Raw genomic sequence first — 57334 nt, 5'->3', positions numbered from 1 at the left:
CAGGCCGTGACCGGCGCGGACGCGGTGATCAGCGCGCTCGGCCCGTCACTGAAGCGGTCCGCGACCGGCACCCCGCTGGCCGACGGGACGCGGATCATCGTGCAGGCCATGGAGAAGGAGAAGGTGGCCCGCTTCATCGGCCTGGCCACGCCCTCGCTAGCCGACCCGCGGGACAAACCGCACTGGAAGCACAAGGTGCTGCCCGTCATGGCCCAGCTGATGTTCCCCAACGCGCTCGCGGAGCTGAAGGGCATGACCGAGGCCGTCACTTCCTCCGATCTCGACTACACCATCGCCCGCATCACCAACCCCACCAACAAACCCGCCACCGGCCGGATCCGCTCCGGCTTCCTCGGTCATGACCGCATCGGCTCCGTCATGAGCCGCGCCGACATCGCGGCTTTTCTCACCGCCCAGCTCGCCGACACCCGCTACCAGCGAGCCATGCCCGCCATCAGCAACTGACCCACCTTTCAAGGAGCAGGCCGAAATGACCACAACCACCGACCTGTCCTATGTCGACCCGGCACGGATCAATCCCCGCGCGGTCCGCCTTGTCGAGGCGGTTGAGACTCTGATGTGGACGGTGGGCGGTCGAGTGGACGGTGATTCCGAGGGCATGCATGGTTCGGGTGCACGACGGCTGGCCTCACGTTCGGACTCAGGATCTCGTTTCCCTGATCAACAACGCTTGCCGATGTCTGCCGACAAACGCCGGTGACGCTCATCCAGATGAGGCAGGCACGCTCACCATTCGACCGCGATGTACTTGGATTCGGTGAATTCGAGCATTCCCTCGTGCCCGCCTTCCCGACCGATCCCGCTCTGCTTGGTGCCACCGAAGGGAGCGGCCGGATCGGACACGACACCCCGGTTGAGGCCGACCATGCCCGAGTCCATCCGTTCGGCTACCCGCAATCCCTTCGCGAGATCGCCGGTGCACACGTAGGACACCAGACCGTACTCCGTGGCGTTGGCCAACTCGATCGCCTCGGCCTCGGTGTCGAAGGCGACCACCGGGGCGACCGGACCGAAGATCTCCTCCTTCAGCACCGGCGCATCGGGGTGCACATCGCTGAGCACCGTGGGTGGGTAGAAGTAGCCGGGTCCGTCCACAGCGGCTCCTCCGGTAACGACCTTGGCGCCCATCTCCACGGTCTGGCTGACCAGTGACGCGACCTTGTCCCGGGAGGTGGCGTTGACCAGCGGGCCGAGGCGGACATCCGCATCGAGACCGTGCCCCATGCGCAGCGACGCCATTTGCGCTGCCAGCCGCTGGGTGAATTCGGCGACGGCCGGCCGTTCGACGTAGAACCGGTTCGCCGCGGTGCACGCTTCACCGCCGTTGCGCATTTTGGCGACCATCGCGATGTCCACCGCCGAGTCCAGATCCGCGTCCGCGAACACCAGGAACGGCGCGTTGCCGCCGAGTTCCATCGACGAGCTGACGACCGTATCGGCCGCGCTCGCCAGCAACCGGCGACCAACCTCGGTGGACCCGGTGAACGACACCTTGCGGACGCGCGGATCGTCGAGCATCGCCCGCACCACCGAACCGGAGCGGGACGAGGGCAGCACGTTCACCACACCACCCGGCACGCCCGCCTCGGTCAGCAGGTCCGCGATCGCCAGCGCGGTCAACGGGGTTTCACTGGCCGGCTTGAGCACCACGGTGCAGCCGGCCGCGAGCGCCGGGCCGATCTTGCGCGTCGCCATCGCGGCCGGGAAGTTCCAGGGCGTCACCAGCACCGAGACACCGATCGGCTGGCGCAGCACGAGAATCCTATTGGCCCCCGAGGGCGCCGTCTGCACGGTGCCCATCGAACGCACGGCTTCCTCGGAGTACCACCGGAAGAACTCGGCTGCGTAGGCGACTTCGGCACGCGCGTCGGCGAGCGTCTTGCCGTTCTCCAGCACGATCAGCGCGGCCAACTGCTCGGCTCGCTCGGTCATCAGGTCGAACGCGCGGCGCAGGACGTCCGCCCGCTCACGGGGTGCAGTCGCCGCCCAGGTCGGACCAGCCGCGTGCGCGGCCCCCACGGCGTCCAGCCCGTCCTGGACGGAAGCGCTCGCCACGGAAGCGATTTCCGCGCCGGTCGCGGGGTCTGACACGCTGATGCGGGCACTGTCGGAGGACGGGCGGTAGATGCCGCCGATGAACAGCTCGACCGGAACGTCCTTCACGATCGAGTCGGGGTCGATGGTTGTCAACGGGACTCCTGTCAGTACTCGTTGGCGATGAACAGCTCCTGCGCGGGGAACTTCGTGATCACGTGCACGCCGTGCTCGGTCACCACGACCTCCTCCTCGATACGCGCCGCGGAGAAGCCATCCGAGGCCGGGCAATAGGTTTCGAGCGCGAACACCATCCCCGGCTGGATCTCCACGGGGTTGTCGAGGCTGTTGAGCCGCGAGATGATGGGCCGCTCGTGCAGGCCGAGTCCGAGCCCGTGGCCGAACTGCAGGCCGAAGGCAGCCATCTCGCTTTCGAAACCGAACTCGGTGGCCGGTGGCCACACCCGGGCCACCGCGTCGGTGCCCACGCCGGGGCCGACGATCTCGATCGCGGCGTCCATCCATTCGCGCGCCTTCGTGTAGGCGTCTCGTTGGGAGGCGGTCGCGCTGCCGACGCCGAACGTGCGGTAGTAGCAGGTCCGATACCCGTTGTAGGACTGGATGATGTCGAAGAACGCTTGATCACCGGGCCGGATCAGGCGATCGGAGAAGTTGTGCGGGTGCGGGTTGCACCGCTCGCCCGACACCGCGTTGATCGCCTCGACCTGGTCCGAACCCATCTCGTAGAGCCGCTTGTTGGCCAGTGCCACGATCTCGTTCTCGCGGATCCCGGGTTTGAGCACCTCGACGATGTCCTGGTACACGCCGTCGACCATCGCGGCCGCCTGGGTTAGCAGGGTGATCTCGTCACTCGACTTGATCTGGCGGGCGTCCAGCATGAGCTGCTGCGCATCCAGCACCTTCAGCCCCTGCCGCTGCATCTCGAACAGGAAAGGCGGCTCGACGATGTCCACCCCGACCGGCTGGTCGGCGAGGCCCGCGTCGGTGAGCATTTCCTTGATCTCTCGCACCGCCGATTCCATCAGCCCGGCGCTCGGCGCGATCGCACCCCGCAGGCCGAGCATCCCGGCGCGGCAGTTCTCCGTTGCCAGCCAGGGGGCGTACAGCTGGTGGTGCTTGGCCGCCGAGCCGAAGTCCCAGAGCACGGGCTCGCCACTGCGGGTCAGCAGCGCGTAGCGGGTCATCTTGTCGCCCAGTGCGCCGCCGATCCACGTCTGCGTCACGTAGCGGATGTTGTAGAAGTCGAAAAGCAGGAAAGCGCCGCATTCGCTGGATTCCAGTGCGGCTCTGGCGCGCCCGAGCCGGTAGCCGCGCAACCGGTCGAAGTCCACTCGCTGCTCGAAGTCGACCGCGCCGTGCCCCGGGGCGGGCAGCGGGCGGCTCTGCACGGTAGTCGTCATCTTCAGCCGTCCAGTCCGTCGTCGACAGTTGTGTGTTCGGGCGTGAGCTCGATGCCGGATCGCCTCGCTTGTTCGAGGATCAGCTCGGCGAAGTCGTTCTCCCGCGAACCGGCGCCGATCGCCTCGGCGATGAGCCCAGCGGTGGCCGAGGCGACGGGCATCGGGGCTTCCAGCTCACGCGCCGCGGCCAGGCCGAGGTCGAAGTCCTTGCGCAGCAACGGCATCGTGAATGTCGTCGTGAAGTCCAAATTGACCAGTGCGGGAGTCTTGTAGCGGGTGAACACGGAGCCCATCACGGAGTTGTTCAGGAACTCCAGGAACGCCGTGCGGCTCATTCCGCCCTTCTCCGCAAGCACGGTGATCTCGACGAGGGACTGGGTGACCACGCCGAGGAACACGTTGTGCGCGATCTTCGCCAATCGAGCGACCTCGCCGTCGCCGACGTAGGTGACGCCCCTGCCGAGCAGTTCCAGCAGCGGCCGCACGGCGTCGAACGCCTCCCGAGGTCCGGACACCGCCAATGTCAGCTTGCCCGAGCGAACCACTTTCGGATTGCCGCTGACCGGTGCGGCCAGGAAGTCCGTGCCGCGCTCGGCGGACGCAGCGCGAGCGGCGGCGGACGCCTCGGTGGACACGGTCGACGAATCGACGATCAACCCGGGGCTGGTACCGGCTGCGGTCAACACGCCGTTCTCGCCGGTGGTGACCGCAGCCAGGTCTTCCGACGCCGAGACCATCACGAACACCACGTCGCGATCGGCGAGATCGGCTGGTGCGTCCACCACCGACGCGCCTCGCTCGGACAGCGGTTCCGCCTTCGCACGGGTCCTGTTGTACACGGCGACGTCATGGCCTTCGTCCAGCAGGCGCGCGGCCAGCTGGAAGCCCATTCGCCCCGTGCCGATCCACCCGATCCGCGGGCGCTCGGCCGGACGATAACCCATCTGGTCCTCCTCGATGCATTCAGAATCAATTCCGCCCCCAGCGGCGCCAGCAAGAGCTCGGCGCACCAGATCAGTCCGCAGTCATTTCTGCAACCGATTGCAATACAGCTTGCTCCCGCTACCGCCGTGATGTCAAACGCCGTCAGACATTCCAGCGACAACCAGCTGCGCGACCGGTTGCAAAACCTGCCTATCATGTCCACCATGGGCAAACCGCCGACCATCGCCGACGTCGCCAAACTGGCCGGAGTGCACAAGGCCACCGCGTCCCGGGCACTGAACCCCCGCACGAGCAACCAGGTGACCCCCGCCACGGCGCGGCGCGTGCTGACAGCCGCGAAGCGGCTGCACTACCAACCCAACAACGTGGCCCGCAGCTTGAGCACGAGCCGGTCCGCGACCATCGGGGTGCTCATCCCCGATCTCACGAACCCCCTGTTCCCGCTCGTCTTGCGCGGGATCGAGGACGCGCTGGGCACGCACGGCTACACCGCCCTGCTGGCCAACACCGACGACTCCCCGGAGCGGACTCAGGCGCAGTTCGACGCGTTGCTCTCGCGCAAGGTCGACGGATTCCTGATGGCGACGGCGCGCCGCGAGGATCCGCTGCTGGCGCGCGCGCACGAGCATGGCATCGCGGTCGTGCTGATCAACCGCTCTACCGACGTCCCGCTGTTCCCAGTCGTCACCGGCGATGATTCGGCCGGGATGGCTGCGGCCATCGAGCACCTCACCGATCTCGGACACCGCAGGATCGCGCACCTGTCCGGGCCCAGCACGATGTCGACGGGCTTCGGGCGCGCACAGGCATTCCGGCAGACCGCTGCGGCGCACGGGCTGCCGCCCGCGGACACCCCGGTGGTGGAGTGCTCCTCCTACACCGAGGACGCGGGTGCTGCGGCCGCGCGTCGCTTGTTCGACGAGAATCCAGCTGTCACGGCGATCTTGGCTGGCAACGACATGATCGCGCTGGGTGCCCTGGACGTGCTGCGCGAACGCGGGCTGGACTGCCCGGACGACGTCTCGTTGATCGGCTTCAACGACATGCGCTTCGTGGACAAGCTGACCCCGCCGCTGACGACGGTCCACGTGCCCCACCACAGTCTCGGCGCAGAAGCCGCCCGGCTCCTGCTGGAACAATTCGCGAGCGCGGATCGCGTTCCGAAGACTGTGTCGTTGCCACTTCACCTGGTGGTACGGGGATCGACCGGACCTGCGCGAGCTGGCCGCTAGGCGACCAAGCGCAACGGTTCTTCGAGCGCCTGCGTCAGGGCAGCCATCCAGCGCGCCGCCAAGGCACCATCGATCGCGCGGTGGTCGACCGACAGCACGAGGGACAGCTGCGTCGCGACCTCGACCTCGCCATCTGCCACAACGGGTTCCGGCACTGCGGCGCCGACCGCCAGGATCGCGGACTGCGGTGGATTGATGATCGCCGAGAACTCCTCCACACCGAACATGCCCAAGTTGGTCACGCTGATCGAGCCGCCCTCCAGATCGGACTGCCGGAGGGTTCCGTCGCCCGCCCGACGCACGAAGTCCCGCACCTGAGCCGCGATCGCGCTCGGCGACGTCTTCTCCACACCTCGCAGGACCGGCGTGATGAGCCCGCGCTCGGCGGCGATCGCGACCCCGATGTCGACCGATTCGAACTGGCGCAAGGCGTTCTCGGTCCAGATGACGTTGGCCTCCGGCACGCTCTGGTGCGCGACCGCGACCGCGCGGAGCACCAAATCGTTGACGGAGATCTTTGCCGGTGAGATCTCGTTGAGCTGCCTGCGCAGCGCCAGAAGAGCATCGACGCGGGCACGCCGCGTGACGTAGAAGTGCGGGATCACCTGTTTGCTCTCCGTCAGCCGGGCCGCTATCGCGCGCCGGATCCGGGAGTGCGGGACGTCCTGATATCCCGCCTGCGGCGGTGGTACCGCGGCTTGCGGCCGCGGAGCCTCGGCGGGCTCCGGCGGTGCCGCCTGCTTCGCCTGCGCGATCGCCGTCTCGACGTCGCGCCGGACGATGCGACCGTTCGGCCCGGTGCCCCGAACCTGCTCCGGGGTCAGGCCCGCTTCCTTCAGCAGCCTCCTAGCGAGGGGGCTGCTGAACACCCGCTCGGGCTCGGTCGGCTTCGGCCGCGCAGGCTCGGGCACCTCCTGCGGCGGTGCGACCGGAGGTGGTGCGGATGCACCTGGCACACCGAGGTCGGCGAGCAACTGGTCTACGTCGACGTCCTGCTCGCCGTCGGCACCCAGCAGTGCCATGGGCGAGCCGACCTCCACCGAGGTTCCGCTCGGCAGCAGCGCCCGGAGGAGCACGCCATCCATTTCTGCTGCCACCTCGACGGATGCCTTGTCGGTCTCGATGAGCGCGATCGGCTCCCCCGTGGTGAACGGGGTGTTCTCCGCCACCAGCCACTCCGACAGCACAGCTTCCGTCGCACCGGCCGCGACTTCGGGCATCCGCAGCAGCGTTGCCATTGGTTGGACTCCTTGATTTCTCCGAGGTCAGTTGGCAGCGATCGTCCGCAGCACGGTGACGACTTCTTCGGTGCGGGCGATTGCCGCGCGTTCCAGGACCTTGCTGATGCTGGGGGCGGCCTCCCGGCCGGTGACCCGCTCGACCGGCGCGTCCAGCCAGTCGAAGCACCGGCGCTGGATCTCGTCGGCGAGCCAGCCGCCGTAGGAGGTTCCGACGGCGCCCTGCTCGACGATCAGCACCCGGTTGGTCTTGCGGACGCTGCGCTCGATCGTCTCCCAGTCGAGGCTTGCCCGGTCGAGCCAGCGCAGGTCGATCAGATCCGCTTGGACCTCGGGCACCTGGTCCAGCGCATCGAGGCAGTGCCCGACCATCGACAGGTACGAAATCACGGTGACGTCGCCGCCTTCCCTGCGCAGCGCCGCCTTGCCCACCGGGATCCGGTAATCGAGGTCGTCCACCGGCCCCACCCCGGTCGAGGCGTAGAGGTCGACGTGCTCCAGGACGACCACCGGATCAGCACAGGCCAAGGCGGTGTTCACCAAGCCGACGTAGTCGAACGGGTTCGACGGCGCCACGACGCGCAGTCCCGCGGCCGTCGTCAGGATCCCGGCGGGATCCATCGAGTGCTGGGAGCCGTAACCGGTACCGGCCGCGAGCTTGCTGCGCAGCACGAACGGAACCGCGCTCTCGCCACCGAACATGTGACGCGCCTTGGCGACCTGGTTGAACAACTGGTCCGCGGCCACCCACATGAAGTCCGCGTACATGAACTCCACCACCGGCCGGAACCGCCCGTCCAGCGCCATGCCCCCGCCCAGCCCGGTGAAAGCGTTCTCGCTGATCGGAGTGCCCAGCACGCGGTCCGGGAACAGCTCCAGCGCCCGCTTCGTGGCGCCATTGGTGCCGCCCTTGAGCCGGTGGACGTCCTCACCGAGCACGATGATCCGCTCGTCGGTCTCCATCCGGCGAGCGAGCACGTCGCTCACGACATCGATGAACCGGCGCTCGCCGAGTTCACCGGCGAAGGTGTCCGCTTCCTCGTACCGGCTGCCGGCAAGCTCTCCGAGGTCCCCGCGGACACCGACGTCGACGAACCCCGGATCCGGCCACACGGCCGCCTTGATCTGGCGTTGTCCCGGCTTTCCGCCGGGCACGGGGTCCAGCAGGCTGTCGCCGATCTCCCGCAGCACCGCGACGACCTCGTCACGGGCTGCCGTGACGTCCTCGGCCGTCGCGAGGCCGCGCCGGATGACATGGGTGCGCAGCAACTCGATCGGGTCGCGGTCCCGCCACGACTGCTCCTCGGCCCTGTCGCGGTAGCCGAAGGCGCTGCCCGGGTACGGCCCGTTCTGGTGGAAGTACCGGTAGACCTCGGCCTCCACGATCGTCGGTCCGTTGCCCGCGCGCATGTGGTCGAGTGCCTCGCACATGGCGAGGTTCACCGCCAGCGGATCCATGCCGTCCACCCGCCAGCTCGGGATGTTGAACCCGAGGCCCCGCGCTGACAGCCGGGGCTCGGCGGTCGCTTCCCGGACCGAAGTTGAGACCGCGTACTGGTTGTTCTCGATGAAGAAGCAGATCGGGAGCCGCCAGGCCGCGGCGAGGTTGAACGTCTCCACCACCGATCCGATGTTCACGGCACCGTCGCCGAAGTAGGTCACGGTAACCGCGTCGGTGCCTGCCCGGCGCTGGTTGAACGCGAAGCCCGCGGCCTGGGGCACGCCGCCCCCGACGATCGCGTTCGTGCCCATGGCCCCTGCCTCGCGCCAGCGCAGGTGCATGGATCCACCGCGGCCCTGGCAATATCCCTCGGCCAGTCCGCAGATCTCGGCGAGGGTCCGGCGCAGCACGGTGCGCACGTCGTCGTTCAGTTCCGGCAGGACACCCGACTTGCGCGGCATGACGTGGCCGAACGCCTTCGCGAGGAACTGGTGGTGACCGCGGTGCGAACCGTTGACGTAGTCGTCGCTGCGCAGCGGCAGCACCGAGCCGACCGCGCCTCCCTCCTGGCCGACGCTCGAATGCGCCGGTCCGTGGATGAGCCCCTGGCCGGCCAGTTCGAGCACGTACTCCTCGAACGCCCGGATCCACAGCACCTCCCCGAGCAGTTGCAGCAGCAGGTCGGGCTCGGCGGCGTCCCAGTCCTCAGTGGACGCGGCCAGCCCGACCCACGGGGCGGCGGCGGTGAGGTTCTCATGGCTGGGCATCGATGCTCCTCAAAGACGACCTCTCAATAAATGGATCCAATCGGACCGTCGTACGTAGACTATGCCTACTATTGTGCAGAGTTGCAAGACCGATTGGATCCATTGGAGGCTAGATGTCCATCCCGGGAGTGACCCGCGTCGACCATTTCGGCATCACCGTCCCGGACCTGGATCAGGCCCGGCAGTTCTTCGTCGATGTGCTCGGCTGCGAGTACCTGTACACGCTGGGGCCGCTGCGCGACGACGAAGGCCGCTGGATGAGCGAGCACCTCAACGTGGCCGACCGGGCGGTCGCGCCGCGCATCCAGTTCTTCCGACTCGGCGGCCAGGCGATCCTCGAAGTCTTCGAATACCAAGCGCCCGATCAGCGCACCGAGCCACCGAGCAACAGCGACGTCGGCGGTCACCACATCGCGCTGTACGTCGAAGACCTCGACGCCGCGGTCGCCGACCTGCACCGGCGTGGCCTGCGGGTGCTGGGCAAACCGACGGCCAGCCGGGGACCGCACGAGGGCCAGCGGTGGGTCTACTTCCTCGCTCCGTGGGGTCTGCAGTGTGAGCTAGTGTCCTATCCGCGGGGAAAGGCGTTCCACCGCACCCCGGAAGCCTTCGGTTGAGGACAGGAGGTGGCAGTGGCCGATACCAACGGCGCCCCGCCATCCACGGTGGCCAGTCAGCGCGTCGCCGACCACCTGCGGGAGCAGATCCTGTCCGGGAAGCTCCCCCCCGGGACCCGCATCATCCAGGACGAGCTCGCCGAAGAGCTCAACACCAGCCGCATCCCGGTCCGCGAGGGGCTGCGCATCCTCCAATCACGGGGATTGGTCACGATGCGTGCGAATCAAGGCGCCTGGGTTACCCAGATGGACATGCGCGAGTGCGGGCTGAACTACCAGATCCGCGAGCGGCTGGAACCGTTGCTGCTGGCCGAATCCGCGCCACGACTGTCCGAAAACGACATCGCGGAGCTGGCCGGGATCCAGGACCGAATCGAGCGGACCGACGACGTCGAGGCGTTCCTGGTGCTGGACCGGCAGCTGCATTGGGCCAGCTACCGACACCACCGCGCCGAGGGGCTCGCGTCGATCGTCGCGCGGCTGTGGGACACCACCCAGCACTACCGGCGGGCGTTCACCCGGCTGACCTGGACACCGCGTCGCTGGATCATCGACTCCGAACACCGGCTGCTGATCGAGGCGCTGCACGATCGCGACCATAATTCCGCCCAGCGGATCTTGGAACTGCACATCCGCCGCACCCGCATCGAACTCGACCGCCACCCAGAGGTGTTCCAGGTTCGGTAACTCCGAGCACGGCGGCCAGCGGATACGGTGTCGCGTCGCATTGCACAGGCAGCGACAACCGGTTGCAGTTAGCTCTTGTCTCCACTCTTTCTGCCACCCTGGGCGTTCCGCAAAAACCAGCAGCTTGACAACGCGACAACTTACCAGCAAGGTTGCAACCGGTTGCAGGTCGGCTCTCGGTAGGATTCGAGATTTGTTACGCGCGGCCCGCTCTGCCCCGCAGTGCCACTGACGTACTCCCCGCCACCGCAACCGGCTCGACGAGAACCCGTGCCACGAGGCACACGTCGCAACGAAGCGAGCTGGAGCCAACATGACGAACCGTACTAAATGGACAGTCCTAGGGACGTGCTTTCTCGCGTACACCTTCGACGCCGTAGAGCTCGTGGCCTTGACGGTAGCGCTGCCCACCATCCGCGCGGATCTGCATCTCAGCCCAGTTCAAGGCGGCTGGCTGGCGACCATGACGTTGCTGGGCATCGGCATCAGCAGCCTGGGTTCCGGCTGGTTCGCCGACAACTACGGGCGCAAGCCCGCGTTGTTGATCTCGCTGGTCGTTTTCGGTGTCTTCACCGCGCTGCTGTCCGTGACCACCAGTTTCTGGCTCTTCCTCGCATTGCGGTTCATCGCTGGTTTCGGCTTGGGCGGGGTGTGGAGCGCGGTATCAACGCTGGTCGTGGAAACTTGGCCGAAAGCGCAAGGAGCCCGCGCGGTCGCGTTCGTGATCGCCGCGTTCCCGGCTGGCGGGGTGCTCGCGTCCCTGGCCGGATCGCTGCTGCTGCCCGATTGGCACCTCATGTTCCTCGTGCTCGGCGTCGCGGTGGTGATTCCGGTCGTGGCCGTCATCTTCACGATTGAGGAATCGCCTCGTTGGCTGGAGCAACGTCGGGCACGACCGGTGACCGATGGCAAGCGCGCTTCGGTCGGGATCGGCGAGATCTTCCGACCGGGGTTGGTGAAACTGACCGTGATCGGAACCATCGTGGTGGCCCTGGCCCAGGTCGGATTCTGGGGCGTCAACACCTGGCTGCCGACCTTCCTGGCCGACCGCGGTCTCGACATCAACGTCGTCGCGCTGCTGGTCGCCGCGAACAACGCGGCGATGTTCGTGGGGTACAACGTGTTCGGGTTCGTGGCTGACAAGATCGGCCGCAAATCGACCCTGATGCTGACCCTGCTGGCCTCAGCCCTGATCCTGCCGATCTACGTGGTCACCCGAAACGAGGTCTTGCTGATGTGGATCGGTCCGCTGTTCGCTTTCGTCGCCTCATTCGGTGCTCTCTTCGGTGCCTACCTCGGTGGTCTGTTCCCCACCCGCGTCCGGGCCAGCGGTGCGGGGTTCTGCTTCAACGTAGGACGAGGCGCTTCCGCGTTCGCTCCCCTGGCCTTGGGCGGGATCGCCGGCGGGTACGGTCTGGTTACGGGTCTGATCCTGTGCGGCGGTTTCTTCGTGGTGTCCGCGTTGACCATGATCCCGCTGCCGAACGACCGACTGGTCGAGGAAACTCCCAACACCTTGCCGACCACCTCGGATGTGGTCACCAGCTGACGTCGTACCGCGCACTGCGTCCGGCACCGAACCCCGTGGGACAGCCGATACCTGCTGTCCCACGGGGTCCGGCCTGGAATGGACACTTCCACTGCTCCAACATGGACGGACAGGCACGCAGACGGGGGCAAACGCAAGACTCTGGTTGGCGTTTTGCGGCCAGCCCGTAACTATGGCAGTCGCCCGGAATCCCATGTGTTCTCCGCAGGAAGTTGGCCTTGCGGCAGGGACAGCGGGTCGCTCGCTCACGCTGTGAAGCGCTGGCGTATCGGGGTGAGGAAGGTTCGTGCGGCTGCGGTGGGCGTCCCGGCCGGAACAGCGATCGTGACGTCCCATCGTGGCGCGTCGGTCGGGAGGGTCAGGCTCGCCAGCTTGCCAGCCTTCTTGCGGGCAATAGGACCGGGTACGATCGCCACCCCCAGCCCCATGCCGACGAGATCGAGAAGGGTGTGGACATCGTTGACCTCGGAAGCGATGTGACGCGAGATCCGGGCCGCTGCGAACGCGTGGTCGGTGACTTGCCGAGAGCCCCAGTCTGGGTGGAAATCCACAAAGGACTCCTCGGTCAGCGCCTCCCAGTCGACGCACCCGGTGCCAGCGAGCCGGTGCGTCGGATGGCAGATCAGCGTCATGGGTTCGCTGGCCAGCTGGATCAAGGTGACGCCAGGCGGGCAGTTGGTGGATCCGGCGATGAAGGCCACGTCGAGCAGTCCGCCGCGCAGGTCTTCGAGAAGGTGCATCGACCCGGCTTGTTGCACCAGCAGCTCCACCCCCGGGTGCACAGCGTGGAAGCGGGCGAGCTCCTCCGGGACATCGACCACGCCCAGGCACTGCTCGGTGCCGACGCGCAGTCGACCACGCAGCAGTCCCTGGACGGCGGCGACCGCCTCGCGAGCGGCCGTGACGCTAGCAAGGGTGTGGCGCGACTCCTCCAGCAGCGCCTGCCCAGCTTCGGTGAGGTGCACGCGTCGCGTGTTGCGGATGAACAGCTCTGCGCCAAGCTCTTTCTCCAAGGCCCGGATGGAAGCCGACAGCCCGGACTGGGAGATGAACAGGCGCTCGGCGGCCCGGGTGAAGTGCCGTTCCTCGGCCACGGTGACGAAATGCTCGAGTTGCCGCAGGTCCACGATTCAGAACTCTAGCTGCTCGCTGTCATCGGTTTCTACTGTTGGACTGCTGAGTGGGGGTAGGGAGATGGTGGGTGCACGGCAACAACGGAACCCGATGTTCGCGGAACGGAGCCGATGTACCCCGCACCTCAACTGAGCGTGGACGAGGCCAGCAGACTGGCGGTCGCCGCAGTCGCCGCCGACCTGGAGCACTGGGCGTGCTCGGTCGCTTGCGGTGGGCAAATCGAGCTCAGCGAGCTGATCGAAGTCCTCGGCATCATCAGGACGACCAGCATCCCGCGCTCCGCACCCAACTCCCCCATTGCCGCACAAGACTTCGATGGAGAACCGGACGACGGAGGAACCGCACATGCAGTCACGCCAACTCGGTGACACCAGGGTCAGCGCGATCGGGCTCGGCGGCATGCCGATGTCGATCGAGGGACGCCCCGACGAGCAGCGTTCGATCGCGACTATCCACGAAGCACTGGAAGCCGGGGTCACCCTCATCGACACTGCCGACGCCTACCACCGCGACGCCGACGAGGTCGGGCACAACGAGTCCCTGATCGCCCGCGCGTTGGCCAGTTTCGGCGGCGACAGCTCGGAGGTGGTGGTCGCGACCAAGGGTGGCCACCTGCGCCCAGGCGACGGTTCGTGGATCCTGGACGGATCGCCGGAGCACCTCAAGGCGGCCTGCGAGGCATCGCTGAAGCGACTCGGCGTCGACGCCATCGGCTTGTACCAGTTCCACCGACCTGACCCGGCCGTTGCCTACGCCGAGTCGATCGGCGCGATCCGCGATCTCCTCGACGAGGGCAAGATCCGGTTCGCTGGCATCTCCAACGCCAACCCCGACCAGATCCAGCAGGCCGATGAGATCCTCGGCGGCCGGCTGGTCAGCGTGCAGAACCAGTTCTCGCCTGCCTTCCGGTCCAGCGAGCCGGAACTCGATCTGTGCACGGAAATGGACATCGCGTTCCTGCCGTGGAGCCCGCTGGGCGGGATCGCCCGCGCCCGCGAGCTGGGCTCGCGATTCGCGGTGTTCGCACAGGTGGCACGGGACCACGGGGTGAGCCCGCAGCAGGTCTGCCTGGCCTGGATGTTGGCCAAATCACCCGTTGTCATCCCGATTCCGGGCGCTTCGCGCCCGGAGAGCATCCGCGACTCGGTCAACGCGGCGAACCTGAAGCTGTCCGAAACCGAGTTGGCCCAACTGGATTCCGCCTAGCACTGCCCCGAATCCGTCCGGACCGACGAATGAAAGATCAAAGAACATGCGAACGACGAGTCTCGGTAGGACCGGCCTGCAGGTTTCCCGAATCGCATTCGGAACCTGGCAACTTGGTGGTGACTGGGGTGGTTTCGACGAGGACGCCGCAGTTGCCGCCATCCGCCACGCGCGTGATCTGGGCATCAACTTCTTCGACACCGCCCAGGGTTACGGCTTCGGCGCGTCGGAACGCCTGCTGGGCAAGGCGCTGCGCCACGAGATCACCAGCGACCGCGACAGCGTGGTCATCGCGACCAAGGGCGGCATCCGACCCAACCGCGGTGGGCGCGACGCCTCGGCGGCGTACCTGCGCCGTGGCGTCGAGGACAGCCTGCGCGCCCTCGGCGTCGACACCATCGACCTCTACCAGGTCCACTGGCCGGACGTAACCGTCCCGGCCGAAGAGACCGCGAGCGCGCTCCAGGAGCTCGTCGAGGCCGGAAAAATCCGATACGCCGGAGTGTCCAACTACGACGCCAAGCAGATGGCGGAATTCTCCGCGATCCGCCCCGTGGACACCCTGCAGCCGCCCTACCACCTGTTCCGACGCGGGATCGAGGCCGAGATCCTGCCGTACACCATCGCGCACGACATCGGCGTGCTCGTCTACAGCCCGCTCGCCAGCGGACTGCTCACCGGCCGGTTCGACGAGAACACCACATTCGAGGAAACCGACTGGCGCAGCAGGGCAACCGCCTTCACCGGCGAGAAGTTCCGCCGCAACCTCGCCATCGTGCGCGAACTCGAAGAGTTCGCCGCGGAGCGCGGTATCAGCGTCAGCCAGCTCGCCATCGCGTGGGTCCTCGCCCAGCCCGGCGTGCACGTCGCCATCGTCGGCGCCCGCAGCAGAATCAACATCGAGTCCAGCGCCGCAGCCGCCGACGTGCAGCTGAACGCACAGGACCTCGCACGAATCAACACGATCGTCGCCGACGCCGTCCCAATCGAGGGCGCCACCCCGGAAGGCGTGCTCTAGCACGCGACAGCAGACTGGCTCCGACTCGGTGACGGCACCTCCCGAAGCTCGTGGGACGCCGTCACCGAGTCGCGATAGCAATGCACACGATCGCCGGAGACGCCTGCCCCATCTGGCAATTCCAATCGTGCCGTCGCGGAATGGCTCGATCATCTACGAACACGTTCGCCGCCAATCGAATCCGTTTCCGCGATTCCTGGACCACGCACCGGCACGGTCACGGCTAGCGCGAGGACCGTGAAAGCTCGGTGGCGCTGGAACCCGACACTTCGCTCACCGTCCACTCCGGTCGGCTAACTGAACCGGCCTCGACAGCGCTCGTGCCGCGAGCAGGACGATGACGTTGGAAGAGAACAGGAACGCGGCAGCGCGGGCAGAACGGTCACCATCAGTGCGGAGATGCCGAGAATTCGTCCGCACAGGTCGAACAGTGGGCTGGGCAGTACCCATCACCACCACGAAACCAGACTTCGGACGGCGGATGTGGTTCGGCTACCCGACGAACGGCCAGACAGCCGGCAGATCCAGACCGCTGGTGTGCCGCGCAGTAACGCTCTGCCGTACCGCTCAGCCGATGTCGACGGTGATCTTGCCGGTGGCGGTGCGATCGCCGATCGCGGTGTGCGCGTCGGCCACGGTGCCGAGCGTGAAGTGCCGTGGGTCGAGCAACGGCGTGATAGCGCCCTGCTGCACGAGTTTCGCGACTTCGCGAAGGATGTCGCCGTGGTGTTCCCGGCCGCGACCCGACAGCATCGGCAGCAGCGTGAAGACCCCCGAGTACGTGGCGCCGCGGAACGACAGCGGCGCGATGCTGTGGGTGCCCCACCCCAGGGAGCTGACCACGTGCCCGGTGTAGTTCCGTACCGCCGCGAACGACGCGTCCAGCACGGCCCCGCCGACGGTGTCGTACACCACGTCGAACCCCTGGCCATCGGTGTGCTCGGCGACGTACTGCTCGACCGCGGTCGCGGTGAAGTCGATGGGGGTAGCACCGAACTGCTCGACGACGGCCAGTTTTCGAGGCGACTCCGTGGCGTACACGTCAGCACCGAACGCCCGCGCGATCTGCACCGCCACGTGGCCGACGCCGCCGGCACCACCGTGCACGAGGACCTTGTACCCCGAGCGCACCCGTGCCCGGTCGACCAGTCCTTCCCAAGCCGTGATCGCCGCCAGTGGCAACGCGGCCGCCTGCCGCTGATCCAGCGACGTGGGCTGGCGCGCGATCAGCCGGGCGTCCACCGCTGCGTACTCCGCGAGCGATCCCTGCAGCTCGCCGACTCCGCCGGTCAGCCCGTACACGGCATCACCAGGAGTGAAACCGGTGACACCCACGCCGGTCGCCTCCACCACGCCGGCGAGATCAAGACCGAGCACGGCGGGCGGCTGGACCCTGGCGTGTGCGGCCTGCCCGGCCGCGATCTTCGTGTCCAGCGGGTTCACGCCGCTCGCCGCGATCCGGACCAGCACCTGACCTGGCCCGGCCTCCGGCTGGTCGAGTTCCCGCAGCATCAGCGGGCCGCCGAACTTCTCCAGCACCACCGCACGCATTACCGCCACCTCATCTTTGTCTTGGTCTGTGTGAGATCTCGAATTTCCTTAATCGAACAGACTAGTTCGTCTGATTAAGGGGGCAAGGCGACCACGGCGTGAGCCTTGACACGGTTACTGGGCGTTCTAATCGGACGTACTAGTCTGTCCGGCATGTCGACCCGGGTGCGCAAGACCAACACTGAGCAGAAGATCCTCGACGCCGCTGCCGAACTGTTCCACCGGCACGGCCTACGCGGCGTAGGCATCGACCAGGTCATCGCCGAGTCCGGCGTCGCGAAGTCCACGCTCTACGTGCACTTCCGCACCAAAGAAGACCTCATCGCGGCCTACATCCGCAGAACGGACGACTCCTGGATGAGCCAACTGCAGGCCGCTGCCCAGCGAGCCGGCGACTCGCCCCGCGAGCAACTCGTCGGACTGTTCGACGCGCTGCTGGACGCCTTCGCCCGGCACGGCTTCTTCGGCTGTCCATTCATCAGCGTGGCCGTCGAGGCCAGTGCCGACACCGAGGCCCACGCCAACGCGGTCAGTCATACCCGCCGCCGCCAGGAGTGGCTGCGCGAACTGTGCCGGGGCGCGGCGGCCGACGATCCGGACGCTCTCGCCGAACAACTCGACCTGCTCATCGACGGAGCCCTCGCCTCGGGTCGGCTCCTCCAGGAGCGCCACGTCGTCGACTCGGCCAAGGCGGCCGCCCGCAGCCTCGTCGACTGCCACACCAAGGCGAGCTGACCGCACTCATGAACACAGCCAGCCAGCGCGCCTGTGCGGTGGCCATCCTGGTCTTCGGCTGAACAGGCCGACGTTCATCCCACCGCGCCCGTCGAGTGCACGACCTTCCCGCCGACCACGGTCAGCTCGGACGAGATCGTGGGGATCTTTTCGGATGGCACGGTCAGGTAGTCCTCGCTCAGGACTGCGAAGTCCGCCCTGGCACCGGGATTCAGGTGGCCCCGGTCCCGTTCCTCGAAGCTCAGCCACGCGCTGCCGGCGGTGTACGCCTCCAGTGCGCGCTCCCGGCTGAACAGCTGTGGGCCGGACCGTCGTGGTTCGCCGTCAAGCGAGGTACCGGAGACGAGCCACCACAGGGAAAGCCAAGGGCTGTAGGACGAAGCGCGGCTTGCGTCGGTGCCTGCGGCCACCGGGATGCCCTCCGCCAGGACGTCAGCGACCGGTGGGACGGCCGTCATCGACCCTGGCCCCCACGCCGCCTCCGATGCCGATGCCTTGAACACCTGACGATCGTCGAGCACGATCCCGGCGCCCAATGCCTTCAGCCGCCGCAGGTTCCGGCTGCTGATCCGATCCGCGTGGGACAGGGTGAACCGGAGTCCGGTCAACGGGATCAGCCGGTGGACTGCCTCCCAGCAGTCGACGATCACATCGATCGAGGAATCCAGGACAGCGTGGATGTTCATCGGCCAGCTACGCGCCGCAGTCGCATAGCTGATGTCGTACAGCTGGGCCGCGGCCTCCTCACCGATGCGAAAGTCTTCCAGACCTTCGAAATCATGGCATCCGAAGTGGACCACTTCCCCGATGCCGAGGACCTGCAGCATCTCGTCGCCGAACCGCGTCTGCGCGTGCCGCAGCCAGTCGCCGAGCTGCGCGTGTTCCTGTCCTGGATCGACCGCGGACAGGAACAGCCGCATCCGCATGGACAGCTCGTGATCGCGCCAGAGCGCGAACAGCGGGTCGTACCGCTCGGGACTCATGCCGAAGCCGCCCGGGTCGACGATTCCCGTCAGACCGCTGGCGTGCAGGTCCGCGAACATCGCCGCGGTGGACCGCAGTTGCTCGTCCGGTGTGGGCGGCGCGATGGCGGCGAGGCAGTGGCTGAACGCGCCCATACCGCGCACCCGGCCGGTCGGCTCACCGGCAACCGGATCGCGCTCGACCCAACCGCCCGGCGGGTTCCCGGACAACTTGTCAAGACCGGTCGCCCTGAGCGCGGCCGAGTTGAGCACCGCGACCTCGTACAGAGCCTGCAGGTACACGGGATGGTCCGGGGCAACCGCGTCCAGCTCGGCCCGGGTAGGCTCCCGGGATTCGGCGAACTGGCACGGGTGCCAGCCGCCGATCGCGCGGATCCACTCGCCGGGCGGGCGGTCCCGGGCAACTGCCTCGACGGTGGCGAGCGCGCTCGCCACGTCCGGCACTCCCGTCCAATGCAGCTCCGTCGCCCAGGTGGCACCAGCGCGGGTAGCGTGCATGTGCCCGTCGATGAGGCCTGGGATCATCCGCCGACCTCCCAGGTCCACCACTCGGCTGCCGCGCCCCGCGAGCTCCTGCGCATCCTCACCGCACGCGAGCACCCGGCCGTCGCGAACGGCGAGCGCGGTGACCTCGCGCCCGCGGGCCGCCCAGATCCGACCGTTGACGTAGACCTCGTCGGCGGCGCTCTTCGTCGAGTCAGCCACGTGACCTTCTTTCTACAAGGACCAGTTCTTCAGCAGCCCGTCCCGCGAGGAACGCACGCGCTCCCGCAGTGCCGACAGGTCGTGCCGGAGCATCCTGCCGCCGCCCTTCACCTGCTCTCCCGCGACGAACACGGCCTCCACGTTCTGGCTGTCCGCCAGGGTGACAGCCGCGGGCAGGTGGTTGACGAGAAACAAGTTCGGCAGCTCGACGTCGAGCAGGATCAGGTCGGCCTGCTTGCCCGGTGTCAGCGAGCCGATCCGATCGTCGAGTCCGAGCGTGCGCGCCCCTTCGATCGTCGCCATCCGGACCACGTCCTCGGTGGTGATCGTCAACTCGGGCAGGCTCTCCCCACGGCCGAGGGCCAAGTGGTTCTGCCATCCCCGTTCGGCCTCGAGTGTTCCCCGCATCTCGGCGAACAGGCTGCCGCCAACGCCGGAAACGACGTCCACGCTCAGGCTGGGCTCCAGACCCGCCGCCCGCAGCCGTCCGGTCGCCGGGTAGCCGTGTCCCATCTGCATCTCCACTCGGGGGGAGATCGAGACATGACCGCCGGAGTCGGCGATCATCCGGAACTCCTCGTCCGTGCAGGTGTTGCAGTGGACGTAGATCAGATCCGGCCCCAGCAGCCCGCGCCGGTGGAGCTCGCTGACCGAACGCGCCTGTCCCAGCAACCCCACCCCGACGTGGGTCGACACGCGGACGTCCAGTTCACGCGCCAGCACCAGATCCACCAGCGCTTCCTCGATCGGCCCGAACTCCGGTCCCAGACTGGCGAGCGCGAACGTCAGCAACGAGTCTCGCGCGGAGAAGTAGCGCTCGGCGACCCGGACGACGTCGGAGCGGTACCAGTGCGCCTGCGGCGACCAGGGATTGCCGTAGCCGAACACCGCGCGTATCCCCGAGTCGGCCAGCCCGCGCACCGCCTCGTCGGCATGCTCGGGCGTGCGAATGATGTGCGACCAGTCCATGATCGTGGTGATGCCGGCGTCCAGCGCCTCGATCGCACCGAGCAGATCGGCGACGTACACGTCCTCCGGAGCGAATTGCGGCCCGAGCTGGAGCAGCATGTGCTCGACGTACTGCCCGAGCGTCCAGTCGGCGGCGATTTGGCGGACCGCGGCCTGCCACAGGTGACGGTGCGTGTCGACCAGCCCCGGCAGCACGATCCGGTTGGTAGCGTCGACGAGCCGGGCGTCGCTCACCGCGATCTCGGGTGCCACGGCGCGGATCACGCCGTCCTCGATCAGCACGTCGCCCTTGGGCAAGGTGCCGATCTCGGGGTCGACGCTGAAAACGATGCCGCCGGAAATAAGGGTTCTCGTCGTCATAGCGCTCACCACTCGACCGCGATGTGGTCGGACTCGGTCGGTTGCCGCAGGCCGGGAGTCGGGTTCGTGCCGGACGGCGCATTTTGGACGGTGCCGAGCCCGCGCCCCGCTTCTCCCGAGTGCCAGCGGAAGAACTCGGCCACGTAGGCGATTTCTCCGCGGGCGTCCGCGAGCGACTTGCCGTTTTCCAGGCGGTGCGAGCCGTTGACGCAGTCGTCGCTGCGCAGCGAGCCGACTGCGCCGCCGTCTTGGCCAATGCTCGAATGCGCCGGACCAGGTACGAGCCCCTGCCCCGCCAGTTCGAGCGCGTGCTCCTCGAACATCCGGATCCACAGCGCCTGCCCCAGCAGCAGGTCCGGATCCGCGGTATCCCGGTCCTCGGCCGACGCGGCAAGCTCCGCCCAGGGGGCGGCGGCAGCCAGGTTCTGACGGGTGGGCATCAACGCTCCTCGAAGAAGATCTTCACCAAATGGATCCATCTGGCAGCATAGTCCCGTACTATGCGTGCCTGAAGCGCCAAAAGCAAGATAATTGGATCCATTGGAGATGCGATGTCGACGCGCGACGACCACGGCAGCTGGATGCGCGAGCACCTCGACGTGGACGACCGGACCGGCTCGACTGACAACCGCACATGTCCGTGCTGGTGAACCAAGCGCCCTGGTTCGCGCGCTGGCACGGCCAAGAGCATCGCCGCGCTGGCCGCGATTCCGCCGCACCACCGACTGCATCGGCTGCTCGTTCCGGCGTCATATCTGGGCTGCTGCGCGGGATTCGTCGATCAGGCCGCGGCAAGGCCGAAGCTCGCCACGCCAAGGAGGACGATCATGACTGAGCCGGTCGGCATCATCGGCACGGGAGCCATGGGCTCGCGCTTCGCCCGGCGGCTAGCCGCACTGGGACACCCGGTCCACGCCTGGAACCGCACGCAGGCGCGGGTGGAGGCCCTGCGAGGCACGGGCATCGTCCCCGAGTCAACCCCTCGCGCAGTGGCCGAGCAGTCCGAACTGCTGGTGTGCATGGTGTGGGATTCCGCGGCGCTCAGAACAGTGGCGCAGGGCTCCGATGGGTTCCTCGCCGGGCTGACCCCGCGTCACGTGGTGGCCGACGCCAGCACCGTGGAGCCCGAGGTGAGCGCCGAGATCGCCGCCATCGTGGGCGACACCGGGGCGGCCATGCTCGATACCCCGGTGTCCGGCAGCCTCGACGCCGCCGAGAGCGGCCGCCTGATGATCATGGCGAGCGGGAACAAGAGCGCTTTCGACCGCGCGCGCCCGGTGCTGGACGCACTGGCACGGTCGGTGCAGCACGTCAACGAGGTCAACGGCAGCGCACTCGCGCTGAAACTGGCGATCAACCTGCAGGTGGCCATTCAGGAGGTGGCGTGGGGCGAAGGGCTCGCCCTCGCCGGCGCGTTCGGCATCGACCGCGCCCAGGCCACGCGAGTGATGCTCGACAGCGTCATCGCCTCGCCAATGCTGCACTACCGCGCGCCGTTCGTCCTCGACCCACCGGACGAGGTGTGGGCGAGCGCGGCTCAGCTGCTCAAGGACGTGTCGTACGCGGTCGATCGCAGCGAGGGGCGGGCGGTCGTCGGCCGCCGCGCTCGCGATCTCCTGGCAGGGATCTGCACCAGCGGTCGCGCGGACCGCGAGGCCGCGGAACTGATCATCGCCGCCGCGGACGGCGAACAGCAGGACGGAGCGGCGCGATGAAGGCAGCCGTGTTGCACGGGCCACACGATCTGCGGCTCGAAGAGGTACCCGACCCGCCGGACCCGAGTCCGGACGAAGTCACCATCGCGGTACACCGGTGCGGGCTTTGCGGCACCGACGCGCATGAATACGCGCGCGGCGGCCCGATGACCCCGCTGCACGACCCGCACCCCTGGTCCGGCCATGTCGGACCCACGATCATCGGGCACGAGTTCATGGGCACCGTGGCGCGGGCGGGCAGCGCGGCGGGCTTCGGCGAAGGTGACCGGGTCGTGGCGGGCGCCGGGCGCTGGTGCGGCAACTGCCCGGCCTGCCATACCGGGCGGACGAACCTCTGCCATCGCTACTTCACCTACGGCCTGAACACCCACGGCGGGATGGCCGAATACGTCACGGTGCCCGCGGCCATGTGCGTGCGGCTGCCGGACAGCTGCCCGGACGACAACGCCGTGCTGGCCCAGCCCGTCTCGATCGCGATGCACGCGCTCGACCGGGCTCGCGTGCCCGACCGCGGCGAAGTGCTCGTCATCGGTGCCGGTGGAGTCGGCGCACTGCTGGTGGCCGCCGCCGCGGATCGCGGGCTCACGGTCCACGCGGCCGACCTCGACCCAGCACGGCTGGCTGCCGCGCGACGCCTCGGCGCGGCCACGACCCAGCTGGTGGACTCCCAGGCCGGGACGACGCTGTTGAGCGGGCTGGACACCGTCTTCGAGACCTCGGGGGCGGCCTCGGGCCTGCGGCTCGCGCTCCAGGCCACGACTCCTGGCGGACGGATAGTCGCGGTAGGGCTGCCCAACCGCCCCGCCGAATTCAACGTGCGCGCCGCCGTGGTGTCCGAAAAGGACATTCTTTCCTCCAGCGCCCACGTCTGCCGACGTGACCTGCCGAAGGCGGTCGACCTGCTGGCCCGGCACGATCTCCGCGCGGAGATCGTCGCCCGAGTGCTGCCGCTGGACCAAGTCCACAACGGACTGGAGGGTACCGGCAAGACCGTGATCGACATTCTGGAAGGGAAAAATGATGACACAACGGCGTCTCATCAACAACGGCACAGTCGTGTCGATGGATCCGGCGATCGGTGACCTGACCATCGGCGACGTTCTCGTCGAGGGCGACAAAATCCAAGCCGTGGCACCGGATCTCGGAGCGGTTGACGCCGACGTCGTCGACGCCACCGGCTGCATCGTCCTGCCGGGCCTGATCGATACCCATCGGCACACGTGGCAGGCGTTCCTGCGCGGCATCGCGGCGGACTGGACGCTCGGCCAGTACATGACTGGACTTCACCTCGGGCTGAGCGGCTTCTTCACCGCGGAAGACACCTACGCGGGGAACTTCGTCGGCGCGGTCGAAGCCCTCGACAGCGGCATCACGACGCTGCTCGACTGGTCGCACAACGTCAACACACCCGAACACAGCGACGCGGCCGTGCAGGCACTCGCCGATTCCGGCATCAGAGCCGTGTTCGCCCACGGCGGCGGCGCGGACATGTACCAGGTGCCCAGCGACATGCCGCACGACCAGGACGTGCGCCGCGTGCGCGAGGAGTACTTCTCCTCCGACGACAACCTCGTGACCATGGCGATGGCCTTGCGCGGCCCGCAGTTCGCCACCCTGGACGTCACCGAGTCCGATCTGGCGCTCGCGCGCGAACTCGAACTGCCGGTCACCCTGCACGCCGGTGACGGCGAATGGGGCCGCACCGGGCCGATCCGCCAACTGGCCACCCGGAACCTGCTCGGGCCCGACATCACCTACGTGCACTGCAACACCCTCGGCGATGACGAGCTGCGGCTCATCGCCGACTCGGGAGGCACCGCCTCGATCGCGCCCGACATCGAAATGCAGATGGGACACGGCTGGCCCGCCACGGGGCGGCTGCTGGCCGTGGGGATCCGCCCCAGCCTGTCGATCGACACGTGCGTCTCCAACGGCGGGCACCTGTGGGGCACCATGCGGGTCACCCTCGCCACGCAGCGCGCGATCGACAACTCCGAACCGGGCGCCAGCGACCGTCCCGCCGTCTCGCTCGGTTCGCGGGACGTGCTGTCGTTCGCCACCATCGACGGTGCACGCGTGCTCGGGCTCGAGCACAAAGCGGGTTCGCTGACTCCGGGCAAGCAGGCCGACATCCTGCTCGTCCGCAGCGACACCCTTTCTCTTGCGCCGCTGAACAATCCGGTCGGCCAGCTCGTCTACGCGGCGCATCCCGGTCTGGTCGACACGATCCTGGTCGCCGGTGAAGTCGTGAAGCGCCGCGGAATCCTCGTCGGCGACGTCGCCAAACGGGCATGCCAGTTGGCCGCCGAGCACCGGGACGCGTTGTTCGACCGAGCCGCGCGAAGCCAGCGACTCGCCGACGCCCGGGTCGGCGGCGGGTGGCAGCCCGCTCCGCTCGCAGCCGGGACCTGAGAACGAAGGAGAAAAGACAATGGGAATCGCCACCTACGGCAGCACCAACGTCGACTGGGAGGCGCGCATCGACATGGACCGGCTGCGCACCGAGCGGCTGGCCCGGTTGCGGGAACACCTCGAACGGTCCGAGTTCGGGGCGCTGCTGGCGTTCGACTTCTACAACATCCGCTACATGACCGCGACCCACATCGGCACCTGGGGCATCGACAAGATGGTCCGGTTCGCGCTGCTCATGCGCGGCGCCGAACCCATCGTGTGGGACTTCGGCTCCGCGGCGAAGCACCACCAGCTCTACAACCCCTGGCTCACCGACGAAGACGGCACGTCGCGCTCCAGGGCCGGGATCTCGACCCTGCGTGGCGCGATCCATCCCGGTGCCGGGCGGGCGGAGTCGGTGGCGGAGAAGGTCGCCGAGGAGCTGCGGGCCCGCGGGTTGGAGAACGAACCCCTCGGCGTCGACTTCATCGAGCTGCCCGTGCACCGGGCCCTGCTCGCCGAAGGGATCGACGTCCAGGACGGCCAGCAGGTCTTCCTCGAAGCGCGCCGCGTCAAGACCCACGACGAGATCTCCTTGCTCACCCACGCGTGCGGTCTCGCCGACATGGCCTACGAGGAGTTGTACCGGGCGCTGAAACCGGGCATGAAGGAGAACGAAACCGTCGGCCTGGTGTCGAAACTGTTGTACGACAACGGTTCGGAGTTCGTCTCGGGCATCAACGCGATCTCAGGTGAGCGCTGCAACCCCCACCCGCACCTGTACTCCGACCGCATGATGCGCCCCGGCGACCCCGCCTACTTCGACATCGTGCACACCTACCTGGGCTACCAGACCTGCTACTACCGCACGTTCGCCGTCGGCAGTGCCTCCCCCGCAATGCGCGACGCCTACAAACGGGCGCGCGAGATCATGGACATCTCGCTCGCCGCGGTCAAACCCGGCGTCACCACCGCCGACATCGTGTCGCTCTGGCCGAAGGCGCAGGATTTCGGCTTCGACAACGAGGAAGCGGCCTTCGCGCTCCAGTACGGCCACGGGGTCGGCATCTCAGTGTGGGAAAAGCCGATCTTCTCCCGCCTCACCTCGATCGACAACCCCGAAGTCATCGAAGAAGGCAACGTGTTCGCGCTCGAAACCTACTGGCCTGCCAAGGACGGCTGGTCCGCCGCCCGCATCGAAGAGGAACTGGTGGTCACCGCCGACGGTTGCGAGGTCATCACCCGGTTCCCCGCCGAGGAGCTGCTCGTGGCCGGGCAACGCTACTTCGCCGCGACCGGTCCACTGCCAGCCGTCCGCGAGTCCCAGTCCCACCTCAACACGCCCGAGGGCCGGAACGGAGCCCGTTCGTGACCACCCGGACCGAGTACCGGATGCGGATCGGCGACATGTGGGTCGAAGCGGCCGACGGCCGACGGTTCGAAACCACCAACCCCTTCACCGGCCAAGCCTGGGCGAGTGTGCCTGACGCCGGGCCGGAGGACGTCGACCGCGCCGTCGAGGCGGCCACCGCCGCGATGACAGGCGAGTGGGGCCAGGCCACCGGCTTCGAACGCGCCCGCCTCATGCGCAAGCTCGCCGACGTCGTCGAGCGTGACGCGGAAGAACTCGCCGTGCTCGAAAGCACCGACAACGGCAAGCTCATCCGCGAAACCTCCGGGCAGGCACGGGCGCTCCCCGACTGGTTGCGCTACTTCGCCGGGATCGCCGACAAGCTGCAGGGCGAGGTCATCCCCGCGCAGAACCCGGACTTCCTCATCTACACGCGGCACGAACCGGTCGGCGTGGTCGGGGCGATCGTGCCCTGGAACTCACCGCTGTCGCTGCTGATGTGGAAGCTCGCCCCGCTGCTGGCCGCTGGCTGCGCACTCGTGGTCAAACCGTCGGAATACACCCCCGTCACGGCACTCGAACTGGCCAGGCGAGCCGAGGAAGCGGGCCTGCCACCCGGGGTGCTCAACGTGGTGACCGGACAGAGCAACGAACTCGGCCGTGCCCTTGTCGCCCACCCCGGAGTGCGGCAGGTCGCGTTCACGGGATCCCCAGGCGTGGGCATCAAAGTCGCTCAGGGCGCCGCCGCACACCTGGCCAGGACCACATTGGAGCTGGGCGGCAAGTCCGCACAGGTCGTCTTCCCGGACGCCGACCTCGAAGCCGCCGTCAACGGCATCATCGCCGGAATCTTCGCTGCCTCCGGCCAAACCTGCGTCGCCGGGTCCCGGCTCGTGGTGCACGCGGATGTGGAGGAAGCACTGTTGGAACGCCTGGTGGCACGCGCACGCACCATCGCACTCGGCGATCCGCTCGATCCCAGCAGCGAGATGGGACCACTCGCCAACGAGAGCCAACTGAAGACCGTCACCGGCTTCGTCGAGCGTGCCATCGCAGACGGCGCCCGGGTCGCGCACGGCGGCGGGGCCCCGGCGTTGGGCGGGCTCTTCTACCAGCCCACCATCGTCACCGACGTGCGGCCGGACATGGAGATCGCGCAGGAGGAGATCTTCGGCCCGGTGCTGTCCGTCCTGCGCTTCCGCACCGAGGACGAAGCGATCCGCATCGCCAACGCCACGCGCTACGGACTCGGCGCGGGCGTGTGGACCAACGACGTCCGCAAAGCCCACCGCGTGGCCCACCAACTGCGCGCGGGCAACGTGTGGATCAACGCCTACCGGATGGTCGCGCCGAACGTACCGTTCGGCGGCAACGGCCACAGCGGCTGGGGCCGGGAAAGCGGCATCGACGCGGTGCGCGAATACACCGACACCAAAGCCGTGTGGGTCGACCTGGCCGGCAACACGCGGGATCCGTTCAGGCTCAACTGATCCCGAACGGACAGCACGGCGACGGGGCCAGCACGGCTCCACCGATGTCGGGTGCGCAGCATGCGCATCGACCGGCACCAGGTGAGGTTGTCCAAGTCGTGGAAGGTGCTTGCAGTACACGAACGGTCTTACGCGCTGGGGTCATGTGGGGTCGCCCGTGTTGGTGCGCGTGTTTTGCTTGTGCCAGTACATGTTCCGGTCGGCGTCGTGGAGCAGTACCTCTGGTGGCGTTGCGGGGTCTGTGGTGGTGGCCAATCCGACGCTGCCGCGGATCTTCAGCCGCCATTGGCCGATTTCACGCTCGGCTCTCAGTCGTTGGGCAATGTGGTCGCGGAAGTGCTCTGCTGCTTGGGCATCGGTGGCGAGTCGGACGATGGCGAATTCGTCGCCGCCGATGCGGGCGACGGTATCAGCGGGGCGTGCGACGCCCAGCAGTTCGTCTGCTGCGGCGAGGATGACGTGATCACCGGCTGCGTGGCCGTAGGTGTCGTTGATAGGTTTGAGTTCGTCGAGATCGATGACGAGCACCGCCACAGCGCCTTCCTGGCCGTCGAGCTGTGCGAGTTCGTGTTGGAGGCGGTTTCTGAACAGGGTGCGATTCGCCAAGCCGGTCAACGGGTCGTGCAGGGCGAGGTGCTCCAGGTGGGTGTTCGAGCTGAACTGGTCGTCGAGTTTTTCGCAGTAGCTGACCAGGCATGCGGGCTGGCCGTCGGTTGTGGGGATGACGCTCGACCTGATCAGCACCCAGACGGGGTGGCCATCCTTGTGGCGATAGCGCTTCTTCAGAGTTGCTGTTTTCTTCCGCCCGCTGACCAGGTCGTCGAGCACCGCGGCGCTGCTTTCCACGTCATCGGCGTAAGTGATGTCGGCGGGCCGCATCGACAGCATCTCCTGCCTGCTGTAGCCGAGCAGATCGCACCACGCGTCGTTGACGTCGATCCAGCGTCCGGCCAAGTCCAGCAGCGCCGCTCCGATGGGTGCGTGGGTGAAAGCGCGTTCCCAGATCGGGTCGGTCGCCGAACGATCGCTGGATTCCACGCCGTGTCGGCGCCGACCGATGCGGTTAGGAATCATCGCACCACATCTCGCCCGCTGCCGTGGCCTCCTGGTGCCCTTGCGCGCCTCGCTGCTCCGGCGCGGCGGCCAAGCTGGCGCGGCAGGTTCGGATGATCTGTCGGGTCGCTGACGTCTCGGGGCACCGTTGGCAACGGATGCAGGTCACCGAGACCGAACCGGTCAGCTCGTCTACCGCGACACTCGCCTCGGCTTCGCAACTGGGGCACCAACGGTGCCCGGTGACGATGATGATGTGGGACGGGGAGCTTATGCACTCATGCGCCCATCGGCGATGGAAGTGGCACGTGAGGCGTTCGTGAGGTGAAAGGGTCTCGTGTTCCTCCGCAGCGTCTTCAGCGACGAGCCAATCGGCGAGTCGGCGATCGCCCAGATACGCGTAATGATCACTTACCCGCCGCACATCCAGGGGCTCAGGCTGAGCCCGCTGAGGACTTTCCGTCAGGTGATCGACAGCGGCTGACCGTCCGGGACTGGATTGCAGGATCATGATGTCAACTTCGGGTTGCACGGACTAACTCGGGTAACTCCAAGTCTCTTGCCCAACCCCAAGCCACACCTTCGTGGTACTACCTAGGCCGATACGCATTTCTTAGCGCACGCCGACCAGCCTCCGCCGCCTACGTCACAACCGTCACTGCGGCAGCTCCAAACTCTTGTGTTCCAGACGTATCCAGTACCGCGATGCCGAAATGGAGTGGGCTGACCCCGGCGGAGACATGACAGTGCGCCTGCCCACTGCCGCCTCCGTCAGGTACTGCACGAGCGCATCAACCGAGGTGAGTTCCTCCCAGGTGCCAAGCTGCCGTCCGAAAACGACCTCGCACAGTCCTGCGGCGTCAACCGGCTCACGATGCGGCGCGGATTTTCAGCCGCATCCGCCAACGACGAAGCCCGACATCAAGTGAGCATGTCGACAGTCCCCGGGAAGCTAGCATGGGGGTTGGCACAGGCGGTGTGTGGTGAGACATGATGTCGAGCCAACAGCTAGGCAACCTTCCGGCTGAGGTGACCACCTTCATCGGTCGTCGCGGGGCAACGGCCGACGCCAAGCGTGCGCTGTCGACATCGCGATTGGTGACCTTGACCGGTGTTGGTGGGATCGGCAAGTCGCGGTTGGCACTGCACATCGCGCGGGAGTTGCGGCGGGCGTTCGCCGACGGTGTGTGGCTGGTGGAATTGGCCACGCTGCGGGATTCTTCGCTGCTGGGGGACACGGTCGCGACAGCGCTGGGCCTGAGTGACCTGTCGAATCGTGATCCGGAAACCGTGCTGGCCAGCTACCTGGCTGATAAGCAGCTGCTGCTGGTGCTGGACAACTGCGACCACCTGTTGGACGGCTCAGCACACCTGACGGCCAGGCTGTTGCGAGCCGCGGCGGGACTGCGGGTGTTGGCGACCAGTCGGGAGCCCATGGGGATCACCGGGGAGTACGTCCGGCCGGTACCCCCGCTGTCCCTGCCAGCCCCGGACGCGTCCTCGGCGGGCAATGATTCCTGGGCGCGCCGGTATGAGGCGCTGATGTTGTTCGAGCAGCGGGCGGCGGCCGTGGTGCCCGGGTTCACCCTCAGCGCCGACAACGAGATCGCGGTGGCCCGGTTGTGCCGGCGGCTGGACGGGTTGCCACTGGCGATCGAGCTGGCCGCTGTCCAGCTGCGAGCTCTGACGGTCACCGACATCCTGGCGCATTTGGAGGATCGCTTCCGGCTGCTCGCGGGTGGCGACCATGCTGCGCTATCCCGTCACCAGACACTTCGGGCCGCGGTGGAGTGGAGCTTTGACCTGTGCACGCAGCTGGAACGCACGTTGTGGGCCCGACTGTCGGTGTTCGCGGACGAGTTCGACCTGTCCGCCGCCGAGCACGTGTGCACGGGCGAGGGCCTGCTCGCCGACGACGTGTTCACCGGGATCGTCGGCCTGGTGGACAAATCCCTGTTGACCAAGTGCGAGGGTGCTTCGGTCGCCCGTTACCGGATGCTGGAGACGATCCGCCAGTACGGCCGGGAGGAGCTGGGGGGCGAGAAGGAGGTCGTGGTCCGTCGTCGGCATCGGGACTACTACCTGCGCCTGGCCGAAGAGTCCGATGCCGAGTCGTGCGGGCCGCACCAGAAGGACTGGGGCGACCGCCTGCACGCCGAGCGGACCAACTTCTGGGCCGCACTGGAGTACTGCTTGAGCTCTCCCGGCGAAGAGAGGACAGGGCTTCGGCTTGCCGCCGCGCTGTGGTTCTACTGGGTGGCCTGCGGTTTCGTCCGCGACGGCAGGCAATGGCTGGACCGGGCGCTGGCGGCGGACACCGAACCGACGGTGCAGCGGGCCAGAGCACTGTGGATCACCGGTTGGATCGCTTGCCTGCAGGGCGACAACGCCGCTAGTTTGCAGCGGCTGCGCGAGGCCATGGTCGTGGCGGATTCCGTCCATGACGACACGGAGCTGACCTACGCGATCCAGTTCCTCGGCGACGCCGAGAAGTGGGCGGGCAACCTGCCGCGTGCAGTGGAACTCCTGGACGATGCCCTGTCTCGCTACGAGAAGCGCACCACGTGGACGGCACCGGCACTGCTCGTGTTCACCCAGCGGGCCCAGGCCGCCGGCCTGCTCGGCGACGTAGAGCTGGCCGTGGAACTACGCGACAAGTGCCACGCGATCTGCGCGAAGCTGGGCGAGCGCTGGGTGCTGTCGTGGACGGAGTGGAACCTCAGCGTCACATGGTGGGCGGCGGGCGACCTGGCACGCGCGGCCGCGCGTGCCAGGAACTCACTGCGCCTCAAGCGGGAGCTGAACGATCGGCTGGGCATCCCATTCTGCGTGGAGGTGCTGGCCTGGACGGCCGTGGCCGACGGCGAATACGAGCACGCGGCCGTGCTCCTCAGCGCTGTGACCCGGATGTGGAACCTGATCGGAAGCCCGCTGGTGGGGCTGGACACCCTGCTCGGCTGGAGTGCGGCGGCCAACGAGCAGGCCAAGAACGCCCTCGGTGCGGCAAGCTACGACGCCGCTACCCGGTTGGGCGCCGAGCTGTGCGCCAACGACGTCATCGCCCGCGCGCTCGGGGAAATGGGCGCCCCGGCGGAAGCCGCCGCACCGCGGGTGCCCTCGACGCAACTGGTGTTGACCAAGCGGGAACAGGAGGTCGCAGCGCTGGTCGCCCAGGGAATGTCCAACAAGGACATCGCGGCCACCCTGGTGATCTCCCAGCGCACCGCGGAAGCCCACGTCGAACACATCCTCGCCAAGCTTGGCTTCACTTCCCGCGCCCAAATCGCGACCTGGATCGCCGGGCAGCAGCACGGCTGACAAGACGACCGACGCCGCCAACACCGCAGCAATCCTCAGCTCGCGGGCGGTTTCCCGTTGACCACCGCGGCGGACGGCGGGTGGACCAGTTGATCTCCGCTCCTACCGCACCACTGCCGCGGGGAAGCTACGTGCTTGGAAAACGACATCCGGGACTGGATCAAGCGGCGGGGTCGCTGCCCACCAGCATCGGTGCGTACACCGACTCGACCAGGGCACGGCGCAGCCCGCCCGGGACGATCGTGGTCAGGCCGACAACGGCGCCGACGCGACGAAGGTTGGTTCGTCGCCGATGGGCTTGCGCGTCATGGTCAGTGAAACGCTCATCCCTAGCAGCAGGAAGAACCCTGCGACGAGGAACGCGGTCGTGTAACCGTGCGTGATCTGCACGACGTAGCCGGTCACGATCGGCGCGGCCAAGCCGAAAGCGTTACCACCGATCAACGCGATGCTGTTGGCCCGGCCCGCCAACCTCGGCGAACGCAGCAGATCGGCCAGCAGAGCCAGGTTCATCGACACCGCACTGGACACGAAGGTCATCGACACGCTGATCAGGCCCAGGATGACCGCCATCGACGAGACGAACGGGGTGATCAGCACCACCGAGGACAGCAGTAGACATCCTGCCACCATCAGCCTGCGCTTACCGGAAGCGACGGCGTCCTCGTCGAGCATCCGGTCGAACACCACGCCCAATGCGATGCCCAGCACCATGGCGACGACGTACGGAATCGCGGTGAACGCTCCCGACTTCAACACCGACAGGTTGTGGACCTGCTCCAGGTAGCCGGGCAGCCAGGTCAGGAACATGTACTGGGTGTAGACCGCAGCGGACTGCACCAGCGTTACGCCCCACATGCTGCGCCACCGCAGCAGTTCCAGGACACCCGCCCGCAGACCTCCGGTCTCCTCGGCCTGCCGGGCCAGACCCCGTTCCCGCAGGATCTTGTCCCGCTCCTCGGTGCTCAGCCAACGCGCTTTGGCCGGGTCCCGGAACCAGACGAGCCACGCGGCCAGCCACCCGAAACCGACGGCGCCGAGAATGACGAACGCGATGCGCCAGCCGAACTCGGTCACCAGCGCGGCCGTGACGATGGACCCCAGTGCGGGACCGGCGTAGGCACCGGAGTTGTAGGTCGCGACGACGCGACCGCGTTCGGCGGCGGGGGCCCACTCCTGAACGACCCGTCCGCACGCGGGGTAGGTGGTGGATTCACCGATTCCCATCAGCAGGCGGGCGCCTACGAGCGCCCCGAAACCGCGGACCACCCCGACGAGCACGGTGGCTGCGGACCACACCGCGATGCTGATCGCGTTGGTCCACCGGGTACCCATCCGGTCGGTGATGATGCCGGCGGGGATCAGGCACAGCAGATACGACCACAGGAACGCGGACAACAGCAGGCCCATCTGGCCCGGCGTCAGCCCGAATTCCTTGCTGATCGGGGTGGCTGCGACCGACAGCGCGGACCGGTCCATGTAGTTGATGGCGACCAGCAGGAACAGCAGGACGTATATCCACAATCGTCTTCGGGCAGCGCGCATGGTGAACCTCGTTGTTCGATATCAGATGAGAAAAACGGAAAGTGGTTGTCCGGCAACCATTCCCGGCGGAGCAGCGGAAGATTCGCCGGGATCGCCGCGACTCAGGAGAGCAGGTCGATCATCGTCGGCGCCGACTTGCCGGGCAGCCATGCCTGGATGCCACCGCGGAGCTGGGAGTGCGCGATCACCTCGCGATCCCGCAAACTGATCATTCGATCGTGCCCGCAGACCAGCACCATGCTGGGATCGGCAAGCAGCATTTCGCGGATCTTGGCAATGCTGCGCCGGCTCGCCTCGGCGTACAGGGTCATGTCGGCATCGCCGCTGAGCAGTTCCGCCTCGTTCTTCACCGCGTCACCGCTGAACAGCAGCGGTCCCTCGGAACCCGCGATTCGGTAGGCGAAATGTCCCGGGGTGTGGCCGGGGGTGGCAATCGCGCGCACGTCCCGAAGTGGTTCGGCCCCGTCTTCGATCCGCACCACGTTCTCGGCGGTGACGAGCTTTTCCACGTGGAATTCCGGAAGTTCCCAGGTGCCGACCGGCTGGACAGCCGCCCATTCCAGTTCAGGGCGCGGCACGATGACCCGTGCGTTGGGAAACAGGGGGAAGTTGCAGGCGTGGTCCCAGTGGCAGTGGGTGAGGATGACGGTGGTGACATCAGTGGGCTCGACGCCGTATTCCCGCAGCGCCGCGAGCATGGGCGTCCGGTAGCCGTAGCCGCCGGTGTCGACCAGGATCGTCTCGCCATGCCCGCGAAGCAGTGGAACGGTGCTCCACCCCAGGCCGCCGTGATCCGTGCTGCGCCCAGGAAATCCCTGGATGAGGATGCTCAGTTCGTACATCGATGCCTCTTTCTCGGTGTGCGAGTCAGCGGTCGCGGTTCGGTCCCGCGATCCGCACGCCGTACCCAGCGAGCGCGGCGAGGACGCCCGGCATGCCGCCGGTGGGTTGCACCTCCAGCACCTCGTAGTGCGCGATGCCCTCGATGGCGAAGGGGTCGGTGGCGGCCAGCTGTTCGATCTCCGCGCGGTCACCGTCTGCGGCCAGGATGAATCCGCCTTCCCGGGGGACTCGGCGACCGGCGACCAGGAACCGACCGGAGGCGAACTGCTCGTCGAGCCATGCGCGGTGTTCCGTCAACACAGCATCGACCTGATCGAGCGGGACCTGGTAGGTGGGCAGGAGAACGAACACGAAGCACCTTTCTGGGACGCGAGGGCGGGAATGGTGTGGGGCTGGCTACCAGCGCGGCAGGGTTGCCGGTGGCTCGCCGGGGTTGTCCCAGGACAGGAATCCGGTTTCCTGCCACCGCTGGTGGCAGGACTCCAACTGGTCGGGGTCGACCGTCACCCCGAGTCCCGGACCCGTCGGAACGCGCATCCGGCCGCCGGTGATGGGCAGTCGCTCCCCGACATCGGCCTGGAGGTACAGGTAGTGGCTGTCCGAGGCGTACGGCAGGTTCGGCAGACAGGCTGCCAGCTGCAACTGGGCGGACTGGGAGATCGCCGTCTCCATGCTGCTGTGGATGCCGACGTCCCGACCGAGCAGTTCGGCCATTCGACCGGCGATCATCGACGCCCGGAAGCCGCCGTACCAGTTCAGATCGATCAGCGGGATGTCAATCGCGCCGAATGCCTGGTCCAGGGCCATGGTTTCCAGCGAGGCCACCGCCTGGTTGCTGGCCAGCGGCACGCCCGGGCTCAGCTGCCGGATCCGGGCGTTCTTCGCCAGGGTCGCCCCCGGATCCTCGACGAACTCGACGCCAAGATCCCGGCAGATCGACAGGAACCGAGCCCCGGTGCTCACCCCCCAACCGCCGTTGGGATCGATTCGCAGACGATGGTCGGGGAACTCGCTCCGCAGCCGGTGCAATGCGCGGAGTTCCCGATCGGGATCCAGCACACCGCACTTGTACTTCAGGGTCGCGAAGCCGTACCGGTCCACCACGTCGTGCGCCGACGCCAGCAGGCTGTCCTCGGTGTCCTGCTCCGGGGTCTCCCCGAAGTAGTAGAGGTAGCCCGCGATGTCGATTTCGTCCCGGACTCGGCCGCCGAGCAGGTCCGCCACCGGTCGGCCGGTGGCCTTCCCGATCAGATCCAGGCACGCCATCTCGATCGCCGAGTAACTTTGCACCGCGACGGTGCCGGAGAACAGTTCCACCAGTCCCTGCGGCGCCATCCGCCAGCGCAGCACCTCCAGCTGGTACGGGTCCATGCCGATCAGGGACGGCGCCACCCCGGCGAGCAGGGTGTAGCGCAACTGGTCCCCGCGGCACTCCCCGTACCCGACCAGTCCGTCCGCTGTGGACAGTTCGATGATGATGCGCTGGAACGCGCGCACCTGGCCCTGCGTGTAGCGCAGCGAGTTGCTGATCGGCAGGGTCAGGGGCAACACCCGAACCCGGTCGATGCGCAGGTCACCGGAGTCGGCCGGGCGGCGATCGGCGGAGGAAATCATGCGTGTACCGCCACAGCCCCGGTCACCTCGGCGACTCGGCGTTCCCGCACGAAGACGGTGAGTACCGCGGCCACCAGCAAGCTTGCGACCAGCACGTACAGGCCAGCGGTGAACGAGTTCGTCGCCTGCTGCACGTAGCCCATCAGGTACGGGCCGATGAAACTACCGATGTTGCCGATCAGCGAAATCATGCCGATCGCCGCGCCGGTCAGGTGCTGCGGCACCGTCTCCATCGGAATGGCCCAGAACGGGGCATGCATGGCGAACAGGAAGAATCCGGCGGCGACCAGGCAGGCCAGCGAAGCGATGTGGTTCCCGGTGAACAGGGTGGAAACCAGCAGGAACAGCGCGAGGCAGGCGAGGTCCACGCCGACGAAGACCTTCCGGCGCCGGGTTCGGTCGGCGAACCGGCCGACCACCAGCAGCCCAACCAGGGCGGCCAGGTATGGAAGGGTGGACAGCAAACCGGTGTTGACCAGGCTGGCCGACGAGATCTGCTTCATGATCGCGGGCGCCCAGGTGAAGAACCCGACCGCGCCGAGCAGCCAGAAGAGGTAGATCGCGGACAGCAGCAGCACCTGCGGGTGCAGCACGGCTTGCCGGAATCCGGTGACCTTGACGCGCTCGGTGGTGCCTGCCTGGCCATTCAGGATGTAATCGCGTTCGGCCCGCGGCAGCCACCCGGCTTGCTGCGGCTTCGCGGCTCCCACGGCGAGCACGAGCAGGGCGAACAACACCGCCGGGAAACCTTCGATGATGAACAGCCAGCGCCAACTGGTGGCTTCCACGATCAGGCCCGAAATCGGCCCCATGATCACGAAGGACAGCGGCAGGCACAGCAGCCAGATCGAGTTCGCTGTGGACCGTTCCCGGTCGGTGAACCACCGGGACAGCATCACCAGGATGGCCGGCCACACCGCCCCCTCGATCAAGCCGAGCAGGAATCGCAGCACCAGCAACTGGATCAGGTCCTGTACCAAGCCAGTGGCTATCGCCAGCACGCCCCAGCCGATCGCGAGGCCCACGATGAGCCGCTTCACGTCGAAACGTTCGGCGAGGATGCCGCCCGGGATCTGCAGGATCAGGTATCCGATGTAGAAAACGCCACCAGCGAGTCCGGCCGCGGCGTTGTCGATGTGCAGATCCGCATTCATGCCGCCAATCACAGCGAAGCCGATGTTGTTGCGATCGATGAAGTTGATGACGTAGAGGAAGAGCAGCGGAACCAGGATGTGTGTCCAGCGCTTGGCTGTGATCCGGCCGGCGGCATGCGCCAGGGACGACATCGTCTCGGAAGACACGGAACTCACCTCTTCTGTGAGGCCAGAAACGACTAGCGGGAAAGGGAACGAATGGACTGGCGGTGAAGTAGTCGACTGGGGACCGTATGCGCCGTTTTGGCGACGGGCTTGTCATCGATGAGGTCGAGCACGAGTTCAGCCGCGAGCGCGCCCATCTCCTCGACAGGTTGCCGGACCACGGTGATCGGCGGCTGGTGAAATTCCATCCACGGCGCGTCGGTGAACCCGACCAGCGAAAGATCATCGGGGCAGTGCCCGTCCTGGTCACGCAGCCCCGCGAGGATTCCTTCGGTCACGGGCGTGTTGAAGCCGATCGCGGCCGTGATATCAGGATGTCGGTGGCGCGCCTGCTTGATCGTCGATCGAGCTCCGGCGGCGGTCTGGTCCGTGTAGTAGATCAGCGGTTCGTGGCCGCTGGCCGCCATCGCGGCGCGGTAGCCGGCTTCCCGGCGCTCGGTGGTCGAGGCCGCCGCCGGTCCGAGCACGGCCACGATCTGCCGGTGCCCGGCGCGGAGCAGCGCCTCGGTCGCTTCCCGCATCGCCTCCGGCTCGTTGGTGACCACCGACGGAGCATCGAGTGCCGGCAACGTACGGCTGACCAGCACGCAGTTCCCGACCGCCGCGATGTCCTCCGCGGTCAGGGAACTGGCCACGGCCGGGGCGACGAGCAGTCCGCTGGGGCGGTAAGAGCTCAACAGGTCGAGTTGCTGCCGTTCCGTCTGGGGATCGTCATCGGAGTTCAGCAGCATGAGCGTTAGGCCGTGTTCTCGGAAAACCGCCTCGATCGCCTTGTGCAGGGTGGCGTAGAACGGGTTGGTGATGTCGGTGATCAGCAACCCGACCATCGGCGTCCTGGTGGCGCGCAGGCTGCGACCCACCGCGTTGGGGCGGTAACCGACCGCTTTCACGGCAGCCAGTACCTTTTCCCTGGTCTGCTGGCTGACGTAACCGCTACCGCGCAGCACTCGGGATACCGTCTGCGCGCTCACGCCGGCGCGGGCAGCCACCGTCTTGACCGTGACGCTGGGCTTGCCGCCGTCGGTTAACGTTGCCATGTGTTAACGTTGACATGTACGACCGAATAGAGCAAGAGACACGTTTCCGCCGGTCATCGGCGTGACAAAACCGTTACCTGGACAACTCGTCGACGGCTGCGGCCACTTCCAGACCGTGCGCGTGCAGCCACGTCTCGGCTGCGCGGAGCATCTGCCCCACTCACCGAATCGCCGAATCTGCGGCTGGCTGCCCGTGGCGGTCAGCCGTTGAGCGCCAACGGCATCAAGATCCGCCCCAAACTCCTGGTGCACCGCGCTGCCTCGCAGCACAGCCAACCCGCGGTCGTTATCCGCCGGGCATCGGAAAGCCGTTTCAGGACAACGACTCCCCCGCACTCCCCGCTACCGCAGCCGTCCGCGTTCGCGTCGAACGACTCGCTGCGCCCGTCCGGTGCGGTGACACCGGCGGCGTCTAGCACCAGCGAAAGCCCCGGCGCCGCCATCGCCGGGAGCGAGTCCTACTCGCTCGGGTAGCGCAGGTTTCAAGGACTCCTACTGGGTGTGCAAGGACCTGGTGGACGAGACCGGCCAGTTCCTGGCGGAAATCGACGCGGCGACCTCCAACGAGTCCTACAACGACACCGCGGTGATCTTCTCCGTGCTCAGCACCATCGGCCGTACCATCGACGCCGACCAGTATTCCGACGATGGGCGTTTCTTCACCTACGACGGGGAGCTGGACACCCCGCCGATCAGCTACTGGCCGATCGTGGAGTCCTTGAGCCGCAACGGAATCCCCTTCGACTCGGTGATCTTCCCGAATACCCGGCTGCGGCCGGACGACGTCACGGCGGCGAAACTGGCCAGATACCGGACCGTCGTGGTGCCCAGCTGTTGGGCCGTCAACCCGGCGCAACACCAGGTGTTGATGTCCTATCTGGAAAATGGGGGCAACGTGATCCTGCATGGCCCCTATGGTGCCGACCTTGCCCCGGAGCAGGTCAAGGCGATCATCGAGCACCCACGCACCCTGGTGGTAGCCGATCAGGAAGCGGTCGCGTCGGCCCTGCCTCGGCAGGTGGAAGCCGAGCTCGGACCGTTGGCCGCGGTGAACCTGCATCGCCTGCCGGATGACAGGATGGCCGTGCACTTGGTCAACTACGATTTCGACGAGGCGACGGACGCGGTGGTGCGCAGGAAGAACCTGGAGTTCGTCATTGCTGCCCCGGTCACTGCCGCCGAGGCGGTCGTCTACCGGCCTGGGCAGCAACAACAGATCATTCCAGTATCCGCTACGCGGGGTCGAGTGAGTTTCGTGTTGCCGGAATGCGACACGTACGCGGTGGTCGAACTGCGCTAGTCGGACGCGAGGAACAAGGGGTCAGGCGATGCGTTCCTGGTCCCTTGTTCTGGCCGTGCAGACCCCCATTGACCCGGCCCCACCGACACGAACCCTCGTGCACGTGCAGCGCCACTGCCGGTACCCCGTCGATTGCCTCGCGCACGGCCCTCAGGGTTTGCGGGCGACGCCGCCGAACTCCCACAGCTTCTTGTCCTCGGGTGCGACTACGGGAATTTCAAAGGGCAGGTCGAAGGTCATTTTCTCCGCGTACGAGTCTGGGCGCCAGAACTCGATGTCGACCAGACCTGGTTCGAGGATCTCCAGGCCATCGAAGAAACGGGTCACCTCCGCAGGTCTGCGGACTCGGCCCCAGGGCATCGACCGGTTCATGTACTCGGTGAAGTAGTCCATGGGGGCCTGGTCCTCGGCCACGAGGTGCGAGATGACGACGTAGCTGCCGGACGGCAGCGCGTCGAGCATCCGGGTCACCACGTCCCCGGGCTTGTGCTCGTCGGGCAGGCAATGCAGTACGGACACGTAGAGCGCAGCGACCGGTTCGTCGAGGTCGATGAGTTTCCGGGTGCTTTCCCCGGCCAGGATCTTCTCCGGCTCCGCCATGTCGGCCTGCAGCGCGGCCGTCTTCCCGTTGCCCTCCAGCAACGCGCGTCCGTAGGCGAGCACCACGGGGTCGTTGTCGATGTAGACGACGCGCGCGTCGGGGTTGAGTTCCTGCGCGACCTGGTGCACGGTGCGCTGGGCGGGCAGGCCGCTGCCGTTGTCGATGAACTGCCGGATCCCGGCCTCCTTGGTGAGGTAGTGCACTGCCCGCCCGAGGAAGGACCGGTTGTCCCGCGTGAACTGGAATCCTTCCGGGAAGACCTTGGCCAGTTCGTGCGCGGCCGCCCGGTCCACCTCGAAGTTGTCCTTGCCGCCGATCGCGTAGTCGTACATGCGGGCGACGCTCGGGACGGACGTATCGATTTCCGGCGGCACCCCGCCCTCACCTGCTGCGGACACTTGAACGTCCTCCCGATCTGCTCGTCCTTCCCAGACCCGCGCGCGGTCGACCGGCCCGCGTCGGCAATGGGCAGGCAATCTCGCCCGTGCGACACCGATTATTCACCCGCGATTGCCTCGCCGAACGCCGGCCATTTCGATGATCCGGCTGGGCCATGCGGGCACCGGCAAACGGGCGACGGGTCCTGAAACGGGTTGGATGGCACGAGCCGCCGCGCACGGGTGTGGAGATCGTCGGCCGAAATACGCCGCGTCGAGTTTCCAGGTCCACATCGGCATGGCGAGCGGGTGGGGACCGGTGCCGTAGGTCGCCCGAACGGACCGGTCCCCCAGCGGCTCAGCGGGCCGGGATGTCCACGCTGTAGACGGGCTCACCGGATTGTCGCTTGAGTTGCACGGTCATGGTCCGGTTGCGGGAGTTGATGCTGACGCTGCCGTAGTAGCGGCCGTTCAGCGCGATGAACCGCTCCTCGGGACCGAAGGTGGGCGAGAGCGGCTCGGATTTGGTGCGCTGGCTGGATCCGATCGGGCAGCCGACGAACTCCCACATGCCGTAGCGGGGGTATTCGATGGCCTGCGCCCAGTGCACGTCGGCGGTGATCCAGACGACGTTCTTCGCCTTGATCTTCTGGAAGTCGTCCATCAGCAGGCCGAACTCGTGCTCGTAGGCGACGTAGTCGTCCACCGGCGGCGTGGACCGGATGATGGAGATCGGGCTGGAGGTGACGATCACCTTCCACGTGGCGTTGGAGCTGCGCATGGAGTCGACCAACCACTTGCGCTGCTCAGCGCCGAAAAGGATCTTGTTTGGGCCGTCGGGGGCATCGAGCGGAGAGGCGTACTGCCTGCCGTCCACCACGAACACCTCCAGTTCCTTGCCCCAGCGGATGGACCGGTAGATCCGCTCCGGGCCGGAGGAGATGGGCCAGTAGTCGTGGAACGCCTGACGGCCGATCGGCATCAGCGGCTCCGATGGGCCGCGGAAACCGTCCGTCACCTCGTGGTCGTCCCAGTTGACGATGAACGGGACCCGGGAGGCCAACGTCTGGAGGTACGGGTCCTCCCGCATCTCCTTGTACTTCGCCCAGTACATCTCGCGGCTCGTGGCCGGGCCGCTGGCCGCGGTGGGGACGTCGCCGTAGATGGTGTCGCCGTTGAAGATGAAGAACTCCGGGTTCTCGGCGAGCATCGAGGCGAACGTCGGGTACGGCGTCGGGTTCTGGAAGCCCGATCCGGTGTCACCGCTCCAGACGAAGTGGACGTCGCGCTGGTCCTCCTTCTTCGGCGCCGTGACGAAGGTGGCGATTGGCCGCCGGACCGTGGGATCTTCGCCTTGGAGCCGCACCATGTAGAAGTACCGGGTACCCGGCGTCAGGTCACGCAGGGTCACCTGTCCGATGAAGTCCCGCTCCGCGGTCAGCGTCACGGTCTCGCTCACCAGGCCCTGCTGGCCGGCGACCTGCGCCTCATCGGACCCGTACAGCACCTGCATCGTGCCTTCGCGGCTGCCCCGGGCCCAGATCATCGCACTGGTCAAGGTGACGTCGCCGGTGACCACCCCGTGGGTCAGCCGCAGCGGCCCGCTATCCGCAGTGGACTGTGCGGGCTGCGATTCGGCCGCGACTGCCTGCGAGCCCATCATGGAGGCGGTGACCGTGCCCGCGAGGGTGGCACCTCCGCCGACGAGGAACCGCCGCCGGTTGGCGGCGTTCTCGGTGGAATGACCGTCCACTGTCTCTCCTTTGCTGGAAACGAGCGCTTGGACACTAGGCAGGCGTCATGGCAAGCCAGGAGCCAGCAGCGGAAGTGGAGGTGACAGATCTCAGAACAACCGGGACCTGACCTTGTTCGGCTTCGACCGAAGCCGTCAGGACTGAACTCCTCAACCGAGAGAGGCGGAAGACCTCGATCGACTTGGGCAGTCCTCGTCGAGTACCGTGTTGTCCACTGTGGATGGCGAGAGAGCCTGCCAAGCGGGTCAGCGCCGTGCTGTGGCTGATCGGCCCGGACAGCGGCTTCGTCACCGGCCAGACCGTCATCGTGGACGGTGGCGGGGTGTTCGTGTGATCAACAGCTGGAACACACCTCAGGACGCCCGGCCTGTCGACCCGGCGCGGCTGCACCCGCTCGGGGAGATCCCCGCGAGCACACCCGGCGAGCTCGACAAGGCGGTGCGAGCCGCGGACGAGGCGCAGCGCGGCAACTGGTCGGTGGACGGCAAGCTGCGTCAGGACCTGCGTTTGAGGGTGATCGAGCTGATGCGTCCAGCGAGTTCATCCGGTACTTCCCAGTCCTGGGGTATTCCTGTGGCGCAGGTGTCGTGCGCGGTTGCGGCCCGGATGATGGCTTCGGCGTCGTGTTCTGTGAGGCCGCTGAACCGGACCCGCGCTTTGCCGGGGCCGTCGACGGCTACGACCCCGTGGTCGGGGCACCCGCCGAGGCAGGCGACCTTGCGGACGTGCACGGTCACCTCGTTGGCATTGGCGGTGATAGCGGCGTTGAGGCGATGGCCGAATTCGCCGCTGGTGTGGGGGTCGTAGCGAGGGCAGGTGCGGCAGATCAGCAGAGGCATCGTTGACTCCGGATGCGGATGGTGGGCGGGGACGTCTCTGCCCGGCCGGTCGGGGTGCGTGCGGGCCGGGCAGAGACTGTGGAAGTGCCTCAGCTGTCGGCTGTTTCCTTGTGGAAGCGGCCGTCTTTCATGATGTAGTGCAGGTTGTCGTGGTCCTGCAGGATGGTGATGTCGGCCAGCGGGTCTCCGTCTACGAGGAGGAGATCCGCGAGGTAGCCGGGCTGGACCTTGCCGAGTTCGTCGGGCTGGAGCATGATCTCGCCGCCGAGCGCGGTGGCCGACAGAAGCGCTTCCATGGGTGTGAATCCGAGCCGCTCGACGAAGTGCTGCAGGTCGCGGGCGTAGGTGCCGTGTGGAGTCCATGCGAAGCCGTAGTCGCCGCCGGGGAGCACTTTGATGCCGCGGCGGTGCATTTCGCTCAGTGCCTCGGTGGCGATTTCCAGTTCGCGTTTGTACCCGACGGCTTCGGCTGCTTCCTGGGGGAATCCGAAACTCTCGGCTTCGTAGAGCGTGGCGATGAGCCAGTTGATGGCGGGTGCGACGAACACCCAGTCCTTGTTGGCCTCCAACATGTCCATGCCTTCGGCGTCGGTGAAGCTGGCGTGGTAGATGATGTCGACGCCGTGGCGCAGGCACATCTTCACGCTCTCGGCACTGCGGGCATGGGCGCAGACCCGCTTGCCGCGGCGGTGGGCCTCGGCAACCGCGGCGGCGACTTCTTCGTCGGAGAAGTAGGTGTCTTCGGCGCGCTGGGTGCCGGTGATCTCCTCACCGGTCATGGACAGTTTGATCTGGTCGACGCCGACGTCGATGAGTTCGCGCACGGCCTTGCGCATGCCTTCGGGCCCGTCGGCGAACAACGTGATGCCCTTGACCAGGGCGCCGCCGGTGACCGCGATTTCCGGGCCGTTGGCCAGGTATCGCGGCCCGGGGAAGCGACCTTCGTTGATCACGTTGCGGCACACCACGTCCAGCCGCATTTTTGCCGAGGCGGCGCCCAGGCACATGGTGTAACCGGAGTCCAGGAACATGCGGGCGGACTCGATGGCGAACAGCAAGTGCTCCTCGACGGGCATGGCGCCCAGGCCGTCGAGATCGGCGCTGTTGTTCCAAGTGAAGTGGGTGTGCGCGTCGCAGAGTCCGGACATCAGCGTGCGGCCGCGCCCCTCGATCACCCGGGCGCGTTCCGCCTCGGCGGGATCGACCATGCCGACCGCGGCGATGCGGTTGTTCTCGACCAGGACGTCACCGGGATACGGGTCGGCTCCGGTGGAGTCGAAGATGCGGACATTGCGGAACAGGGTCTTGTCAGTGGGAATGGACATCGGGCGTCTCCTTTCCTCGTCGTTGAGGAAGTCCGGTCCCTCTCGCCCTCCCAGGGCGCGATGTTGTGGTGCTAGAGGAACTTCAGCAGGTGATCGGTGGTGGCGCGGGAGGCTTCGAGTGCGGTCCAGTGCCCGACACCGGGCAGGACTTCCACGGTGGCGTTGCCGTGGTGCTCGGCGAGCTGGTGGCTGATCTCGGGCGGGCCGACCTTGTCCTCGTCACCGGTGATGAGCAACAGCGGGAGCGCGGTGTCGATCGCTCCGGGATCCGTCGCCGCTGCGAGGGCCTCGCAGTTGCGGGCGTAGCCCTCCGGATCCTGGCGCATGACCAGCTCCCGGACGAAGGCTGCCACTTCGGGCTTGTCGCGGCGGGTGGCCTCGGACAGCGCATTGGCCACGACTCCGGGAGCAACGGCGGCGGTGCCCTGTTCCCGCAGCACGGCAGCCCGGTCGCGCTGGGCCTTGCGGCCAGCCTCGGCCGGTTCCCCGACCGCGCCGAGAAGCACCAGAGCCGACACCGCATCCGGGTGGCGCGCGGCCAGAGCGCGCACGACCAGCGTGCCCATCGAATGCCCGACCACAGCGGCTGGGCCGGCGTCGAGCGTGTCGAGCACCGCGGCCAGGTCGTCGGCGTGGCTTTCGATGCTGATCCCGTCAGCCACAGGCGAACGGCCTGCACCGGCGGTATCGACCCGGATCACGCGGAACCTTTCAACCAGCGCGTCGGCCTGCACTTGGTAGAAGTTGGACGTGCCGCCGAGACCGTGCACCATCAGCATTGCGGGACCGGCCCCGTCGACCTCGACGGCGATTTCCTTGCCGTTGACCTTCAACATCTCTCCCTTCATTGCTCTCAGGTGGCTCAGGCGATGCGGTTGCGGAGCCGGCCGAGCCCGGTAACCGACACTTCGACGACATCGCCACGGCGCAGGAACTTCGGCGGGTCGTAACCGATGCCGACTCCGGCAGGTGTTCCGGTCGCGATCACGTCTCCGGGCAGCAGCGTGATCCCTGCGGAGACGGTGGCGATCAGTTCCGGGATGTCGAAAATGAGGTTCTTGAGCAGAGCGAACTGGCGGACTTCACCGTTGACCGTGGTTTCCAGCTCCAAAGCGGCGACATCGACGATCTCGTCGGCGCTGACCGCGTACGGCCCCATCGGGCAGTGCGTGTCCAGCGACTTGCCCAGCAACCACTGCTTGTGGTCACGCTGCAGGTCGCGGGCCGTGACGTCGTTGACGAGCGTATAGCCCCACACGTGCCCGAAAGCCTGCTCGCGGGAAATCCCCCTGCCGCCACGGCCGATGATCACACCAAGCTCACCCTCGTAGTCGAGCTCGCAGGTCACACCCGGATGCGACTGGACATCAGCGTGCGGCCCGGTCACCGACGTCGTGGCCTTGCTGAACACGATCGGCTTGTCCGGCAGCTCCTCGGACCGCTCCGGAGTGTCGTAACCACTGCGCCCGAACTCCGCCGCATGCTCGCGGTAGTTCTTCCCGACGCAGAAGATGTTGCGGCGCGGCACCGGAATCGGCGCCAGCAAGGTCACCGCATCCAGCGACACCTCAGCAACATGCGCGACCTCCCGCTCCAACAGCGGCCCCCACCGTGCCCAATCCTCGATCAGCCCGAGCACGCCAATGCCTTCCGGAAGCAAGCCCGTCACCTCACTGATCACCCCGCGCGCGGCATCGACAACACCGACCCGCTCCTCAGCCCCCGCGGAGAACGTCACCAGCTTCATAAGCCAACCAATCGTGACCAATAGATACCAATGTTGGATAGCTGGAACCGTACGCGCGGGGGCCAACGCTGTCGATCCCTTTCAGCTGAGTTTTCTCCGGAATCCATTGGTTGCGATTGGTTCATCAGGTTAGATTGGTGGCGTGATGAGCGTGGAACAGTCACTCCGGACGCTGCTGAGCGAGGGAACCCGCGACGGCACACTCGGCCCTGGCGCCAAACTGCCCACCGAGCGTGCTCTGGTCGAACAACTCTCCGCACCCCGTAGCGCGATCCGGCGCGCACTGGAAACCCTGGAACACGAAGGGCTCGTCGTGCGCCACGTCGGACGCGGCACCTTCCTCACCGAAACCGCGCAGCAGCCCGCCGCGACCGCGGCCGACGACACAAGCCCGGCCGAGATCATGCAGGTCCGTCTTCTCGTCGAGCCCCCGGTCGCCGCCCTCGCCTCCCGGGTCGCCACCCAGGCCGACCTTGACCGCATCACCCGCTGCCTCGACCGAGGAGGCGAAGCCGACGACTTCGCCAGCTTCGAAACCTGGGACGCCAGACTGCACCGCGCCATCGCCGAAGCTACGCACAACAGTCTGCTCATGACCATGTTCGACGTCATGAACACCGCACGGGGCCTTCCCGTGTGGGGAAGCCTCAAACGCCGCACCTCCACCCCGGAACGGCGACGCTGCTACCACACCGAGCACACCGCCATCGTCGAAGCACTCCGCGACCGCGACCCCGACACCGCGCACAACACGATGCGCAGCCACCTCAACAACGTCGCCAACAACCTGCTCGGCCAACGCTGAACCGCCAGCAGCGACTGCCAGCAGATAGTTGTACCGGGTCGTCTCCGGGTGGTTGGCCGAACGCAAGCTGCGGTCCCAATCCCGCAGATACCCCGCCCACACCGTGGACAGGCCCACACTCAGGCGATCAAGATCAAGAAGCGGCATCGCGAACCTCCGAAGTCAAGGTGTCCAACAGCGGCGTGCTTGACTTCGAAGAACCGACCCACAACATCAAAAAAGGTCTCCGCAGACTGTGACCTGCGAAGACCCTTCCGACCGTCGGGACGACAGGATTTGAACCTGCGACCCCTTGACCCCCAGTTTCGTCCACAGAAGACGGTCATCAGCGAAAACCCTGAAACCGCAGGACAATTCGGTGCGGTACAGCACCGTTGAGAGCAACACAACGCAGTTCAGGACTGCACGTTCCTCCCATTTCCCTCCCACAGCTTGAGAGCGCCTGCACAGCCAAAAAAACCGCCGCGGCGAGGATGTTCCCGCGCCGGCACCGGGGTGGTCGCCAACACGGCTCCCGGCACGGCGGCGTACCGCCGCTGCCACATCCCCACGTCGCACCACGGTTACAGCGACCGTCGCCACCCACAAACACATGATCAGGTTTCTTTTCGAAGGGGCTCGGTCAATTTCCGGGTATTTGGTCCTCGATGTCATCGGGACTTTGGGCCCAGGGCGGCGAAAAATCATGGATCAGGCGAGAAAAACCACCTTCGGAAGGAAGATGCGGGAATAGCGCGCTCCCGTGGCGCGTTAACCATAGCGGGTATCGCATCGGCACAAATCCCGCGCCTCGAACGAGAATCAGAGCTCATTCGCGATATCTGATCTCCATGCACAAGACAGGGGAATAGTTCAATGTACGCAAGTATGCGAGCAGTCGTCGCGTTGGCGCTAGCCGCGCCACTGGCACTGGGAATCGGGGTGGCGGTTTCGACTGCCGCCAACGCGGCACCGGCTTCGGCGGTGGTGGTGGACCAAGGTCAGGGCCACAATAGCGATGGGACCAGCAGCGGTTCCGATGGCGAGGCCGGCACCGACTAAGACGCCGCCATTTCCGCCATCCGCCACGCGCTTGACCTTGGAATCAACTTCTTCGACACCGCCCAGGGCTACGGCCTCGGCGCGTCGGAACGGATCCTTGGCAAGGCATTGCGCAAGGTGATCACCAACGATCGAGACGGCGTGGTCATCGCGACCAAGGGCGGCATCCGGCCCAATGGCGGTGGACGCGACGCCTCAGCGGCATAGCGGCGTCGCGGTGCGGAGGAGAGCCTGCGAGCGCTCGGGGTCGACACCATCGACCTCTGCCAGGTCCACTGGCCGGACGAGACCGTTCCGGCTGAGGAGACCGCAGGCGCGCTCCAGGAACTCGTCGAGGCGGGCAAGATCCGATATGTCGGCGTGTCCAACTACGACGCCAAGCAGATGGCGGAATTCTCCGCCGTGCGTCCGGTGGACACCCTGGCAGCCGCCCTACCACCTGTTCCGACTGGGGATCGAGGCCGAGATCCTGCCTTACACCATCGAGCACAACATCGGCGTGCTCCCCTACAGCCCGCTCGCCAGCGGAATGCTCACCGGTCGGTTCGACGAGAACACCACGTTCGAGGACACCGACTGGCGCAGCAGGGCGACCGCCTTCACGGGCGAGGCGTTCCGTCGCAACCTGGCTGTGGTGCGCGAACTCGAAGAGTTCGCCGCAGAGCGCGACATCACCGTCAGCCAACTCGCCATCGCACGGGTTCTCGCCCAGCCAGGCGTTCACGTCGCGATCGTCGGTGCCCGCAGCAGCGCCAACATCGAGGCAAGCGCCCAGGCCACCGACGTCGACCTGAGCGCGGACGACCTCGCACGAATCGACACGATCGTCGCGGACGGTGTCCCCATCGAGGGCGCCACCCCAGAGGGCGTGCTCTAGTCCGAATCGACCGGACACTGCGCCAGCCGACTTCGATGCGCGGTGACGGCACCGCCGGGTGTGCTCGGCGCCGCTGTCACCTCGTGCCCCGGTCCGGCGTCGCACCGGGGCACGAGGCAGCGCCTTACGCGCGCAGCCGGGAACCTGATCAACGAGAAGCTCTCCCGGCTGGGCGCGGTCGGTTCCAGCGGAAAGCTCCGGATGAAACATGTCCCTGACTTCATTTAGCCTGCGCGAAATGTTCGGCCCTTAGCGTGCTTCGTGTGATCACAGATCACAGATCACACCGAGATGAGGGGTGCCGATGGATGGTTCCGTCGTTACGGTGGAGACCGTCTACGACGAGGTCTACAGCAGGCTGCGCACTGGGATCACGAGTGGTGTCATCGCCCCCGGGGGCAAGATGTCGATCCGGTCGATCGCGGACCGTCTCGGCGTGAGCACCATGCCGGTGCGAGAGGCGTTGAAGCGGCTGGAATCCGACGGCTTGGTCGTCTTCCACCGGCGCAGCGTGACCGTCGCGGCGCTCTCGGCGAAGGAAGTCGAGCAAATCTTCGACATCCGATGGCGGTTGGAAGGACTCGCGAGCGAGTGGGCCATCAGCAAGGTGACCGACCGGGACATCGCCGAACTCGACGCGATCCTGTCGTCGATGGAACGAGCCGACATCGAGCCCTTGCAGTGGCGGCTCCGCAACCAGCAATTCCACCTCCGGTTCTACGAGTGCGCGGGCAGTGCCCACCTCCTGGAGCTGATCCACAAGGTGTGGGACAAGGTGGAGCCCTACATGGCCATCTACGCCACGAACGTCGAAAGCTTCGATCAGGCTCGCCGGGAGCACCGCGAACTGCTGGCGCTCATCGCCGAGCGCGACCCGCCCCGGCTGCTCGATGCCACTGAACGGCACCTCGCGGACACCAGAACCGTTGTGCTGGCGGCACTTTCAGCTTAGAGGTTGCACGACTTGGCTTCCGTAGCGGTGCGGGTAGCGGAACCTCCGACGCTCCCTGGACTGCGGGAGCCCCGATTCATGTATGTCCGATGCACAGCGCTGGGCTGTCCTCGCCGGGACACGTCTGAGAACCCGCAGCGGCGCAAGCTTGGGAGAGCAGGAAAGACGAAGCGGCTTCGCAGCTTGTCTGACGCCGACCTCCCAACCAAATCGCGCGCCTTCCAAGTAGCCATTTCCGCGCCCACCGTTGTGCGCATCTCCACGCTGTCACCCCACCCACCGGAGGTCTTTCCATGACCGCACAAGTGGACCAGGAACTCTTCGAAAGCGAATACGAGAACGAACCGGTCCCGATTGCCAAGCGGCGGTCGCTGTTCTCGGTCACGAGCGTGTGGGCGGGCTTTCCGATGATCATCACCGGCGCCGTGACAGGGGCGACGCTGGTGACCGGGATGGGATTCGCCGCCGGTGCCGCCGCGATGGTGATCGGCAACCTCCTGCTGTTCGGCTACGTCGGGCTGCTCAGTGCTCTCGCTGCCAGCCGCGGGGAGAACTTCTCGTTGCAGGCGGCCCGCACCTTCGGCTCCAGGGGCTACGTAGTGTGCTCGGCTTTGCTCTCGACGCTGGTCCTGGGGTGGTTCGCCGTGCAGACCGGCCTGGTGGGCGACAGCGTGGCCAGTTCCTTCGACGTCGACATCACCCTCGTCACCATCGTCGCGGGAGTCCTGTTCACCGCGATCACGCTGCTGGGCATCCGTGCGCTGTCGATCATCGGACTGATCTCGGTCCCCCTGTTCCTGGTCCTGGGCGTCTACGCGGTGGTCCAGGCGATGGCAGGCGGCGGCGCGGTGTGGTCCTACCCAGGTGACCCGGCTGTGGATCCGCTGTCCCTCGGGGCGGGCGTCACGCTGGTCTTCGCGCTCTTCGCCGACTCCGGGACGATGACCGCCGACTTCACGCGTTGGTCGAAGAACCCGAAGGAAGCGGTCATCGCGACCGCGTCAGCATTCCCGGTCAGCAACCTGATCGCGATGCTCATCGGCGGCAGCATCGCGGCGGCGACGCTCGGCGGGGACGCCGACGTGTTCGGCCTGATCGTCGGCAAAGGCGGGATCTTCACCGTGCTGGCCGTGATCCTGCTGTTCGTCAACCTCGGTTCGGTGTGCACGCACTGCCTCTACAACGGTGCGGTCGGGTGGTCGACCATCCTGAACGCCAAAATGCGCGTGCTCACGCTGGTCATGGGTGTCGTCGGAATCGTCATCGCCTCCTTGGGCATCTGGAGCTACTTCATCGACTGGCTCAACCTGCTCGGTGTGGTCGTACCCCCGATCGGCGCGATCATGGTCGTGGACCAGTTGCTGCGTCGCCGGGCGACAGGGCCGATGCCGGCGGTGCGGTACCAGCCCTTCGTGGCCTGGGCGGCCGGTTCCGGAGTGGCGCTCATCGTGAACTTCCAGGCTCCGTGGTTCTCGACCGTCGTCGTGGCGATCGCCGTTTCCGCCGTCGGCTACGCGCTGCTCGTCGGCGCCGGTCGCGACGAAGCTTCCGCCGATGTCGTCGTCGCGAGCGACCCCGAGCCCGTTTCCTCCGCAGAGAAGGACAACTCATGACAGTCGATCACCACGAACTCACCGTCACGCGATTCCACGCGAGCCTGCTCGCGAAGGAGTTGACGGCGGAAGAACTGACGCGGTGGTACCTCGACCGCGTCAAGAAGCACAGCGAGGCCGGCGCCGAACTCCAGGCGGTGGTGACGGTCAACGACGACGCGCTGGCCGAGGCCCGTGCGCTGGATGCCCGGTTCGCCGAAACCGGGACGCTGAGCGGACCACTGCACGGCGTACCCGTGCTGGTGAAGGACCAGGCGGAGACCGCGGGCATCAGAACGACGTTCGGTTCAAAGCTCTTCGAGGACTACGTCCCCGATACTGACGCCACGGTCGTCGCGAAGCTCAAGCAAGCCGGTGCCGTCATCCTGGCGAAGGCCTCCATGTGCGACTTCGCCGCGGGATGGTTCTCGGCGTCGTCGATGACCGACCACACCAAGAACCCTTATGACCTGACCAGGGATTCGGGTGGGTCGAGTGCGGGCTCGGCGGTGGGGGTGTCGGCGAACTTGGCACTCCTCGGGGTGGCTGAGGACACCGGTGGCTCCATCCGGATCCCCGCGTCGTTCACCAACCTGTTCGGCCTGCGGGTAACCACTGGGCTGATCAGCCGGACCGGTTTCTCGCCTCTGGTGCACTTCCAGGACACCCCCGGACCGGTCGGACGGCACGTCGAGGACCTCGCCGTCCTGCTGGAGGCAATCGTCGGCTACGACCCCGCCGACCCGTTTACCGCCGTCAACGACCCGAAGCGCGAAGCCGGCGAATACGTTGCGGCGGTGGAGAACGCGCCGGATCTGTCACAGTGGACGGTGGGCGTAATCGACTCGGCGTTCGGATCGGACGACGTGGACGACGCGAGACTGGTGAACACTGTGGTACGGGAGGCGATTGGCGCTCTGCGCGGTGCAGGGACCACGGTGCAGGAGGGTCTCGCCATCGACGACCTCCCCCGATGGATCGCTGTGACGTCCCTGTACGCCAAGCAGTCCAAGTCCGACATCGACGGGTTCCTCTCGACCCGCCCGTCGACGCCGGTGAACAGCTTCCGCGAGGTTTATGACAGCGGGGTCTTCCACCCGCTCAACGACCTGTTCCATGACATCGCGGGAGCGCCGGTCGACGCGGAGGAAGACCCGGACTACCACAGGTTCCGGGTCAACCAGGAGAAGTTCCGCCGCATGATCCTCGATCTGATGGCCCGCAGCCGCACGGACTTCCTGATCTACCCGACGGTTCAGGTAGTCCCGCCGACGCGCGCCGACCTGGAGGCAGGCCGCTGGACCGCGCTGACGTTCCCCACCAACACGGTGATCGCCTCCCAGACAGGACTGCCCGCAGTGACGGTTCCGGCGGGCTTCACCCCGGCGGGGCTGCCCGTGGGCTTGGAGGTCTTGGGACGGCCGTTCTCGGAGCGGGATCTGCTGAGCTTCGCGCGAGCGTGGGAACGGGCCGCGCGACCCCGGCGGGCGGCTTCCATTGATTGACTTGACGACGCGGCGGATCGATCTGAACTCCGATCTGGGCGAGAGCTACGGCGTGTACCGCTACGGCAACGACGACGAGATGATGCCGCTGATCACCTCGGCGAACGTGGCCTGCGGTTTCCACGCCGGCGATCCCCGCGTCCTGCGGGATTCGGTGCGGCTCGCCGCGCGCGATGGAGTGCGGATCGGCGCCCACGTCGGGTTGCCCGATCCGCTCGGGTTCGGGCGTCGGGCGATGGAGATCTCGCCCGATGACGCCTACTCCTACACGCTGTACCAGCTCGGTGCCCTGGGCGGATTCCTGGTGGCACAGGGGCTGTCGATGAGTCATGTGAAACCACACGGCGCGCTGTACATGTCGGCCACCCGCGATCAGACCATCGCCCATGCCATCGCCGCGGCGACTGTCGACTACGACCGCGGTCTGGAGGTCTACGCCCTGCCCGGGTCTGCGATGGCCTCGGCCGCGGCGGAACGGGGACTGCGGGTGGTGCCGGAGTACTTCGCCGACCGTCCCTACCAAGGGGCGGACGTGACGATGTTCGGCTGGACGCCCGAGGACATCGGAAGCGCTGCGGACGCCGGTGCCCGGGTAGCCGCGATGCTGGCCGACCCGGTGTTCGCCGACGTGCGGACCGTTTGCGTGCACAGCGACACCCCCGGTGCGCCGGGAATCATGAGCGCGGTGCGAAAATCGTTGCTGGACAAGGGACTTTCGCTCGGACCATGATCGCTTCGAGCGCGGAGGAGGAGGGACGATGACAGGACTTGGCGGGCTGAACCCGTCAAGACAGTCACTTTCCCGCATTCAGGCCTCGTGTCGAGAATCGCCCCGCGAAGCACCCGGGTCAAGTCTATGCAACACGTTTTGGTACTGCTTGGGGATCCGAAGCAATCGATCCTCGATCTCGGAAGAGAAGCTCCACGCCAGCGGGTTCACGTGACCTCGTCAACCGCGACCCGGCACCGCCCATCGGCACCTGGCCCGGCAACGCGAAACCCGCCCCCTCACCCGTGGTTGCTGTTGCGCGCCACCGAAGAAACGAGGGTCGCCGTGCCCGGCACCAGCGGGCTGGGGATGCTCGCGTGTAACGGGCTTTGGCGCGCCGGAGAACGCACCGAGCCCGCGTCCTCGATCGGCGCGACGTCGTCGCCCATCGAGTGGGTGCCGACCGATGAGCCCAGCAGGCGTTCTGCTCGGAAACCCCGCGCTCGCCGGGATTTGACCGATTCTCAGCTGCACGCAGGGCGCCAGCGCAGGCTCGCCCACGACGGCGATGCAGTTGCTTCTTACCTCGTGGTCGACGGCGACAGCGGCCATTCCGCGTTCATCCGAGTGATGGGTGCGGGACCTGTACCGCAGAGTGCGGTGCCCCTCGGCGTGCGAGCGCGAGATTCGCAACGAATACCAGGTCAACGACCAGAAGGAGCAGTGACGTGAAGAATCCGATGACCCGCCGCACCTTGCTTGGTGCTGCAGGTGCACTCGGCCTCGCCAGTGTCACCGGAGGGACGGCTGCTGCGGCACCGGCCACCCTGGTGGCGCGTCCCACACCCAAGCGCGGCTTCAATCCGATGGAGACGACAGTCGCCGACATCCACCGCGCCTACCACACCGGTCAGCTCACCTGCCGGGAACTCGTCCAGTCCTATTTGGACCGGATCGCCGCATATGACAAACAGGGGCCTGCGGTGAACTCCATGCTGTTCGTCAACCCGCGGGCGCTGGAGCTCGCCGACCAGCTCGATCGGATGCCACGCGGCATGCAGGGACCCCTGCACGGGATCCCGGTGGTGCTCAAGGACAACTACGACACGATGGACATGCCCACCACCGGCGCCTCCGCGGCGCTGGCGGGCGCGCAGCCGTCCCGGGACGCCACCGTGGTCGCCCGGATGCGCCAGGCCGGTGCGCTGATCATCGGCAAGGCCAATCTGCAGGAATTCGCGCTCGGCGGGGTCACCGTCAGCTCGCTGGGCGGGCAGACGAAGAACCCGTACGACCTCACCCGAACGCCGGGCGGTTCCTCCGGCGGTACCGCCGTCGCGCTGGCGGCCAACTTCGCCGCGATCGGCGCGGGCAGCGACACCGTCAACTCCCTGCGCTCCCCTGCTTCGGCGTGCGACGTGGTCGGCTTCCGGCCGACGTCCGGGCTGGTCAGCAGGGCTGGTGTCATCCCGGTGTCGTTCACCCAGGACGTCGTGGGACCGATGGCCCGCACCGTTGCCGACGCGGCGCGGCTGCTTGACGTGATGGCCGGCTACGACCCTGCCGACCCGATCACCGCAGACGGCGTCTCCCACCAGCCGGGCACCTACAGCGCATTCCTCGACCGGAACGAGGTGCGCGGCGTCCGCATCGGCGTGCTGGACACGCTGTTCGGAACAGGCCCGGAATCCGCCGAGGTCAACGCGCTGATGGAGGAGGCGATCAAGCGGTTGGAGCGGTTGGGGGCGACCATCGTGCACCTGTCCGACCCGGCGCTGGACTCCGCGGCACTGAGCCGCGACCTCGACGTCCAGGTGTACGAGTACGCCTCCGCCATCAACGACTACCTCGGCATGCCGGACGTGCACGCCCCGGTGCACTCGCTGGAAGAGCTCATCGCCTCCGGCAAGTGCCATCCGGACGTTCAGGGCTTCCTCAACTCGGCGGCTGCCCACCCCAACGGGCTGGAGGAACCGGAATACCAGGAACGCCTGCTCGGCATCGAAGCGGTGAAGCAGCGGGTGCTGGATGTCATGGCACGCCACGAAGTGGACGTGCTTACCTACCCGCACCAACAGATCCTCGCGGTCCCGATCGGGGAAAGCAATCAGGCCAAGCGCAACGGAATCCTGGCCGCGCTGTCCTCCTGCCCGGCGATCACGCTGCCCGCCGGGCTGACCGCCGCCACCGCTGCCGCGCCGAGCGGCGTGCCGGTCGGCATCGAGTTCCTCGGCCGTCCGTGGAGCGAACCGCAGCTGATCGGGGTGGCACACGGATTCGAGCAGGCATCCGGCGCGCGGCAGCTGCCCGACTCGGTGCCCGCCCTGTCCTGAGCATTCACCTGCCCGAGCGGAGGCCCTGCCAGCGGACCGCTGGCAGGGCCTCCGCGGTCTCAACGCTGGCCGCCATCAATGCGGCCTGGCCAGTGGTTCGGGGACAGCTCGGGACAGGTAGCAACCGCCCGTCCTACCTTGGATCTAGCGCTACTGGGCGACACGCCTCCGCGTCGGCGCTGACTACTGTCTGGCCTGCTACCGCGCAGCGGCGACGACGATGCGGTCCCCCGGTTGCAGCTAGCGGGTAGGCCGAGACTGCACCCCGCCGGGGGGCGGGATTCGCGCTGGCGGCGACGACATCCCACCCGTGCCGGGCCATGCTCCATGACGTGTACGGCCGCGTGTCATCAAGCGAGACGTCGATTCGCATCTTGCTCAGATGCAGTGATACGCGACAGCTCCGAAGTCCGATCACGGCCCAAGGAACGATCACCATGTCCGACAACCCGATGTTTGTCCCATGCCGAGACGTGGCGCACCGTGGGCAGGAGTTGCACCTGTCGCGTCGTGGAAAAGGCTTACGGATGCTTACCCCGCCCGCTGATGCCTTGTATCTCGACCTGGCCAGTGTTGAACAGCTGTGGCGTTACCTGCGTGACCTGGCGGCAGAACTGCACGCCGAAGCGAACCGGTAGATCGGTCCGCCACGAGCCGTAGTCGATGATGCGCGGTGGAACCGCATGCGGGCAACGACGATGCGGTGCAGTGCCGCGTTGGCTCGGCGGCCCCCGCGGTTGAGTCGGTGCCGGCCGGTCTTGCCGGAGTGGGCGGGGATCGGCCAGGCGCCGGAGAGCTCGGCGAACGGACTTGCGTCCTCGGTCGGTCAGGATTGTCGCCGACAAGCAGCGGCTCGGATGGTCAGGAGTGGACGGCTGGGCGCAGCTGCAGCCTGTCCGGCGTGGACCGTTATTAGGCAGGTGCCGGTGTCGACGGTGTGGCTGTGTTCCCGTCGCAGCCGGTCTCGTTCTTCCTCGCTAAGCCCGCCCCATACACCGGCGCGTTGTCCCGTGTCCAGTGCCCAGGCCAGGCATTCGCTGGTCACCGGGCAGTGCTGGCAGACGGACTTGGCTTGGATGAGCTGGTCCAGGGCTGATTGGGTCGTGCCGGTGGGGAAGAACAGCTCCGGTTCCTCGGTGCGGCAGGCGGCGTGGTCGCCCCAGTTCATGTCGATCGTTTCCGTTTCGGTGCTCCTGGCCGGGGCGGAGGTGGGACGGCGGCGTTTTCGGTGTTGGGTTGTGGGTATGGCCCGTCCCCGTGTCCCCGGCTGCGGGGACGGGCCATGGCT

The 57334-nt window shown here is 67.0% G+C and carries 50 protein-coding genes and 3 pseudogenes (1 of these 53 cut by a window edge); 27 read left to right on the top strand and 26 right to left on the bottom strand.

All coding sequences use genetic code 11. The features are described 5' to 3' along the window. Together MOQ72_RS33555 and MOQ72_RS33550 are read left to right on the top strand one after the other, a co-directional pair. Nucleotides 1-465 carry the 3' portion of an NAD(P)-dependent oxidoreductase gene (locus MOQ72_RS33555; RefSeq protein ID WP_242189787.1) on the top strand. 174 nt of this gene lie to the left of the window's left edge, so only the last 465 of its 639 coding nucleotides appear in the window; its start codon lies beyond the left edge, outside the window; its stop codon occupies nt 463-465. 25 nt (nt 466-490) lie between these two features. Further along, entirely contained in the window at nt 491-721 is a 231-nt protein-coding gene (locus MOQ72_RS33550; protein ID WP_242189786.1) for a hypothetical protein, read from the top strand. 26 nt (nt 722-747) lie between these two features. On the opposite strand, the gene MOQ72_RS33545 is transcribed toward MOQ72_RS33550, so the two are convergent. The 3 genes from MOQ72_RS33545 to MOQ72_RS33535 are packed head-to-tail and all read right to left on the bottom strand — an operon-like array spanning nt 748 to nt 4420. Beyond that, entirely contained in the window at nt 748-2211 is a 1464-nt protein-coding gene (locus MOQ72_RS33545) for an NAD-dependent succinate-semialdehyde dehydrogenase (RefSeq protein ID WP_242189785.1), read from the bottom strand. 11 nt (nt 2212-2222) lie between these two features. Then, nucleotides 2223-3476 carry a M24 family metallopeptidase gene (locus tag MOQ72_RS33540; RefSeq protein WP_242189784.1) on the bottom strand — a complete coding sequence of 418 codons (1254 nt, stop codon included), beginning with the start codon at nt 3474-3476 and terminating at the stop codon, nt 2223-2225. A gap of 2 nt (nt 3477-3478) precedes the next feature. Beyond that, nucleotides 3479-4420, bottom strand: a complete 942-nt coding sequence (locus MOQ72_RS33535; RefSeq protein WP_242189783.1) for an NAD(P)-dependent oxidoreductase — start codon at nt 4418-4420, stop codon at nt 3479-3481. 204 nt (nt 4421-4624) lie between these two features. On the opposite strand from MOQ72_RS33535, the gene MOQ72_RS33530 reads away from it, so the two are divergent. After that, nucleotides 4625-5653, top strand: a complete 1029-nt coding sequence (locus MOQ72_RS33530) for a LacI family DNA-binding transcriptional regulator (RefSeq protein WP_242189782.1) — start codon at nt 4625-4627, stop codon at nt 5651-5653. On the opposite strand, the gene MOQ72_RS33525 is transcribed toward MOQ72_RS33530, so the two are convergent. Both MOQ72_RS33525 and MOQ72_RS33520 read right to left on the bottom strand, forming a co-directional pair. After that, complete coding sequence (locus MOQ72_RS33525; RefSeq protein WP_242189781.1) at nt 5650-6891, bottom strand: dihydrolipoamide acetyltransferase family protein; 1242 nt, start codon at nt 6889-6891, stop codon at nt 5650-5652. The genes MOQ72_RS33530 and MOQ72_RS33525 overlap by 4 nt on opposite strands. Before the next feature lie 27 nt (nt 6892-6918). Next, nucleotides 6919-9099: an alpha-ketoacid dehydrogenase subunit alpha/beta gene (locus MOQ72_RS33520; protein WP_242189780.1), complete on the bottom strand. Its 2181-nt coding sequence runs from the start codon at nt 9097-9099 to the stop codon at nt 6919-6921. Nucleotides 9100-9212: 113 nt separating this feature from the next. Between MOQ72_RS33520 and MOQ72_RS33515 the strand changes: the two genes are divergently transcribed. The 3 genes from MOQ72_RS33515 to MOQ72_RS33505 all read left to right on the top strand — a co-directional run bounded on the left by MOQ72_RS33515 (nt 9213) and on the right by MOQ72_RS33505 (nt 11952). After that, on the top strand, nt 9213-9716 hold the full coding sequence (locus MOQ72_RS33515; RefSeq protein WP_242189779.1) for a VOC family protein: 504 nt from the start codon (nt 9213-9215) through the stop codon (nt 9714-9716). 15 nt (nt 9717-9731) lie between these two features. After that, on the top strand, nt 9732-10403 hold the full coding sequence (locus MOQ72_RS45380; RefSeq protein ID WP_242189778.1) for a GntR family transcriptional regulator: 672 nt from the start codon (nt 9732-9734) through the stop codon (nt 10401-10403). A 313-nt stretch (nt 10404-10716) separates the two neighbouring features. Then, a complete protein-coding gene (locus tag MOQ72_RS33505) occupies nt 10717-11952 on the top strand; it encodes an MFS transporter (protein WP_242189777.1) in 1236 nt (411 codons plus the stop codon). Nucleotides 11953-12197: 245 nt separating this feature from the next. Here the strand turns inward: MOQ72_RS33505 and MOQ72_RS33500 are convergent, their stop codons facing one another. Then, entirely contained in the window at nt 12198-13079 is an 882-nt protein-coding gene (locus MOQ72_RS33500; RefSeq protein ID WP_242189776.1) for a LysR family transcriptional regulator, read from the bottom strand. 117 nt (nt 13080-13196) lie between these two features. On the opposite strand from MOQ72_RS33500, the gene MOQ72_RS33495 reads away from it, so the two are divergent. The 3 genes from MOQ72_RS33495 to MOQ72_RS33485 are packed head-to-tail and all read left to right on the top strand — an operon-like array spanning nt 13197 to nt 15310. Next, complete coding sequence (locus MOQ72_RS33495) at nt 13197-13454, top strand: hypothetical protein (protein ID WP_242189775.1); 258 nt, start codon at nt 13197-13199, stop codon at nt 13452-13454. After that, nucleotides 13432-14292 carry an aldo/keto reductase gene (locus MOQ72_RS33490; RefSeq protein ID WP_242189774.1) on the top strand — a complete coding sequence of 287 codons (861 nt, stop codon included), beginning with the start codon at nt 13432-13434 and terminating at the stop codon, nt 14290-14292. The genes MOQ72_RS33495 and MOQ72_RS33490 overlap by 23 nt, the downstream gene beginning before the upstream one ends. Before the next feature lie 46 nt (nt 14293-14338). Beyond that, entirely contained in the window at nt 14339-15310 is a 972-nt protein-coding gene (locus MOQ72_RS33485) for an aldo/keto reductase (protein ID WP_242189773.1), read from the top strand. 567 nt (nt 15311-15877) lie between these two features. Here the strand turns inward: MOQ72_RS33485 and MOQ72_RS33480 are convergent. After that, on the bottom strand, nt 15878-16861 hold the full coding sequence (locus MOQ72_RS33480; RefSeq protein ID WP_242189772.1) for a zinc-dependent alcohol dehydrogenase family protein: 984 nt from the start codon (nt 16859-16861) through the stop codon (nt 15878-15880). Between the two features lie 153 nt (nt 16862-17014). Here MOQ72_RS33480 and MOQ72_RS33475 point away from each other — a divergent pair, with 153 nt between their 5' ends. Further along, nucleotides 17015-17596, top strand: coding sequence for a TetR/AcrR family transcriptional regulator (locus MOQ72_RS33475; protein ID WP_242189771.1), 582 nt, complete (start codon nt 17015-17017; stop codon nt 17594-17596). A 74-nt stretch (nt 17597-17670) separates the two neighbouring features. Here MOQ72_RS33475 and MOQ72_RS33470 read toward each other — a convergent pair whose 3' ends face one another. Genes MOQ72_RS33470 through MOQ72_RS33460 form a run of 3 tightly spaced genes read right to left on the bottom strand, consistent with a single transcriptional unit; the run spans nt 17671 to nt 21053 of the window. Beyond that, nucleotides 17671-19284, bottom strand: a complete 1614-nt coding sequence (locus MOQ72_RS33470) for an amidohydrolase (RefSeq protein WP_242189770.1) — start codon at nt 19282-19284, stop codon at nt 17671-17673. A 12-nt stretch (nt 19285-19296) separates the two neighbouring features. Further along, nucleotides 19297-20613, bottom strand: coding sequence for an amidohydrolase family protein (locus tag MOQ72_RS33465; protein WP_242189769.1), 1317 nt, complete (start codon nt 20611-20613; stop codon nt 19297-19299). Between the two features lie 5 nt (nt 20614-20618). Further along, a complete protein-coding gene (locus MOQ72_RS33460; RefSeq protein WP_308198025.1) occupies nt 20619-21053 on the bottom strand; it encodes a hypothetical protein in 435 nt (144 codons plus the stop codon). 249 nt (nt 21054-21302) lie between these two features. Here MOQ72_RS33460 and MOQ72_RS33455 point away from each other — a divergent pair, with 249 nt between their 5' ends. Genes MOQ72_RS33455 through MOQ72_RS33435 form a run of 5 tightly spaced genes read left to right on the top strand, consistent with a single transcriptional unit; the run spans nt 21303 to nt 27560 of the window. Beyond that, entirely contained in the window at nt 21303-22328 is a 1026-nt protein-coding gene (locus MOQ72_RS33455; RefSeq protein ID WP_308198026.1) for an NAD(P)-dependent oxidoreductase, read from the top strand. Beyond that, on the top strand, nt 22325-23410 hold the full coding sequence (locus MOQ72_RS33450; RefSeq protein WP_242189767.1) for a zinc-dependent alcohol dehydrogenase: 1086 nt from the start codon (nt 22325-22327) through the stop codon (nt 23408-23410). Before MOQ72_RS33455 ends, MOQ72_RS33450 begins: the two co-directional genes overlap by 4 nt. Then, nucleotides 23391-24740 carry an amidohydrolase family protein gene (locus MOQ72_RS33445; protein WP_242189766.1) on the top strand — a complete coding sequence of 450 codons (1350 nt, stop codon included), beginning with the start codon at nt 23391-23393 and terminating at the stop codon, nt 24738-24740. The genes MOQ72_RS33450 and MOQ72_RS33445 overlap by 20 nt, the downstream gene beginning before the upstream one ends. Nucleotides 24741-24759: 19 nt before the next feature. Further along, nucleotides 24760-26091 (top strand): M24 family metallopeptidase, encoded by a 1332-nt coding sequence (locus MOQ72_RS33440; RefSeq protein ID WP_242189765.1) that lies wholly within the window; start codon nt 24760-24762, stop codon nt 26089-26091. Next, nucleotides 26088-27560: an aldehyde dehydrogenase gene (locus tag MOQ72_RS33435; RefSeq protein ID WP_242189764.1), complete on the top strand. Its 1473-nt coding sequence runs from the start codon at nt 26088-26090 to the stop codon at nt 27558-27560. The genes MOQ72_RS33440 and MOQ72_RS33435 overlap by 4 nt, the downstream gene beginning before the upstream one ends. Nucleotides 27561-27701: 141 nt before the next feature. On the opposite strand, the gene MOQ72_RS33430 is transcribed toward MOQ72_RS33435, so the two are convergent. Next, nucleotides 27702-28634 carry a GGDEF domain-containing protein gene (locus tag MOQ72_RS33430; protein ID WP_242189763.1) on the bottom strand — a complete coding sequence of 311 codons (933 nt, stop codon included), beginning with the start codon at nt 28632-28634 and terminating at the stop codon, nt 27702-27704. Nucleotides 28635-29391: 757 nt separating this feature from the next. Between MOQ72_RS33430 and MOQ72_RS44790 the strand changes: the two genes are divergently transcribed. Both MOQ72_RS44790 and MOQ72_RS33425 read left to right on the top strand, forming a co-directional pair. Beyond that, nucleotides 29392-29607, top strand: coding sequence for a GntR family transcriptional regulator (locus MOQ72_RS44790; protein WP_277955078.1), 216 nt, complete (start codon nt 29392-29394; stop codon nt 29605-29607). Continuing rightward, the gene (locus MOQ72_RS33425) at nt 29607-31931 is read left to right on the top strand and encodes a LuxR C-terminal-related transcriptional regulator (protein WP_242189762.1); all 2325 of its coding nucleotides are present in this window, start codon (nt 29607-29609) and stop codon (nt 31929-31931) included. Before MOQ72_RS44790 ends, MOQ72_RS33425 begins: the two co-directional genes overlap by 1 nt. A gap of 246 nt (nt 31932-32177) precedes the next feature. On the opposite strand, the gene MOQ72_RS33420 is transcribed toward MOQ72_RS33425, so the two are convergent. From MOQ72_RS33420 to MOQ72_RS33390, 7 genes are all read right to left on the bottom strand, one after another. After that, nucleotides 32178-33476: an MFS transporter gene (locus MOQ72_RS33420; RefSeq protein ID WP_242189761.1), complete on the bottom strand. Its 1299-nt coding sequence runs from the start codon at nt 33474-33476 to the stop codon at nt 32178-32180. Between the two features lie 101 nt (nt 33477-33577). Beyond that, entirely contained in the window at nt 33578-34318 is a 741-nt protein-coding gene (locus MOQ72_RS33415; RefSeq protein ID WP_242189760.1) for an MBL fold metallo-hydrolase, read from the bottom strand. A gap of 25 nt (nt 34319-34343) precedes the next feature. Then, the gene (locus MOQ72_RS33410; RefSeq protein WP_242189759.1) at nt 34344-34670 is read right to left on the bottom strand and encodes a YciI family protein; all 327 of its coding nucleotides are present in this window, start codon (nt 34668-34670) and stop codon (nt 34344-34346) included. A 45-nt stretch (nt 34671-34715) separates the two neighbouring features. Continuing rightward, the gene (locus MOQ72_RS33405) at nt 34716-35933 is read right to left on the bottom strand and encodes an enolase C-terminal domain-like protein (RefSeq protein WP_242189758.1); all 1218 of its coding nucleotides are present in this window, start codon (nt 35931-35933) and stop codon (nt 34716-34718) included. Then, nucleotides 35930-37234 (bottom strand): MFS transporter, encoded by a 1305-nt coding sequence (locus MOQ72_RS33400; RefSeq protein WP_242189757.1) that lies wholly within the window; start codon nt 37232-37234, stop codon nt 35930-35932. The genes MOQ72_RS33405 and MOQ72_RS33400 overlap by 4 nt, the downstream gene beginning before the upstream one ends. 32 nt (nt 37235-37266) lie before the next feature. Next, a complete protein-coding gene (locus MOQ72_RS33395) occupies nt 37267-38289 on the bottom strand; it encodes a LacI family DNA-binding transcriptional regulator (protein ID WP_242189756.1) in 1023 nt (340 codons plus the stop codon). A 200-nt stretch (nt 38290-38489) separates the two neighbouring features. After that, nucleotides 38490-38732, bottom strand: coding sequence for a beta-ketoacyl synthase N-terminal-like domain-containing protein (locus MOQ72_RS33390; RefSeq protein ID WP_242189755.1), 243 nt, complete (start codon nt 38730-38732; stop codon nt 38490-38492). 56 nt (nt 38733-38788) lie between these two features. Between MOQ72_RS33390 and MOQ72_RS33385 the strand changes: the two genes are divergently transcribed. Next, nucleotides 38789-39589, top strand: coding sequence for a type 1 glutamine amidotransferase family protein (locus MOQ72_RS33385; protein WP_242189754.1), 801 nt, complete (start codon nt 38789-38791; stop codon nt 39587-39589). 150 nt (nt 39590-39739) lie between these two features. On the opposite strand, the gene MOQ72_RS33380 is transcribed toward MOQ72_RS33385, so the two are convergent. The 6 genes from MOQ72_RS33380 to MOQ72_RS33355 all read right to left on the bottom strand — a co-directional run bounded on the left by MOQ72_RS33380 (nt 39740) and on the right by MOQ72_RS33355 (nt 46232). After that, nucleotides 39740-40588 carry an SAM-dependent methyltransferase gene (locus MOQ72_RS33380; protein WP_242189753.1) on the bottom strand — a complete coding sequence of 283 codons (849 nt, stop codon included), beginning with the start codon at nt 40586-40588 and terminating at the stop codon, nt 39740-39742. Nucleotides 40589-40925: 337 nt separating this feature from the next. Next, nucleotides 40926-42320, bottom strand: a complete 1395-nt coding sequence (locus MOQ72_RS33375) for an alkaline phosphatase D family protein (RefSeq protein ID WP_242189752.1) — start codon at nt 42318-42320, stop codon at nt 40926-40928. Between the two features lie 495 nt (nt 42321-42815). Further along, a complete protein-coding gene (locus MOQ72_RS33370; protein WP_242189751.1) occupies nt 42816-43160 on the bottom strand; it encodes a DUF1636 family protein in 345 nt (114 codons plus the stop codon). Nucleotides 43161-43249: 89 nt separating this feature from the next. Continuing rightward, entirely contained in the window at nt 43250-44485 is a 1236-nt protein-coding gene (locus MOQ72_RS33365) for a metal-dependent hydrolase family protein (protein ID WP_242189750.1), read from the bottom strand. Between the two features lie 71 nt (nt 44486-44556). Next, complete coding sequence (locus MOQ72_RS33360; RefSeq protein WP_242189749.1) at nt 44557-45321, bottom strand: alpha/beta fold hydrolase; 765 nt, start codon at nt 45319-45321, stop codon at nt 44557-44559. Nucleotides 45322-45347: 26 nt separating this feature from the next. Beyond that, nucleotides 45348-46232 (bottom strand): fumarylacetoacetate hydrolase family protein, encoded by an 885-nt coding sequence (locus MOQ72_RS33355; RefSeq protein ID WP_242189748.1) that lies wholly within the window; start codon nt 46230-46232, stop codon nt 45348-45350. 145 nt (nt 46233-46377) lie between these two features. Between MOQ72_RS33355 and MOQ72_RS33350 the strand changes: the two genes are divergently transcribed. The 9 genes and pseudogenes from MOQ72_RS33350 (at nt 46378) to MOQ72_RS33315 (ending at nt 56684) form a co-directional block, all read left to right on the top strand. Further along, nucleotides 46378-47037 carry a FadR/GntR family transcriptional regulator gene (locus MOQ72_RS33350; protein ID WP_242189747.1) on the top strand — a complete coding sequence of 220 codons (660 nt, stop codon included), beginning with the start codon at nt 46378-46380 and terminating at the stop codon, nt 47035-47037. 1050 nt (nt 47038-48087) lie between these two features. Then, nucleotides 48088-48414, top strand: a pseudogene (locus MOQ72_RS45375) (aldo/keto reductase); the annotation flags it as partial. A gap of 16 nt (nt 48415-48430) precedes the next feature. After that, nucleotides 48431-48955 carry an aldo/keto reductase gene (locus MOQ72_RS45370; RefSeq protein WP_308198021.1) on the top strand — a complete coding sequence of 175 codons (525 nt, stop codon included), beginning with the start codon at nt 48431-48433 and terminating at the stop codon, nt 48953-48955. A 304-nt stretch (nt 48956-49259) separates the two neighbouring features. Next, complete coding sequence (locus MOQ72_RS33340) at nt 49260-49907, top strand: GntR family transcriptional regulator (RefSeq protein ID WP_242189746.1); 648 nt, start codon at nt 49260-49262, stop codon at nt 49905-49907. 293 nt (nt 49908-50200) lie between these two features. Continuing rightward, nucleotides 50201-51520, top strand: coding sequence for a cytosine permease (locus MOQ72_RS33335; protein WP_242189745.1), 1320 nt, complete (start codon nt 50201-50203; stop codon nt 51518-51520). Next, on the top strand, nt 51517-53004 hold the full coding sequence (locus MOQ72_RS33330) for an amidase (RefSeq protein ID WP_242189744.1): 1488 nt from the start codon (nt 51517-51519) through the stop codon (nt 53002-53004). Before MOQ72_RS33335 ends, MOQ72_RS33330 begins: the two co-directional genes overlap by 4 nt. Nucleotide 53005: 1 nt before the next feature. Next, the gene (locus MOQ72_RS33325) at nt 53006-53734 is read left to right on the top strand and encodes a 5-oxoprolinase subunit PxpA (protein WP_242189743.1); all 729 of its coding nucleotides are present in this window, start codon (nt 53006-53008) and stop codon (nt 53732-53734) included. 707 nt (nt 53735-54441) lie between these two features. Further along, a complete protein-coding gene (locus MOQ72_RS33320) occupies nt 54442-56046 on the top strand; it encodes an amidase (RefSeq protein WP_242189742.1) in 1605 nt (534 codons plus the stop codon). A 437-nt stretch (nt 56047-56483) separates the two neighbouring features. Beyond that, on the top strand, nt 56484-56684 hold the full coding sequence (locus tag MOQ72_RS33315; protein ID WP_242189741.1) for a hypothetical protein: 201 nt from the start codon (nt 56484-56486) through the stop codon (nt 56682-56684). On the opposite strand, the pseudogene MOQ72_RS45805 reads toward MOQ72_RS33315, so the two are convergent. Then, nucleotides 56636-56851: pseudogene (locus MOQ72_RS45805) on the bottom strand (transposase); the annotation flags it as partial. The gene MOQ72_RS33315 and the pseudogene MOQ72_RS45805 sit on opposite strands and share 49 nt — an antisense overlap. Before the next feature lie 132 nt (nt 56852-56983). Beyond that, nucleotides 56984-57214: pseudogene (locus tag MOQ72_RS33305) on the bottom strand (WhiB family transcriptional regulator); the annotation flags it as partial. Nucleotides 57215-57334: the final 120 nt, after the last annotated feature.

The sequence above is a fragment of the Saccharopolyspora soli genome (assembly GCF_022678645.1).
GTDB lineage: Bacteria > Actinomycetota > Actinomycetes > Mycobacteriales > Pseudonocardiaceae > Saccharopolyspora > Saccharopolyspora soli.
This window is presented reverse-complemented; position numbering and strand designations above follow the sequence as displayed.

Coding starts and splice junctions, on each gene's coding strand:
- MOQ72_RS33550 (WP_242189786.1), top strand. CDS start 491: ATGACCACAACCACCGACCTGTCCTATGTCGACCCGGCACGGATCAAT.
- MOQ72_RS33540 (WP_242189784.1), bottom strand. CDS start 3,476: ATGACGACTACCGTGCAGAGCCGCCCGCTGCCCGCCCCGGGGCACGGC.
- MOQ72_RS33535 (WP_242189783.1), bottom strand. CDS start 4,420: ATGGGTTATCGTCCGGCCGAGCGCCCGCGGATCGGGTGGATCGGCACG.
- MOQ72_RS33530 (WP_242189782.1), top strand. CDS start 4,625: ATGGGCAAACCGCCGACCATCGCCGACGTCGCCAAACTGGCCGGAGTG.
- MOQ72_RS33525 (WP_242189781.1), bottom strand. CDS start 6,891: ATGGCAACGCTGCTGCGGATGCCCGAAGTCGCGGCCGGTGCGACGGAA.
- MOQ72_RS33520 (WP_242189780.1), bottom strand. CDS start 9,099: ATGCCCAGCCATGAGAACCTCACCGCCGCCGCCCCGTGGGTCGGGCTG.
- MOQ72_RS33515 (WP_242189779.1), top strand. CDS start 9,213: ATGTCCATCCCGGGAGTGACCCGCGTCGACCATTTCGGCATCACCGTC.
- MOQ72_RS33505 (WP_242189777.1), top strand. CDS start 10,717: ATGACGAACCGTACTAAATGGACAGTCCTAGGGACGTGCTTTCTCGCG.
- MOQ72_RS33495 (WP_242189775.1), top strand. CDS start 13,197: ATGTACCCCGCACCTCAACTGAGCGTGGACGAGGCCAGCAGACTGGCG.
- MOQ72_RS33490 (WP_242189774.1), top strand. CDS start 13,432: ATGCAGTCACGCCAACTCGGTGACACCAGGGTCAGCGCGATCGGGCTC.
- MOQ72_RS33485 (WP_242189773.1), top strand. CDS start 14,339: ATGCGAACGACGAGTCTCGGTAGGACCGGCCTGCAGGTTTCCCGAATC.
- MOQ72_RS33480 (WP_242189772.1), bottom strand. CDS start 16,861: ATGCGTGCGGTGGTGCTGGAGAAGTTCGGCGGCCCGCTGATGCTGCGG.
- MOQ72_RS33475 (WP_242189771.1), top strand. CDS start 17,015: ATGTCGACCCGGGTGCGCAAGACCAACACTGAGCAGAAGATCCTCGAC.
- MOQ72_RS33465 (WP_242189769.1), bottom strand. CDS start 20,613: ATGACGACGAGAACCCTTATTTCCGGCGGCATCGTTTTCAGCGTCGAC.
- MOQ72_RS33460 (WP_308198025.1), bottom strand. CDS start 21,053: ATGCCCACCCGTCAGAACCTGGCTGCCGCCGCCCCCTGGGCGGAGCTT.
- MOQ72_RS33450 (WP_242189767.1), top strand. CDS start 22,325: ATGAAGGCAGCCGTGTTGCACGGGCCACACGATCTGCGGCTCGAAGAG.
- MOQ72_RS33445 (WP_242189766.1), top strand. CDS start 23,391: ATGGATCCGGCGATCGGTGACCTGACCATCGGCGACGTTCTCGTCGAG.
- MOQ72_RS33440 (WP_242189765.1), top strand. CDS start 24,760: ATGGGAATCGCCACCTACGGCAGCACCAACGTCGACTGGGAGGCGCGC.
- MOQ72_RS33430 (WP_242189763.1), bottom strand. CDS start 28,634: ATGATTCCTAACCGCATCGGTCGGCGCCGACACGGCGTGGAATCCAGC.
- MOQ72_RS33425 (WP_242189762.1), top strand. CDS start 29,607: ATGTCGAGCCAACAGCTAGGCAACCTTCCGGCTGAGGTGACCACCTTC.
- MOQ72_RS33420 (WP_242189761.1), bottom strand. CDS start 33,476: ATGCGCGCTGCCCGAAGACGATTGTGGATATACGTCCTGCTGTTCCTG.
- MOQ72_RS33415 (WP_242189760.1), bottom strand. CDS start 34,318: ATGTACGAACTGAGCATCCTCATCCAGGGATTTCCTGGGCGCAGCACG.
- MOQ72_RS33405 (WP_242189758.1), bottom strand. CDS start 35,933: ATGATTTCCTCCGCCGATCGCCGCCCGGCCGACTCCGGTGACCTGCGC.
- MOQ72_RS33395 (WP_242189756.1), bottom strand. CDS start 38,289: ATGGCAACGTTAACCGACGGCGGCAAGCCCAGCGTCACGGTCAAGACG.
- MOQ72_RS33390 (WP_242189755.1), bottom strand. CDS start 38,732: ATGGCGGCGCCGGGGCTTTCGCTGGTGCTAGACGCCGCCGGTGTCACC.
- MOQ72_RS33370 (WP_242189751.1), bottom strand. CDS start 43,160: ATGCCTCTGCTGATCTGCCGCACCTGCCCTCGCTACGACCCCCACACC.
- MOQ72_RS33365 (WP_242189750.1), bottom strand. CDS start 44,485: ATGTCCATTCCCACTGACAAGACCCTGTTCCGCAATGTCCGCATCTTC.
- MOQ72_RS33360 (WP_242189749.1), bottom strand. CDS start 45,321: ATGTTGAAGGTCAACGGCAAGGAAATCGCCGTCGAGGTCGACGGGGCC.
- MOQ72_RS33355 (WP_242189748.1), bottom strand. CDS start 46,232: ATGAAGCTGGTGACGTTCTCCGCGGGGGCTGAGGAGCGGGTCGGTGTT.
- MOQ72_RS33350 (WP_242189747.1), top strand. CDS start 46,378: ATGAGCGTGGAACAGTCACTCCGGACGCTGCTGAGCGAGGGAACCCGC.
- MOQ72_RS45370 (WP_308198021.1), top strand. CDS start 48,431: ATGTCGGCGTGTCCAACTACGACGCCAAGCAGATGGCGGAATTCTCCG.
- MOQ72_RS33340 (WP_242189746.1), top strand. CDS start 49,260: ATGGATGGTTCCGTCGTTACGGTGGAGACCGTCTACGACGAGGTCTAC.
- MOQ72_RS33335 (WP_242189745.1), top strand. CDS start 50,201: ATGACCGCACAAGTGGACCAGGAACTCTTCGAAAGCGAATACGAGAAC.
- MOQ72_RS33330 (WP_242189744.1), top strand. CDS start 51,517: ATGACAGTCGATCACCACGAACTCACCGTCACGCGATTCCACGCGAGC.
- MOQ72_RS33315 (WP_242189741.1), top strand. CDS start 56,484: ATGTCCGACAACCCGATGTTTGTCCCATGCCGAGACGTGGCGCACCGT.